This is a genomic window from Opitutus sp., from assembly GCA_024998815.1.
Lineage (GTDB): Bacteria > Verrucomicrobiota > Verrucomicrobiia > Opitutales > Opitutaceae > Rariglobus.
This window is the reverse complement of the sequence record JACEUQ010000002.1, coordinates 132501-190171: the sequence shown is the minus strand read 5'-3', so window position 1 is coordinate 190171 and position 57671 is coordinate 132501. Positions and strand designations below refer to the sequence as shown.

The 57671-nt window shown below is 61.9% G+C and carries 48 protein-coding genes, 1 tRNA gene and 1 other RNA gene (2 of these 50 cut by a window edge); 25 read left to right on the top strand and 25 right to left on the bottom strand.

Annotated features, from left to right (window positions below; genetic code table 11):
* Positions 1–180 carry the start of a hypothetical protein gene (locus tag H2170_08690; GenBank protein ID MCS6300160.1) on the bottom strand. It extends 180 nt beyond the left edge of the window, so the window shows 180 of its 360 coding nt (coding positions 1–180); the start codon lies at positions 178–180; the stop codon falls past the left edge of the window.
* Positions 181–686: 506 nt separating this feature from the next.
* On the opposite strand from H2170_08690, the gene ltrA reads away from it, so the two are divergent.
* The 4 genes from ltrA (at position 687) to H2170_08670 (ending at position 6638) form a co-directional block, all read left to right on the top strand.
* Positions 687–1916, top strand: a complete 1230-nt coding sequence (gene ltrA / locus H2170_08685) for a group II intron reverse transcriptase/maturase (protein ID MCS6300159.1) — start codon at positions 687–689, stop codon at positions 1914–1916.
* 615 nt (positions 1917–2531) lie between these two features.
* A complete protein-coding gene (locus H2170_08680) occupies positions 2532–4121 on the top strand; it encodes a transposase (GenBank protein ID MCS6300158.1) in 1590 nt (529 codons plus the stop codon).
* Between the two features lie 286 nt (positions 4122–4407).
* Entirely contained in the window at positions 4408–5874 is a 1467-nt protein-coding gene (locus tag H2170_08675; protein ID MCS6300157.1) for an IS21 family transposase, read from the top strand.
* Positions 5871–6638: an ATP-binding protein gene (locus H2170_08670; GenBank protein MCS6300156.1), complete on the top strand. Its 768-nt coding sequence runs from the start codon at positions 5871–5873 to the stop codon at positions 6636–6638. The genes H2170_08675 and H2170_08670 overlap by 4 nt, the downstream gene beginning before the upstream one ends.
* Here the strand turns inward: H2170_08670 and H2170_08665 are convergent.
* Entirely contained in the window at positions 6596–7318 is a 723-nt protein-coding gene (locus H2170_08665) for a hypothetical protein (GenBank protein ID MCS6300155.1), read from the bottom strand. The genes H2170_08670 and H2170_08665 overlap by 43 nt on opposite strands.
* A gap of 245 nt (positions 7319–7563) precedes the next feature.
* Here H2170_08665 and pfkB point away from each other — a divergent pair, with 245 nt between their 5' ends.
* Both pfkB and H2170_08655 read left to right on the top strand, forming a co-directional pair.
* Entirely contained in the window at positions 7564–8538 is a 975-nt protein-coding gene (gene pfkB / locus H2170_08660; protein MCS6300154.1) for a 1-phosphofructokinase, read from the top strand.
* 62 nt (positions 8539–8600) lie between these two features.
* Entirely contained in the window at positions 8601–9575 is a 975-nt protein-coding gene (locus H2170_08655) for a metallophosphoesterase family protein (GenBank protein ID MCS6300153.1), read from the top strand.
* A 160-nt stretch (positions 9576–9735) separates the two neighbouring features.
* Here the strand turns inward: H2170_08655 and H2170_08650 are convergent, their stop codons facing one another.
* Positions 9736–11340, bottom strand: coding sequence for a ComEC/Rec2 family competence protein (locus H2170_08650; protein MCS6300152.1), 1605 nt, complete (start codon positions 11338–11340; stop codon positions 9736–9738).
* Between the two features lie 347 nt (positions 11341–11687).
* Between H2170_08650 and H2170_08645 the strand changes: the two genes are divergently transcribed.
* The gene (locus H2170_08645; protein ID MCS6300151.1) at positions 11688–12890 is read left to right on the top strand and encodes a KamA family radical SAM protein; all 1203 of its coding nucleotides are present in this window, start codon (positions 11688–11690) and stop codon (positions 12888–12890) included.
* Between the two features lie 479 nt (positions 12891–13369).
* Here H2170_08645 and H2170_08640 read toward each other — a convergent pair whose 3' ends face one another.
* Complete coding sequence (locus H2170_08640) at positions 13370–14647, bottom strand: Hsp70 family protein (GenBank protein MCS6300150.1); 1278 nt, start codon at positions 14645–14647, stop codon at positions 13370–13372.
* 604 nt (positions 14648–15251) lie between these two features.
* On the opposite strand from H2170_08640, the gene H2170_08635 reads away from it, so the two are divergent.
* The 7 genes from H2170_08635 to H2170_08605 all read left to right on the top strand — a co-directional run bounded on the left by H2170_08635 (position 15252) and on the right by H2170_08605 (position 24023).
* The gene (locus tag H2170_08635) at positions 15252–15722 is read left to right on the top strand and encodes a hypothetical protein (GenBank protein ID MCS6300149.1); all 471 of its coding nucleotides are present in this window, start codon (positions 15252–15254) and stop codon (positions 15720–15722) included.
* Between the two features lie 122 nt (positions 15723–15844).
* Positions 15845–16426 (top strand): septum formation protein Maf, encoded by a 582-nt coding sequence (gene maf, locus H2170_08630; protein ID MCS6300148.1) that lies wholly within the window; start codon positions 15845–15847, stop codon positions 16424–16426.
* 19 nt (positions 16427–16445) lie between these two features.
* Positions 16446–17681, top strand: coding sequence for a hypothetical protein (locus H2170_08625; protein ID MCS6300147.1), 1236 nt, complete (start codon positions 16446–16448; stop codon positions 17679–17681).
* 9 nt (positions 17682–17690) lie between these two features.
* Entirely contained in the window at positions 17691–18476 is a 786-nt protein-coding gene (locus tag H2170_08620) for an RNA pseudouridine synthase (GenBank protein ID MCS6300146.1), read from the top strand.
* 145 nt (positions 18477–18621) lie between these two features.
* Positions 18622–19596, top strand: a complete 975-nt coding sequence (locus H2170_08615) for a trypsin-like peptidase domain-containing protein (protein MCS6300145.1) — start codon at positions 18622–18624, stop codon at positions 19594–19596.
* Positions 19597–19607: 11 nt separating this feature from the next.
* Positions 19608–21506, top strand: a complete 1899-nt coding sequence (locus H2170_08610; GenBank protein ID MCS6300144.1) for a hypothetical protein — start codon at positions 19608–19610, stop codon at positions 21504–21506.
* 108 nt (positions 21507–21614) lie between these two features.
* Positions 21615–24023 (top strand): VCBS repeat-containing protein, encoded by a 2409-nt coding sequence (locus H2170_08605; GenBank protein MCS6300143.1) that lies wholly within the window; start codon positions 21615–21617, stop codon positions 24021–24023.
* 196 nt (positions 24024–24219) lie between these two features.
* Here H2170_08605 and H2170_08600 read toward each other — a convergent pair whose 3' ends face one another.
* The 6 genes from H2170_08600 to H2170_08575 form a co-directional block, all read right to left on the bottom strand.
* On the bottom strand, positions 24220–25512 hold the full coding sequence (locus H2170_08600; GenBank protein ID MCS6300142.1) for a hybrid sensor histidine kinase/response regulator: 1293 nt from the start codon (positions 25510–25512) through the stop codon (positions 24220–24222).
* Between the two features lie 7 nt (positions 25513–25519).
* Positions 25520–27205 (bottom strand): HAMP domain-containing protein, encoded by a 1686-nt coding sequence (locus tag H2170_08595; GenBank protein ID MCS6300141.1) that lies wholly within the window; start codon positions 27203–27205, stop codon positions 25520–25522.
* Complete coding sequence (locus tag H2170_08590) at positions 27202–27804, bottom strand: YfiR family protein (protein ID MCS6300140.1); 603 nt, start codon at positions 27802–27804, stop codon at positions 27202–27204. The genes H2170_08595 and H2170_08590 overlap by 4 nt, the downstream gene beginning before the upstream one ends.
* Positions 27805–27821: 17 nt before the next feature.
* On the bottom strand, positions 27822–29855 hold the full coding sequence (locus tag H2170_08585) for a TonB-dependent receptor (GenBank protein MCS6300139.1): 2034 nt from the start codon (positions 29853–29855) through the stop codon (positions 27822–27824).
* 311 nt (positions 29856–30166) lie between these two features.
* Positions 30167–31021 carry a serine/threonine-protein phosphatase gene (locus H2170_08580; protein ID MCS6300138.1) on the bottom strand — a complete coding sequence of 285 codons (855 nt, stop codon included), beginning with the start codon at positions 31019–31021 and terminating at the stop codon, positions 30167–30169.
* Between the two features lie 119 nt (positions 31022–31140).
* A complete protein-coding gene (locus H2170_08575) occupies positions 31141–31554 on the bottom strand; it encodes a serine/threonine protein phosphatase (protein MCS6300137.1) in 414 nt (137 codons plus the stop codon).
* 232 nt (positions 31555–31786) lie between these two features.
* Between H2170_08575 and H2170_08570 the strand changes: the two genes are divergently transcribed.
* The gene (locus H2170_08570; protein ID MCS6300136.1) at positions 31787–32821 is read left to right on the top strand and encodes a glutamine synthetase beta-grasp domain-containing protein; all 1035 of its coding nucleotides are present in this window, start codon (positions 31787–31789) and stop codon (positions 32819–32821) included.
* Positions 32822–33083: 262 nt separating this feature from the next.
* On the opposite strand, the gene H2170_08565 is transcribed toward H2170_08570, so the two are convergent.
* Positions 33084–33470, bottom strand: a complete 387-nt coding sequence (locus tag H2170_08565; protein MCS6300135.1) for a response regulator — start codon at positions 33468–33470, stop codon at positions 33084–33086.
* Positions 33471–33661: 191 nt separating this feature from the next.
* On the opposite strand from H2170_08565, the gene H2170_08560 reads away from it, so the two are divergent.
* From H2170_08560 to ffs, 3 genes are all read left to right on the top strand, one after another.
* Positions 33662–34297: a MarC family protein gene (locus H2170_08560; protein ID MCS6300134.1), complete on the top strand. Its 636-nt coding sequence runs from the start codon at positions 33662–33664 to the stop codon at positions 34295–34297.
* 169 nt (positions 34298–34466) lie between these two features.
* Positions 34467–35960 carry a hypothetical protein gene (locus tag H2170_08555; GenBank protein MCS6300133.1) on the top strand — a complete coding sequence of 498 codons (1494 nt, stop codon included), beginning with the start codon at positions 34467–34469 and terminating at the stop codon, positions 35958–35960.
* 254 nt (positions 35961–36214) lie between these two features.
* An RNA gene (gene ffs, locus H2170_08550) (signal recognition particle sRNA small type) lies at positions 36215–36313 on the top strand.
* A 53-nt stretch (positions 36314–36366) separates the two neighbouring features.
* Here the strand turns inward: ffs and H2170_08545 are convergent.
* From H2170_08545 to H2170_08535, 3 genes are read right to left on the bottom strand one after another with little or no spacing between them, the layout of a single operon-like run.
* Complete coding sequence (locus H2170_08545; protein ID MCS6300132.1) at positions 36367–36852, bottom strand: hypothetical protein; 486 nt, start codon at positions 36850–36852, stop codon at positions 36367–36369.
* A gap of 2 nt (positions 36853–36854) precedes the next feature.
* Positions 36855–37157: a hypothetical protein gene (locus tag H2170_08540; protein ID MCS6300131.1), complete on the bottom strand. Its 303-nt coding sequence runs from the start codon at positions 37155–37157 to the stop codon at positions 36855–36857.
* On the bottom strand, positions 37154–37747 hold the full coding sequence (locus tag H2170_08535; GenBank protein ID MCS6300130.1) for an RNA polymerase sigma factor: 594 nt from the start codon (positions 37745–37747) through the stop codon (positions 37154–37156). The genes H2170_08540 and H2170_08535 overlap by 4 nt, the downstream gene beginning before the upstream one ends.
* 288 nt (positions 37748–38035) lie before the next feature.
* Here H2170_08535 and leuA point away from each other — a divergent pair, with 288 nt between their 5' ends.
* On the top strand, positions 38036–39703 hold the full coding sequence (gene leuA, locus H2170_08530) for a 2-isopropylmalate synthase (GenBank protein MCS6300129.1): 1668 nt from the start codon (positions 38036–38038) through the stop codon (positions 39701–39703).
* Between the two features lie 184 nt (positions 39704–39887).
* Here the strand turns inward: leuA and H2170_08525 are convergent, their stop codons facing one another.
* Entirely contained in the window at positions 39888–41009 is a 1122-nt protein-coding gene (locus H2170_08525) for an LptF/LptG family permease (protein ID MCS6300128.1), read from the bottom strand.
* A 49-nt stretch (positions 41010–41058) separates the two neighbouring features.
* On the opposite strand from H2170_08525, the gene rlmN reads away from it, so the two are divergent.
* Complete coding sequence (rlmN, locus tag H2170_08520) at positions 41059–42198, top strand: 23S rRNA (adenine(2503)-C(2))-methyltransferase RlmN (GenBank protein MCS6300127.1); 1140 nt, start codon at positions 41059–41061, stop codon at positions 42196–42198.
* A gap of 63 nt (positions 42199–42261) precedes the next feature.
* Complete coding sequence (gene metF, locus H2170_08515; protein MCS6300126.1) at positions 42262–43140, top strand: methylenetetrahydrofolate reductase [NAD(P)H]; 879 nt, start codon at positions 42262–42264, stop codon at positions 43138–43140.
* A gap of 150 nt (positions 43141–43290) precedes the next feature.
* Here metF and H2170_08510 read toward each other — a convergent pair whose 3' ends face one another.
* Complete coding sequence (locus tag H2170_08510; protein ID MCS6300125.1) at positions 43291–44016, bottom strand: nucleoside 2-deoxyribosyltransferase; 726 nt, start codon at positions 44014–44016, stop codon at positions 43291–43293.
* A gap of 143 nt (positions 44017–44159) precedes the next feature.
* Positions 44160–44414 carry a hypothetical protein gene (locus tag H2170_08505; GenBank protein ID MCS6300124.1) on the bottom strand — a complete coding sequence of 85 codons (255 nt, stop codon included), beginning with the start codon at positions 44412–44414 and terminating at the stop codon, positions 44160–44162.
* Between the two features lie 301 nt (positions 44415–44715).
* Between H2170_08505 and H2170_08500 the strand changes: the two genes are divergently transcribed.
* The 3 genes from H2170_08500 (at position 44716) to H2170_08490 (ending at position 47855) form a co-directional block, all read left to right on the top strand.
* Positions 44716–45099: an RNA-binding protein gene (locus tag H2170_08500; GenBank protein ID MCS6300123.1), complete on the top strand. Its 384-nt coding sequence runs from the start codon at positions 44716–44718 to the stop codon at positions 45097–45099.
* A gap of 208 nt (positions 45100–45307) precedes the next feature.
* Positions 45308–46627, top strand: coding sequence for a DEAD/DEAH box helicase (locus H2170_08495; GenBank protein MCS6300122.1), 1320 nt, complete (start codon positions 45308–45310; stop codon positions 46625–46627).
* 205 nt (positions 46628–46832) lie between these two features.
* Complete coding sequence (locus H2170_08490) at positions 46833–47855, top strand: hypothetical protein (protein MCS6300121.1); 1023 nt, start codon at positions 46833–46835, stop codon at positions 47853–47855.
* A 36-nt stretch (positions 47856–47891) separates the two neighbouring features.
* Here the strand turns inward: H2170_08490 and dusB are convergent, their stop codons facing one another.
* From dusB to H2170_08450, 8 genes are all read right to left on the bottom strand, one after another.
* Positions 47892–49001 (bottom strand): tRNA dihydrouridine synthase DusB, encoded by a 1110-nt coding sequence (dusB, locus tag H2170_08485; protein ID MCS6300120.1) that lies wholly within the window; start codon positions 48999–49001, stop codon positions 47892–47894.
* Positions 49002–49310: 309 nt separating this feature from the next.
* Positions 49311–49386: transfer RNA gene (locus H2170_08480), tRNA-Ile, on the bottom strand.
* Between the two features lie 689 nt (positions 49387–50075).
* On the bottom strand, positions 50076–50729 hold the full coding sequence (locus H2170_08475) for a response regulator (protein ID MCS6300119.1): 654 nt from the start codon (positions 50727–50729) through the stop codon (positions 50076–50078).
* Between the two features lie 48 nt (positions 50730–50777).
* Positions 50778–51629, bottom strand: coding sequence for an IS630 family transposase (locus tag H2170_08470; GenBank protein MCS6300118.1), 852 nt, complete (start codon positions 51627–51629; stop codon positions 50778–50780).
* Positions 51630–51748: 119 nt separating this feature from the next.
* A complete protein-coding gene (locus H2170_08465; GenBank protein MCS6300117.1) occupies positions 51749–52516 on the bottom strand; it encodes an ATP-binding protein in 768 nt (255 codons plus the stop codon).
* Positions 52513–53979: an IS21 family transposase gene (locus H2170_08460; protein MCS6300116.1), complete on the bottom strand. Its 1467-nt coding sequence runs from the start codon at positions 53977–53979 to the stop codon at positions 52513–52515. Before H2170_08460 ends, H2170_08465 begins: the two co-directional genes overlap by 4 nt.
* Positions 53976–54335 carry a hypothetical protein gene (locus H2170_08455; protein ID MCS6300115.1) on the bottom strand — a complete coding sequence of 120 codons (360 nt, stop codon included), beginning with the start codon at positions 54333–54335 and terminating at the stop codon, positions 53976–53978. Before H2170_08455 ends, H2170_08460 begins: the two co-directional genes overlap by 4 nt.
* A 918-nt stretch (positions 54336–55253) precedes the next feature.
* Positions 55254–56990, bottom strand: a complete 1737-nt coding sequence (locus H2170_08450) for a PAS domain-containing protein (GenBank protein ID MCS6300114.1) — start codon at positions 56988–56990, stop codon at positions 55254–55256.
* A gap of 366 nt (positions 56991–57356) precedes the next feature.
* On the opposite strand from H2170_08450, the gene H2170_08445 reads away from it, so the two are divergent.
* Positions 57357–57671, top strand: the 5' portion of a protein-coding gene (locus H2170_08445) for a transposase (GenBank protein MCS6300113.1). 867 nt of this gene lie beyond the right edge of the window; 315 of the gene's 1182 nt are visible here — the first part of the coding sequence; the start codon lies at positions 57357–57359; its stop codon lies off the right edge, out of view.

Below are 57671 nucleotides of genomic sequence, written 5' to 3'. Positions count from 1 at the left end.
GCGCGTGGCGTAGTAACTCAGCCCGTCGGCGTCGCCCACGGTGACCAGGACCAGATAGAGGCCCCAGGCGGGGGCACTGGCCCGCCCCAGGTAATTGCCCCGCACCAGCCGGTGGTCCAGCCAGCTAAACTGGGCCGGCGTGCGCCGGAGTTGTTCGCGATCGATCGGTTGTTTTTGCATAATCGGGCGGCTGGACGTCGATGCCCAGGATCACCCGCCCCCGGGATTGCAGGTGTCGCAGCATGGGTTCGAGGTCCTCTTGTAACGTCACTCCGGCGAACTGCGCGATAAGCCCCACGAGCACAGGGTTTTGCGACTCCCATCTGTCTTGTAACGGCACGCAGGGATTCGGTAACGCCACCTCGGCGACCGGCTCGGCTTTAGGCTGGTGCACAACGGATTGCGTAGTTGGGATGTCTTGTAACGCCACCCGCCGTCGCGGCCCCCTCCGCCTTGAGTACCCCGGATTGGCCTTCCGCCACTCCTGCACCCGTTGGACATTTTCTGGGCCTTTCCAGTGGTCGAGGTTCTCCGGCTTCGCCAACCATTTGGCCTGACTGGCCGCCCGGCTCGCCCGTCGGCATCCCGGCTTCCCGCAGTAGCGCTGACGCTCGCGGTTATGCGCGTCGGGCAGAAAGAAATCGACACAGTGCAAACACTTGCGTGAACCGGTTGGATGCATCGCTGTGCATCCGCCAAGCGTCCCGCCGGTTCAATCTCCACCCATTCGCACCCCTCATATCCCCAGCCGGACAGGGAAGAAAACCCACCCACGGAAGAAGAGTATTACTCTTTTTAAGGGGAAGAAGATCCACCGAAGAAGAAGTGCATTCCTAACCGCCAGAAATAGACGCTTTCCCGCTCGCCGCTCACACAGTCCGGTCCTGCGCGTCTATATATGGAAGGATCAGGCCAGGACCAAACGTCGTGCGCTGGGCATCCCCACGGTAAAAGACCGTGTGGTGCAAAGTGCGGCGGCGATCGTGTTGCAACCCATCTGGGAGGCGGACTTCCATGACCACTCCTACGCCTACCGGCCGAAACGCCGGACCCATCAGGCGATGGACAAAGTTAAAGAGGCCCTGCTGAGCGGAAAGGTGGAGGTGGTGGACGCGGATTTATCGAGCTACTTCGATATGATCCCGCACCGCGAACTCCTGCAATTGGTGGCCAAACGGGTGAGCGATGGGAGTGTGTTGCGTTTAATAAAAACGTGGCTGCGCGCACCCATCGTGGAAGAGGACCGGGACACGGGGTGCCGCAAGGTGAGCGCGAACCGGTGTGGCACGCCACAAGGCGGAGTTATATCGCCTCTGCTGGCGAACCTCTACCTCAACGACCTCGATCATGCGGTGAATGAGAAGTGCGAACAAAAGCCGACGATGGTGCGTTACGCCGACGACCTCCTGATCCTGTGCAAACCGGGTCAAGGGGCGGGGCTGCAAACGCGACTGAAACGGTGGCTGGAGGCACGTAAGTTAAAGCTCAACGAAGAGAAAACCCGACTGGTGGATACACGAAAGGAAGGCTTTGAGTTCCTCGGTTTTTCCGTCGCATGGCGGCAAGGCATGAAGAGCAAACGAAGGTATCCGCACGTGGAACCCAGTGCGAAAAGTCTGGCCAAGTTACGCGACAAAGTGCGGATGGAGCTAGATGTGCGAACGCGCAACCAACCGGCGGTGGCGGTGGTCCGCAAGGTCAACCAAATCACTCGCGGTTGGGCGACGGCGTTTCATTACGGCAACAGCACGCACGTGTTTAGTAACCAGCAGGCTTTTGTGCGCAACCGGTTGCGGCGGTGGCTGTGGCGAAAGTATAGCCGCACCCACGGACTCTTCGAGTTCTTCACCGACGACCGTTTGCATGGTCAATACAAACTATGGCACTGGCCGCTTACGGCGGCTTGGAAGCAATGAACTCCGCTGAAACCAAACCGAAAGAATGGGGACTCGGTAAGCCGTGTGCGGGAAAACCGCTTGCACGGTTTGACGAGGGGGAGGGTCGCGCTGACGGGTTACCGACGCGCGGCTCTCTCTACTCTACTAAACGGCCAAACTCCAGACCTTGAGCTCACGCTCAAGGCCACAAGGAGTGTGTTCGCGAATCATGTGGCCTTGAGCGTGAGCTCAAGGATTCGGCTGATCTGCGTTCGACTAGTCAGGGGCCAAACTCCAGGCGCAGGCTTCTAGCCTGCTCCTGGAGTTTGGCCCCAAAACGAGTTGAGATCCGCCCCCCCCCCCCAGCTAAGGTAGAATCGTACCGCAGGTAGCAACGGCATGGGTTTCGATGAGTTCGTTGACGTGAGGGTGGCTGTTGCGAAGTCTGCGAAACTCTCCGGAGTATCAGCTCAGATCGCCATACATGATGCGCAGCACCTGTATGGTTCTTGGCTCGAGTTAAACGGCCAAGCTCCAGACCTTGAGCTCACGCTCAAGGCCACAAGGAGTGTGTTCGCGAATCATGTGGTCTTGAGCCTAAATCCGGCAATAGAAACTAGCCAAAAATCACGCAGGTGATTGTTTGGCTGTCATATGCCGCCGTTTTTACCGCCGGAAAAAGCTCACCCCGAGGGTGAGTCAGAAAACCCTGATCACAAGGCAACGCCAAGCGATGCCGCCGAGGTGTTGATTGTGGATACACCCGGAGGACGTTTTCGTGCGCAGTTCGCCCCAGAGTTGCCGGTGAGCCCCTTGGGGGCACTGGTGTTTTTCACGCAGTACTTGTGTGCGACAGGAGGCTTCGAGGCACTGGTTGCGGACACGCCGCTTTGTTACAGCAGCAACCGCGCACACCGCCCTCGCGACGTGATTGGAACCCTGCTTTTGGGGATGCTCTCCGGGCACTATCGCTACGCGCACCTCGCGGCCCTGCGCGGCGACGACATTGCCCCGAGCCTGCTCGGACTTAAGTCGATTGTCAGCGAGGATTGTGTGCGCCGGGCGCTGGCTCGCATCGGTGCCGAGCAGGGGCAGGACTGGTTGCGGCGTCACCTCGACCAAACCTGTCATGGGTTTTTGGATAACCAGTGGATCCTCGACATCGATGTCACCATCAAGCCCATCTATGGACGTCAGGAAGGTGCCAGCATCGGCTATAACCCGCAAAAGCCCGGACGCCCCAGCCACGCCTACCACACCTACTGGATCGCCACCTTGCGCCTGTGTCTGGACGTGGAGGTGCACCCCGGCGATCAATCCGCCGCCGGACATGGTTTTGCGGGGCTGTGGGCGCTCATCGACCGACTGCCAGCCGAGCGCCGGCCCCATCTTTTGCGCGGTGACTGCGCCTATGGCCAGGAGGCGCTGCTCAGTGAAGCTGAAGCGCGTAAACTCAACTATTTGTTCAAACTGCGCCGCACCGCCAAGGCCCGCGAGCTGGTGGCCGCGCTTGAACGCACCACCACCACCGCTTGGACCGACGCCGGACAAGGCTGGCAGGGCTGCGAAAGCTGCCTGCGCCTGCAAGGCTGGAACCGGGCCCGACGTGTGGTGGTCTTGCGCCGTCGCCTCAACGACCAACGCCACCCCCGGGCCCGCCGCCGCCTCGTGCGCGAGCAAGCCGACCACGCTTTGCTGCTGAACATCCCCGACGCGGCCGCCTGCGAGCCGATCATCTACGAACATCAGATCCTCGTTACGAGCCTGCCCTACGAGATCCTTACCCTTGCCACCCTGTATCGGGAACGTGGGGGCGCGGAAAACCCCTTCGACGAGCTCAAGAACCAGTGGAGCTGGTCGGGGTTTACCTCCCAGGAGCTAAACTCCTGTCAGCACGCCGCGCGTTTGGCCGCACTGGTTTACAACTGGTGGACGCTCTATCACCGCCTGCTTCAACCCGGTCAGCACCACGAGGCGGTGAGTACACGTCCCCGTCTGCTCTGCGGAGCGACCCGGCAGAGCGAACACTCCGGTCAACGCCGCCTGGACGTGCGCTTGAGCCATGCCGAGGCACCTCGCCTGAGTGAACTCATCACAAAGCTGGCCAGATGGTTACATGGTATCCTTCATAATGCGGAGCAATGGAGTGTCGCCCAGCGCTGGGGGCAAATCGTAGCGAGGATTTTACAGGAAAACTTCCCTGTACTCGGCCCTGAACCGCCTTTGGCCACCGCCCCAAGCTGATCGCGCTTCCGTTCAGCCTGCCGCAGCACTCTCCACCCTCATCTATCCGACGGGCAACGCCCGCCGGCCGCACTTTCTATTGCCGGATTTAGGGTTACTACGCCACGCGCACCCTGGCCCGGCTGCTCACGCTCAGCGAGGACGGCCTGGTCGAGGCGCGTCGGCAGTTAATCGAGGCCGGGGTGATCGCCTACGCCGCGCCACTTTACCAGGTGCTTTCCTTGGACCGGGGCAGGCCATCGCACACGCTGGCGGTAACGCCGTCGCCGAGCCGGGAGGTGGGGGCGTGATCAATTACGAACTGTATTGCCGGATAAAACAGGCGGAGGCGGCCGGTCACAGTGCGCCGCAAATCGCCCGCTCGCTCCAGTTGCACGTGCAGACGGTGAGGCGCTGGCAGGCGCAGGAAAAGTACGTGCGCAGCCAGGCCGCGCAGGTGCCTAGGCCAAGCAAGCTCGACGTGCACAAGCCGGCGATCGCGCGGTGGCTGGAGGCCCATCCGTTCACCGCCATGCAGCTCTGGCAAAAGGTGCGCGAGCGGGGGTACACGGGCGGGTATTCAATTTTGAAAGACTACGTGCGGCGGGTGCGGCCGAGGAACCTGGAGGCGTTTCTTACCCTCAAGTTTGCCCCCGGCCAGACCGCGCAGGTGGACTGGGGCAGTTTTGGCGCGGTGGAGGTGGACGGCACCCGGCGGGCTTTAAGTTTTTTCGTCATGGTTTTGGGGTACAGCCGGTTCCTGCATGTGGAATTTACCCTCGGGCAGGGCCAGGAGTGGTGGCTGGGCTGTCACCGGCGCGCCTTTGAAAAACTCGGCGGGGTGCCGCGCGAGGTGATGGTGGACAACTGCAAGACGGCCGTCCTCTCGCATGTGCCCGGGACCGACCCGGTGTACAACGCCCAGTACCTGGACTTTGCCCGGCACTACGGGTTTACGATAAAAGCGTGCGGGCCGGGGCATCCGCAGTCCAAGGGCATGGTGGAAAACGCGGTGGGTTACGTGAAAAAAAGCTTCCTTGGCGGGAGGCAGATGAATGGGTTTACCGAGCTGGGGCCGGCCGCCAGCTTGTGGCTGGAAACGGTGGCCAACGTGCGCGTTCACGCTGAAACCCAGGGCCGGCCGGTGGACCGGCTGCCCGAGGAGCGCGCTGCGCTCCTGCCGCTTAACCCGGTGGCCAGTCCGGCGGTGCGCACCTTAAGCGTGCGGGCGTCGCGGCGGTGCCGGGTGAGTATCGAAACGAACCGCTACTCGGTGCCCACGAAGTTTGCCGGGGCGCTACTCACCGCGCAGATCGAGGGGGCGCAGGTGAGGTTTTATGCGGACCGCACCCTGGTGGCCGAGCACGCCCGCAGTTTTGCCCGCCGCGCCGATGTGGAAAACCCCGAGCACGTGCGCGAACTCGAAGAGCGCAAACGGCAGGGAGCGCGGCAGCGCCTGCGGCTACGGTTTTTGGAACTGAGCCCGGCGGCACCCGCCTACCAACGGGGGCTGGAGGAGCGCCGGCTCAACGCGGGACACCACCTGGCGACTATCGTGGGTTTGGTGGCCCTGTATGGAACGGAGGCAGTCGGCCGGGCGATCGAAAGCGCCCATGAACTCGGCGCCTACTCCAGCGATTACATCCTCAACTTGCTCGAACAACGCGCGCGGGCCTTGCCGCAAGCCGGGCCGATCCACCTCACCCGCGCCGACGCGGTGGCCGCGTTGGAACTCGAACTGTGTCCCCCGGATTTAAGCCCCTACACTCTATGAAAACAGAACCCGAAAAACCCGATTTATTAAAAGACCAGCTTAAGTATCTGAAACTCGGTTACCTGTTGCGTCACCACGGCGAACTGACCGCCGAGGCGGCCAAGGCGCGCTGTTCGCACGCCGAATTTTTACGCCGACTGGTGCAGGCCGAGACCCAGGACCGCCAGATCCGGGCGCTGGAGCGGCGCATCCAGGCAGCGCGCTTCCCGGTCAAGAAAACCGTCGACCAGTTCCAGTGGGACTGGCCCAAGGAGTTGAACGAAGCGCAGGTGCGGCACCTCTTCGAACTGGGCTTTGTCAAGGAGCGCACCAACGCGGTGTTTTGCGGTGGTGTGGGGCTTGGGAAGACACATCTCGCGAGCGCGTTGGGCTACGCGGCCTGCCAGGCGGGTTACACGGTGCTGTTTACGACGGCGGTGGACGCGATCAACGCCCTGGTCACCGCCCAGTCCCTGCACCGGTTGCAAGCCGAGTTGAAGCGTTACATGACCCCTGCGGTGCTCGTGCTCGATGAGGTCGGCTACCTGCCGCTCGACAAGTCGGGGGCCGACCTGCTCTTCCAGATCGTCAGCCAACGCTACGAACGCGGCTCGCTGATCGTCACCACCAACAAGGCCTACAAACACTGGGCAGGGATCTTTAACAACGACGCTGGCATCACCGCGGCGATCCTGGACCGCCTACTGCACCGGGCCCAGACCGTCGTCATCGAGGGCAAATCCTACCGCATGAAAGACCGCCTGGCCGACGAACCTGCAAGCTGACCGGGCCTGATGATCGGCCCCTGGCGGGGCCGGTCATCGGCTTTTACGACAGGTGATTTTGTAACCGCCAGAAATAGACGGTGTTCGCGCCGCCGCTCACAGGGCTTTTGCGGGTTATAGCCAATGCTGGCACCTTCCTGACGTCCATAGATGGGCTTGATGGTGACATCAATGTCGAGGATCCACTGGTTATCCAAAAACCCATGACAGGTTTGGTCGAGGTGACGCCGCAACCAGTCCTGCCCCTGCTCGGCACCGATGCGAGCCAGTGCCCGGCGCACACAATCCTCGCTGACAATCGACTTTAGTCCGAGCAGGCTCGGGGCAATGTCGTCGCCGCGCAGGGCCGCGAGGTGAGCGTAGCGATAGTGCCCGGAGAGCATTCCCAAAATCAGGGTTCCAATCACGTCGCGAGGGCGGTGTGCGCGGTTGCTGCTGTAACAAAGCGGCGTGTCCGCAATCAGTGCCTCGAAACCTCCTGTCGCACACAAGTACTGAGTGAAAAACACCAGTGCCCCCAAGGGGCTCACCGGCAACTCCGGGGCGAACTGCGCACGAAAACGCCCTCCGGGAGTATCCACAATCAACACCTCGGCGGTATCGCTTGGCGTTGCCTTGTGATCAGGGTTTTCTGACTCACCATCAGGGTGAGCTTTTTCCGGCGGTAAAAACGGCGGCATATGACCGCCAAACAATCACCTGCGTGATTTTTGGCTAGTTCCTACTGCCGGATTTAGGTTGAGCGTGATCTCAAGGATTCGGCTGATCTGCGTTCGACTAGTCAGGGGCCAAACTCCAGGCGCAGGCTTCTAGCCTGCTCTCACCCTAAGTAGACTGGAAGTCTGCGCTACTTTATGCGGCTACAGATTAATGTGTAATGATCTAGTGTTGTGCCGAGCCACGGCCCTGACTCATCGCGCTCGCCATGCTGCCGCGCATTATGATCCTTGGGTTTATGCCAGCGCCTATTTTAACCCTCACGCTCAACCCCGCCATCGACCGCACGGTGCGGATTATAGACTTTAAAATCGGTGCAGTTAATCGGGTGGAGCGGGCGAATGACCGCGCGGGCGGCAAGGGTATCAATGTCGCCGCTACGCTCGCCGCCCTCGGACATCCCGTCACGGCATCGGGTTTTTTGGGGCAGGATAACGCGGCGGTGTTCTCCTCGTTTTTTAATAGGCTCGGGATCGGGGATCACTGCCTGCGTCTACCGGGGGCGACGCGCGTGGGTATCAAGATTTTCGATCCGTTATCCGGAGCGACCACCGATATCAATTTCCCCGGACTCACCCCTACGGGTGCCGATCTGGATGCGTTGCGGGCGCAAGTCGATTGCCTTGGGGATTCAGGGAGTTGGTGCGTGCTGGCCGGGAGCCTGCCGCCTGGAGTCGCACCGGAGCTTTACGCCGAATTTATCATCCGGCTCAAGGCCCGCGGGATTCGTGCGGTGGTCGACACCAGTGGTGAGGCGTTGCGAGCCGCACTGCTGGCCGCCCCCGAAATCATCAAACCGAACCAGCACGAGTTGGAGGTGCTGGTCGGTTGTTCGCTGCCGACTGAGGCTGCGGTGATCGGGGTGGCGCGGGAGTTGGTGGCGGGCGGGGTGGGGCTGGTGGTGGTGTCGCGCGGGGCCGACGGGGCGTGTTTCGTGACAGCTGATCAAGTGGTGGTGGCGCGTCCGCCTGCGGTTAAGGTTGGCAGCACGGTTGGCGCGGGCGATGCGATGGTCGCCGGCGTGGTGGCGGCTCAATTGCGCGGCGCATCCCTCGCCGATACGGCTCGGTATGCAACCGCCTGTTCGCTTGCGGTGCTGACTGCCGTTACTGGCGCCAAGGAGTTCTTAGGGGCGGATCAGGTCGCCGCATTTGAACAGCTGATCGACGTGCGCTTTTCCTGAGCCTGCTTCGAACCTCGCAAGCGAGCTCGCCTCTCCGCGTCTTTGGCGTTCTTTTTCACTGCATGTCACACGCTCATCTACCCGAGCCTTACGCTGCGCTCGCGCTTCGGTTTGGGCGTGAAAAATTAGAGCAGCGCCTGCTCACCCAGGCGAGTCACTGGGCGAAATTGACGCATCAGGGCAGCGGCCTTTTTCGTTTGGAAAACAAGCTGCCCTTGGACGCGTTCGTGGCATTTGCCCTGGCTGCAACCGGCCTCTCGCGCCGCGCCCGTGTTAACCACCTCGCGCCTCGCCGAGTCGAGTGCACGTGGGAAATCCCCCGCTTGCCCACCGCTTTTGCCGGCTACCGCGTGCTTCAGCTGACCGATTTGCACTTGGATCTGGATGCGGAATTCACGGACGCGTTGATCGGCCTGCTCCAGGGCGTGGAGTGTGACGCCATCGTCATCACGGGCGATTTCCGCAACTCTACGCGTACGGACTTCATGCCCTCGGTGAACGAGGCGCGCCGCTTACTCGCGACGCTGCCTGCGGTCCCCCGTTTTGGCATTCTGGGTAACCACGATTTTGTCGAGCAGCTCCCGCACCTGGAGGACGCGGGACTGCCCATGCTGTTAAACGAAGCGGCCTTTGTTGAGCGCGAGGGGCAACGGCTCTGGTTCGCTGGGGTTGACGACCCGCATTTTTATAAAACCCACGACCTCGCTGCGGCCACGGCGGCGATTCCGGCTGACGCCTGCACGGTGCTCCTTGCCCATTCCCCAGAGATCGCCGACGAGCTGCGTGATGCCCGCTTCGGCCTCGTTTTGTGCGGCCACACGCATGGGGGCCAACTGTGCCTGCCGGGTGGGCGCTGGCTGCACGTACCGATTGAAAATCAGCCCTGTGAACGTATTCGCGGGGCGTGGAAGGTTGCCGGCACTCAAGGCTACACCTCCGTTGGTACGGGTTCGTGCGGCGTGCCTGCCCGGCTCAACTGCCACGGAGAATACACCCTGCACACACTCTGGCCTGCCGGAGCCGCGCAGCCTTCGTAGCCGGTTTTAACATCTATCTCGTCGGATGAGGCCAAGGCGATTTAGCCGCGAAAGAACGCAAAGATCGCAAAGAAATACAGGGTTTGTTCTTTGCGCTCCTTGCGTTCTTTTGCGGCAAAATTGCTGTGATTAAATCCGGCACGTTTTACGTTACGGCCTGCTAGTTTTTTCCTGCCACCGCTGCCACGCGTTGCAGGCAGGTCGCTAGTATCAGCGCGGTGAACACAAACGGAACCCAGAAGCCTCCGCGTTTCCCCGTCCAGTTATTGGCGTAACCCCACATCAGCCCCGCCATCAGCCCGGCGAGCACCGGATAGCCCATCGCTTCGTTGATGAACTCCGCGGCTTGAAACGCCCCGGGCACTTCGGTGAACCGGTGCACACCCCATTCGGACAGCTTCAGCAGCAAGACGCTGGCATGGTTAAACAAACGGACCATGTACCCAAAGCCGACCAGTCCGCCGAGTAAACTGAGGAAACCGGAGATGATGACCAGCGAGCCGAGCGGGATCAGGACCAGGTTGGCGAAAATCGCCACAGGGGTGAGTAGTTTAAAAATAACGACGCCGCTGATCAGGCTCACCAGACTGGTAGCCAAACCGATTCCGAGCACCCCGAGCAGCCAGCGCCAGCACCAGTCGATCCAGCGGTGCCACCAGCGCCACGTTACGCTTGGCAGACGGGTGAAGGGCGCGGTATTTTCGATCCAGTACTCGCCCAGCGGCAGTCCCAGCAGCAGCAGCGCCAGCACGATCCCGTAGCTCAGTTGAAAGCTCGCCGAGAACAGTTGTAGCGGGTGAATCACCAGCACGCACACCGCCGAGCCGATCAGCGCCGCCACGGGATTGCCCGGCCGCCGCAACACCTCCGCAGCTTGGATGAAAATCACCATTAAAAACGCCCGCACCGCCGATGGCGTGCCGCCGGTGATGTCCACATACAACCACAGCAGCACGCCTCCGATGCCGATGCGGGCCGCTACCGGCATCCGCGTCACCAGCAGGATGCCTTGGATGGCCGCCGCGATCACTGCGATGTGCAGCCCGCTCACGGAAAACAAGTGCATGGTACCGCTTGCGCGAAACACCCAGGTTTGCTCCGCGCTCAGCTCCTGTTGCTGGCCCAGCAGCATGGCGCGCAGAACGCCCACTTGCGCCGGGTAGGACTCGACGCCGCGGCTGAGGAAAGCATCGAACGAGCGCAGCGTGGTGTCACAAAACCGCGAATACGCTGTGGCCGGCGTAACCGCTCCGCTAGCGCGTGCGCGGGTGAGTTTGTAGTTAACCCCTTGGTTGGCCAGGTAGCCATCGAACGTGTCGTTGGCCGGCAGGCGCGGCAGGGTTTGCAGAACCCCGGTTACGCCCACGCGGCTGGAGCGCAACGGGGGCGTTTCGCCGGGGGATAACGCGATGGAGAAATACACGGTTTGCCCGACCAATTCGGTAAGATGGGCGTCTGTGGCGAGGAGGTGGGCTAGCCCGGTCACGCTTTTGGCGTGAGGGTGCGGAGGGAAAACCCGGTCGAGCTCCAGGGTGACGCGCACCTCGCGCACAGGCAGCGCGTCCCAGGCGGGGAGTCGAGCGCGGTTGAGCTCGTAAAGGGCGGCCCCGCTCAAGGTCATTGCGAGAACGAGCGCGGGCGCCCACAGCCACGGCACGTTCCGCGGGCGGGCGAGGGAGAGGGTGGCGCTCACCACGGCAGCGACGGCCAACGCGAGCGGGGGGACGGGCAGCCCGTGTTGTCGCCCCACGACCAAGCCGGCCATTAATGGCAAAAGAACCCATAGAAAAGGGGCGCGATTTCCCAAGCTGCGGCTCGTCATACGCTGACACGGACAGGCGTTCCGGCCCGTGCGTTCACGCAAACGCGTGCGGCATCGCCCAGTTGTTGCCTGATCAGCATCGCGAAAGCGCCCTAGCGCACGATTGCCAAGGGGCGGACGAGACCGCCTGCACCGGCACAAAGTGTCACCTATTGGGTTACACTTTTCCGCGGGCTTTTAGCGTTCAGCGCGGCGGGGCGGGGCGTTTTGTCGGCGTGATGATTAAACCGTTGCTCGATTTGACAGGCGCGAAACCCGTTTTAGCTTCTGCCCATCAATCCCCCCACGCGATGACTTACACCGAAGATCGTTCAGCTTGGTTTGAAGGGCAAGGGCTCTGGCAACACGTCCCCGCCTCCGACTGGCAGGACTGGTCTTGGCAACTCAAGAACCGGATCACTTCCCTTGAGGGGCTGGAGCGTTTCATGACGCTCACCCCCGACGAGCGCGCCGGCGTGCTCTTTGCCGGCCATAAGCTGGCGATGTCGATCACGCCTTACTTTTTCAACCTGATTGACCGCAACAACCCGAACTGCCCCATCCGATTGCAGATGATCCCTCGCTCCGGCGAGGGGCAGCTGCAGGCCGAGGAGATGCTCGATTCGCTGGGCGAGGATGAACATTCGCCAGTCCCGGGTTTGGTCCATCGCTATCCGGACCGCGTCCTGTTTTTGGTGACCGACCGGTGCGCGTCCTACTGCCGCTACTGCACCCGCAGCCGGCTCGTTTCCAACGCCCAGGACTACAATTTCCATCCCGAATACGAGCAGGGGCTGCGCTACATTGAGGCGCACCCCGAGATTCGCGACGTGCTGCTGTCGGGCGGAGACCCGCTGCTGCTCTCCGACCGCAAGCTCGACCACCTGTTGGGGCGGCTGCGTGCCATCAAACACGTGGAGTTTATCCGCATCGGCTCGCGCATTCCTGTGTTCTTGCCCCAGCGCATCACACCGGAGCTGTGCGAGGTGTTTAAGAAACACGGGCCGATCTGGATGAGTATCCATGTGAATCACCCCAAGGAGGCGACGGCTGAGGTGAAGGAGGCCTGTGAGCGGTTGGCGTTTGCCGGCGTGCCGTTGGGCAACCAAAGCGTGCTGCTCAAGGGCGTGAACGACGACGCCGAGGTCATGAAGGCGCTCGTGCACCGGCTGCTGCGGATGCGCGTACGACCTTATTACCTTTACCAGATGGATCTGATTACGGGTGGATCGCACTTCAAAGTCGATGTGCGCAAAGGCCTTGAGATCATCCAAGCGCTGCGTGGGCACACCACCGGTTATGCGGTGCCGCAATACGTGATCGATGCGCCCGGTGGCGGCGGCAAGGTGCCGATCAACCCGCACTACGTCGAAAAAATCACCGACACCGAGGTGGTTTTTAAAAATTACGAGGGCCGCACGTTCCGCTACCCACTCACGGCCACCCCCGTGGAGGCGGACGAAGACGCCCTACCGGCCAAACCGGTGCGACTCCATGAGGAGTTGCACGGCTGAGGGCGCAGTGGCGCTCAAGGTGCAAAAGTAGCGCAGACTTCCAGTCTGCTTAGCTCCACCAAACCACCCTGAGCAGACTGGAAGTCTGCGCTCTGGAGTTTGGCCCCTGACTAGTCGAACGCAGATCAGCCGAATCCTTGAGCTCACGCTCAAGGCCACACTCTTCGCGAACACACTCCTTGTGGCCTTGAGCGTGAGCTCAAGGTCTGGAGTTTGGCCGTTTAACTCGTGCCAAGAACCACACAGGTGCTGCGCATCATGTATGGCGATCTGAGCTGATCACTCCGGAGAGTTTCGCAGACTTCGCAACAGCCACCCGCACGTCAACGAACGCATCGAAACCCATGCCGTTGCTACATGCGGTACGCTTCTACCTTAGCTGGGGGGACGGATCTCAACTCGTTTTGGGGCCAAACTCCAGTGAGCAGACTGGAAGTCTGCGCTACTTCATCCGGCTACCGGTGAGAACGTTAAATGCTCTACCGGTGCAACTCGGGGAAAAACAGCGGAGCGCTCAGCGCCAGGCCGTCGGCCACACTGGTGAACTCTTCGCCGTCACGCAGTTTGCCTTCGCCAAAACGGGTCACGAATTCCGCTCGCAGGCTGCGAATGAGCGAGGTGCCGCCCGTGAGGAAAACTGTCTCGATGTCCGCCGGCGTGAGCTTTGCCTCGGCCAGGAAGGTGTCGAGGTAGCCGGTGATTTGCGCGGTGAGATCGGCGGAGTTTTTGTTGAACTCGGAGCGGGTCAGGCGCAGATCGATGGGGATGCGCGGGTGGTTAAATACGATCGGCGCGGTGACTTGGGTGGTCAGGGCGATCTTGGCGGCCTCGATGACTTGAAACAGGGCAAAGCCTTGGTTTTCGGTGATGAGGGCCTGGAAACGCTCGAAGGCGGGCGGGTCGTTGGACAGGCCGGTCAAGCGCCAGAGCAGGTCGAGTTTCTTGGCATTGCGCAGGAAGACGATCTGGTCCCATTGGCAAATCGTGCGGTAGAGCGAGTCGGGCACTTCGAGTTGTTTGCCCCAGCTGTCGTAGGTGGCACCGCGGCCGAAACGCGGGGTGACTTTGTGCCACATGGTGGCGGCGTCGTATTTGTTGCCGGCCACCGGCAGGCCGCCGGTGGCGAGAATGTCGCCCATGCGGTCGGTCAGGCCTTGGCGCGCCGGGTCGAGTTGCACCACGGTGAAGTCCGAGGTGCCGCCGCCGAAGTCGCCCACCAGCACGCGTTCGGGTTTGGTGATGCGCGACTCGTAGGCAAAGGCGGCGGCGATCGGTTCGTACTGAAAATGGATCTCGGTGAACCCCGCCAACTGGGCGGCCCGGCGCAGGCGTTCCTCGGCCATTTCGTCTTCGGCGGGTTCGACCGAAAACACGGCCGGACGGCCCAGCACCACCCGTTTCACGTCTTGGCCGGTGACGGCGTCGGCGCGTTTTTTGAGGTGCTGGAGGAAAATCGCGATCAAGTCCTCGATGGTGTAGCTCTGGTTGTCGATGAGCGTCTCGGTGAAGGATGCGAAGGGCAGGATGGTCTTGATCGCCTGGAAAAAGCGCCCGCGCATTTCGTCTTCGACGTAGCGCAATTTCGCGGCGTTGCCCAAGACCGGGCCATTGCGACCGCTCGATTTGGGGAAGTACAAAAAGGTAGCGTCCACTCCGGCTATCCGCGGATCGCGGACAAGGGTGCGCGTGGTGGCATTCCAAATCGTGACCGCTGAGTTGCTGGTGCCAAAATCGATGCCGTAAATAAAAGTGTCCATGCTTGAGGCAGAGCTATGGAGCGCGCCGCTGGGAGCTACGAGCTATAAGGAGCGCGCTGCGGTAAGGAGCTGAGAGCCGCGAGCTTGGAGCTATGAGCAGGGAGCGCGGTCGAAGCAGAATCGTGACGGCTCGAAAAGTAGCGCAGACTTCCAGTCTGCTCCTTGTTGCCTAGCCTGGATTGAGTCAAAGCAGACTGGAAGTTTGCGCTACTTCCTGCGGCTAAACCCCAGAAACTCGAATTCGTGGAATTCTATTTATTATTAATGCCTGGGTTTTTGATTCAAAGGTGGGTGGGCTCGGGAATTCAGCCGGGTTTGCGCCACGGGTTCGTTTTTCCATCTCGCGCCAACCTACTTTAGTCCCTGGTTGTCACCCCGTGGAGGTGTGGAAAAGCGGGCTGCTTATCCCTGTGATTTGGAGGTGAAAACCTCCTCTCGAAATCACGGTTTTCGGGCTACGTTGCGGCCCTTACCCCCGTCCGATTTTTGGACCCGTTCCGAGGCGTTTTATTTCTTAAAAACGGCTCGTTCTTAGCGATTGGAGGCCTGCGCACCCCTCAGGCCGCTCCTTCCTCCGCGTTGCCCTCTTTACCCCTTCGAGGCCGTGACGAAAAAACTCCGTTTTCTTGCGATTCTGGCCATCGGTTTGTGCATGGACAATACCTCCGGGGGATCGCTCGCCGCCAAGTCGGCGCTGCCCCCCCGCTACGAGGTGACGACTCCACTTGAGGCCCGTTTACTCGCCGGGCCGCAGTGCATTGCTGTGCTCGGAACCGGCAGTATGCGGCCCTACATTCCCGCAAGTCCCGACCCGCGCCAGATCGTGGCTTATGCCACCACCGAAAAAACGCCTTACGCCGATCTGCAAAAGGGGGAGTTGGTGGTTTATCGCTGGCAGGGCGAATTCATCGTGCACCAAATCGTCGCCCGCCAGGGCGATAATTGGATCTCCTCGGGTTTGGGCAACCGCCGCTACGATGCGGTACACGTGACACGCGAAACCTACGATCGCCGCGTGGTCCGGGTCTACGTGATTAAGCCGAGTGGGCTGGATCGCCGGCTTGCCGAAAAGTAGCGCAGACATCCAGTCTGCCTCATGGCTTTGGCTGGGCAGATGCGGAGCAGACTGGGAAGTCCGCGCTACTTGGCCCACAAGCCGCGCTTGCGCCGCCGCCCGCGGCCCAACACAAACTCCCTATGTCTCCGCCTGTGCTCATCCTCGCCTCCGCTTCCCCTCGCCGCCGTCAGTTGCTGGCCGAGTTGGGTTTGGCATTCGATACCATGACTGCTCCGGTGGTCGAAAACGAGGATCCCGCCACCGATCCGCGCGTGATGGTCGCCTACAATGCCTCCATCAAAGCCGAGTGGGTCGCCTCCCGTAACCCCATCGCCTGGGTGCTCGGCGCCGATACCACCGTGTACCTGGAGGGCCACGCACTCAACAAACCCCGCGACGCGGCCGAGGCCCGCGCCATGCTCCGCCGTCTCAGCGGGCGCACTCACACTGTGTTCACCGGCATCGCCTTGCGGAATATTTTGCACAACGTCCGCATTGACGAGGGCGTCGCCAGCGAGGTCACTTTCCACACCCTCGACGAGGCCCAAATTGAGGCCTATCTCGCCCGCGTCCACACCCTCGACAAGGCCGGCGGCTACGCCATCCAGGAACACAGCGAATTGATCGTCGCCGGCTACACCGGCTCGTTGAGCAACATCATCGGCCTGCCCGTTGAGGAAACCAAACGCCTTTTGACGCGTTGCGGTTTGCTCCCTGCCTGAGTTCTTTGGCGCCCCGTCCATGCTCAAACCGTCCGCCCAACCCGAAGCACCCGCGCCCGCGTCGCCTCCCCGGCGTCAGCGTGCGCGGGCCGGCGGGCGCTGGTGGCGTTGGTCGACGCACGCCGACACCCGCGCCGTGCAAATCGGCGTCGTCGCAACGCTTCTCGTTCACGGCCTGATCCTGCTGTTCGCTCCGCAGATTGAACAACTCATCAGTCCCGACAGCGCCGAGGTGGTCGCCGAGGATTGGGCATCCAAGGAGTTTCAGATCGAATTGGCCCCCGTGGTCGTCCCCGTGCCCGCGCCACCGGAGCCGCCGCGCGTGCAGTTGCCGCAGTTCGTCGAGGCCAACCCCAACTCGCCCGACAACGCCCCCGACAAAACCGATCTCGTCGCCGCGCAAAACCAACAGGTTGCCCAACTCCTGCCCACGCCCAAGGGCCAGAGCGACGCGCCCGCCTCCAAGGGCGACCCGTCCACCGATTCCACCGTGCTCGTCGAAGGCCATCACTCTGAGTCGCGTCCGGCCAACGTCCAACCGCCGACGCCCCCCCCGCCCAAGTCGCAGCCCTCGCCCGCTGCTACGACCCTGCAGCCCGCCGAGCTTGCGCCGTCAGCCGCAGTCGAGACGGCCGCGCAAGAGGCCGCCCGCCGCGCGCAGTCGCCCTTGCCCGGATCCGAAAAGTTCCAGGGCGACAGCCCGTCGGGCTACGGCACGCAGGTCGCCTCCGCCGCCCCTGCAGCCTCCGCCACCGTGACCGAGCGCGTCGAGGGCACCGTCGACGCCAAAACCGACACCGGCGCTCGCACGGGTCTTTATTACAAGGTGGACGCCAAACGCCCGCAGGCCCGCCCCACGCTCGCCCCCAGTATCGCCCGCGGCCGCGCCTCCCCGCTGGCCAATCGCGCGCTGGGCACCGAGAACATCGGTGCGGTCGCCTACAACGCCAAGTGGTCGAACTATGGCGAATACATACAGAAACTCATCGAGACGGTGCAAAGCCAGTGGGACCGCATTCTTGACCAGAGCCGCGTCTCGCCGCCCTCGGGCACCAAGGTCACGGTGGTGTTTCGACTCGACGCCAAGGGCGCGGTCCCCGAGATCGTCAAAGTCTCCGGTGGTGGCGGACGCAGTGCGCAGGATGCCTGCGTGAGCGCCATCGTCGCCCGCGCACCTTATGGCGCCTGGCCCGCCGATATGATTGGCGTCCTCGGCGAATCCCAAGAGATTACCTTCAGCTTTTTCTATAAATAAACACCACACATGAGCGCCTTACCTGCCAAATTTTGGGATCAACTGCCACTGGGCACCGGCGTGACATTGCTGCACCTCGACGCCAACGGCCTAGCCGCCCTCAGCAAGCCCGAGGGCGTGCTCTCGCATCCCAACATGGAAAGCGAAGTCCCGCGCGCCTTGCTCACCGTGCCCTACGACATCAAGGACGAGAGCTTTAACTGGACGCCCGCCGACGTCCCCGGTGCCGCCTCCCGCCGCCTGTATTTGTTAAACCGCCTCGATTCGGCCACCTCCGGGGTGATCCTGGTCACGGCCAACCAGAAACTCGCCACCTACATGCGCGAGCTCTTCCTCAAAAAAGACATCCGCAAGCTCTACCAAGCCGTGGTTTTTGGAAAACCCTCCGAGGCTTCACAGCTCTGGCGCGATCGCCTCTCGGTGCAGAAAAAACGCGCCAAGATCCGCGTCGGCATGGGCAACCACTCCGATGCCGCCGCCAAGGCCTCCGAGTCGCGCATGACGGTTATCCGCCAAAAGCGCGACGTGGTGCCACCCTTGGCGCTGATCCAACTGGAGCCGCTCACCGGCCGCAGCCACCAGTTGCGCGTGCAATGTGCCGGGCGCAACCTGCCCATCGTCGGCGACCTGACTTATGGCGATTTCCCCGCCAACAAAGCCTTCGCCAAAGCCACCAACCACAAGCGCCTCTTTTTGCACTCCTACGAGACGAGTTTCGACTACGAGTGGCAGGGCAAGAAATTCCACTTCGCCGCCACGGCACCGCTGCCCGCCGAGTTCGCCCAACTGCTCTGAACCGCGCCGAATCACGAACCGAAAACCACGAACCATTTTTAACCGCTAATGGACGCTAACGGACGCTAATTCGGAACGATGGAAATGCGTGTTTTATTAGCGGCCATTAGCGTTCATTAGCGGTTAAAAAATGCCCGTTTCCGTTATGAAGCATCCCCTCGTTGTCGCTACGTTTGTTGCCTGCGGTTTCTTGTTCGCTGCGGTGCCGCCCGCTCACGCCTTCAGCACCGTGCAGCTCAAAAACGGCGCTCGTCTCGACGCCGAGGTCATTTCCGAAAAAGCCGACCGCCTCGTGGTCGATCTCGGCTTCACCGTTCTCGCCGTTCCGCGTGACGAGATTGAGAGCGTAAAACCCCGCGCCGAGGCCGGTGACGCCGAGCCGGTGGTGGAAACCGCCACCGCCGACCTTTACCGCGTTGCCGCCGGTCTGCCGGTGCTCTCGGTCAAAGAAAATGTCGACCGCGTGGGCGAGGCCGTGGTTTTGGTGCGCACGCCGGTCGGCCTCGGCTCGGGTTTTTTGATTCATCCGTCCGGCTACATCGTGACCAACGAGCACGTCATCGCCGGCGAATATAACATCAGCGTTACCCAGTTCCGGCGCGGCGCCACCGAGTTGGAAAAGGTCCAGTACAACAAGGTCCGCATCGTCGCCCTCGACGCCCGCCTCGACCTCGCGCTGCTGAAAATCGAGGACGCCAGCCCGACGCCGTTTCCTGCCGTGTCGCTGGGCGGTGAGGCTACACTCAACGACGGTCAGGCGGTTTTTGCCATCGGCAGCCCGCTCGGCCTCGATCGCACGGTTTCCCAAGGTATCATCAGCTCGCACGCCCGCCTGCTCGACGGGCAGCTTTACATCCAGACCACCACGCAAATTAACCCCGGTAACTCCGGCGGCCCGCTGTTTAACCTGCGCGGCGAGGTGGTCGGGGTGAACAACATGAAGGCGATGGAGGTCGGCGTGGAAGGGCTCAATTTCGCCATCCCGATCGACGTGTTGAAAAACTTCCTGCGCAACCGCGACGCCTTCGCCTTCGACCCGCGTAACCCCAACGCCGGCTACCGCTACCTGCCACCACCCCAGCCGGTGAAGGCCAACGGCGGCGCTGCCGCCAAACGCTGAATATATCCTCCATGCATCTGATCCAAAAAGTAGCGCAGACTTCCAGTCTGCTTCGATCCACAAAACCAACCCGAGCAGACTGGAAGTCTGCGCTACTTCTCCCCGTTTTCCTTCTCGCGGCCACCTGGCTGCCGGCCTCCCCGAAGCTGCCGCTGGCCAATTTGGTCGACGACCAAACGCTGCTCGCACTCTCGGTGAGCGATGCGCCGGCCCTCTTGCGCGGCTGGGACGCCAGCCCGCTGGCCGCCTCCTGGAGCGACCCGCAAATCGTCAAATTCCTCGCTCCCCTGCGCGAGCAGATGCAGGTCGATCAATGGGACGCCGATACCCAGGCCGCCACGGGTTTGAGCGTGCGGGAGTTACTCGGTTTGGTCGAAGGCGAGGTGTTGTTCGCCCTGCCTTCCTTTGATTTTAGCCAGGCTAACTCCACCACGGTGCCGGCTTTCTTGCTCGCCCTGGAAGTCGGCTCGCGCGGGCCAAAAATTGTCAAAATCCTGGCCGACGCAGCCGAGAAGCGCGGGCTAAAGGAGGAAACCGAAACCTTCGCCGGCGTGCGGGTGCAGGTGCGGGCGCTCAGCGCGTCCCGTGATACGGACGCGGACGCCGACGCGGCTGGGGCCACGGCGATCGAAACGCGTGCACCGCGCACCCTGGCCTGGGCGCTGGTGGACGGCGTGTGGTTGATCAGCACCACTAAGGAGCGGGTGTTTACCGCGATCGACGCCGTGCATCAGGGCGGGCTGTCGGCCTCACTGGGGGCGAGCGAACGCTTCCAGCGCACCCGCCAGCGCGTGGGCCCGGCGCAGGCGTTGGCTTACCTGAATCTGCCGGCGATTTATCCGCTCATTCAGGAGGCGGTGGTGGCCTCCAAAACCAAGGCGGGTGCCAAGCCCAATACCTTCGGCCTCGATCCTGAAGCGATCCTTAAGGCCCTGGGTCTTGACGTGTTGGGCGAGGCTTACGCGGCGGTGGCGCTGGAGCCGACTCAGGCGCGGCTCGACACCGGCCTGGCCTACACGGAAGAACGCGGCGTGATGCAACTGGTGGCTTATCAGCCCGGCCCGACGTCGCAGCCCGACTGGGTTCCGGCCAAATGGCCCAACGTCTCCACAGCGCGTTTCAGCGTGCCCAAGGCCTATGCCGGGCTGGAGGCGCTGGTCAACGCGGTCAGCCCGATGCTCTTCGGCATGGCGCAGGGGCAACTGCGCTCGTTCGACAAAAAACTCGGCGTCGACCTGCGCCGCGACCTGATCGGCAGTCTTGGCGACGACCTGGTGACCGCCTACGCGCTGCCGCCCGGGCTGGACGCGGGAACCGTGCCGGCGTGGACACAGATGGACCAGTTGATCGCCGTTTCGTTGGTCAACGAGGAGGCGTTTCTACGCTCGGTGAACGCGCTCAAGGCGCTCGCCGGACCGGCTGCCGAGCAGCTGTTCACGCAGCGCGATTATTTGGGTAACACCCTCTACACGCTCAACGTACCGACTGCGCCCGGAGCCAGCGGGGCTGCGCGGGGATTTAGCTATGCGATCGCGCAGAAAACGCTGCTCGTCGGTATTGGTTCGCCGGCGACGGTGGAAGGCGCGCTGCAGGGCATGGCCTCGGGGGCGGGCGGGTTTTGGCAACGTGCCGACGTGAAAGCCGCGCTCGCCGACCTGCCGTCCGATGCGGTCTCGTTGCAAGTTCAGGATCTTCGCGTGTTGCTGGCCTCGCTGGTCGAGTCGGTTGTGGCGTACCAAGCCGCGCTCAACGCCGGAAAACCCGCCGATGCGAAGCCAGCTTTTGTGGACGTGAAAGCGCGTCCAGATGCTGACGTGTGGGCACGTCACTGGGGGCTTTCGTCGGGTTACGTGACCCGCACGCCCGAAGGTCTGTTTAGCACCACCCGGCTGGTTTATCCGCAACCCTGACGACGGCTTGGAGTAGCGCAGACTTCCAGTCTGCTCCGCTCCGTCCCCACCACCAACGATCCAGCAGACTGGAAGTCTGCGCTACTTTCCGGAAACCCAACCCTACGAATGCGCTCTTTTGTTAACATCGGCTCGACCGCCTTCACCGGTTTTGGACTGGCCTTGGTTTTAGCCTCCGCGCCCGTTCACGCCGCCGCCCCCGAGGTCGTGCTCGCCGGGCCGCTGGTGCAAAAACTCGATTGGAACACCCGCTCGCTCCAAGCCGCCGACATCAACGCCGATGGCCTGCTCGACCTGGTCGTCGCTAACAACGACCGCGCCACCGTCGATATCCTTTTTCAACTCAAGGCCGGCACCGACCCACTCGCCGCAGTGCCGCTCTCGGGTTCGACTCCAGCCGCAGTCTTAGGCGGCAAAACCGCGCGCGCCAACCGTTGGGAGCCGGTGCTTGAGGACGCCCGCTTCCGCCGCGAACGCGTTACCACCGGCGTCACGATGTACGATCTGGCCACCGGCGACCTCAATAGCGACGGCCGCCCCGACTTGGTTTACACGGGCGATCCCCAAGCCCTCACCGTGCAATACCAGCAGGCCGACGGCGCCTGGTCCGAGACTCGCCTGACCGAGGCCCCCGCGCCAAGTCTGGCGGTGGGCAACCTGCGTCTGGCCGATCTCAACGCCGATGGCCGCACCGATTTGGTCATGCTTGGGTTGAAGGAACTGGCGATTTTTTACCAGACCGAGACGGGCGAACTCGCCGCCCCGGTGCGCCTGCCGCTCGCCGATGAAAACTGTTACGGATTGGAAATTGTCGAGCTCGACGGCGACCTCCGCCCCGATCTGGTTTATCTGAGCAACACCCGCCGTGATGCGCTGCGCGTGCGTCTGCAAAACGCCCTGGGCCAGTTCGGCCCCGAGCAGCCTTACGCCATCAAGGACGCACGCTGCACCTTGCAAATCCTCGCCCCCGCCGACGCCGCCAAAAAGCAACCGGCGCGCCTGGTCTTCGCCCAGCAACGCACCGGACAATTGGAGTTTTTTAACCTGGAGTCGGGGAAACAAGCAGCAGGGAAAAAGGCGGTGGGGAAAAAGGACAAGGCGGACGCCGTCCCCGTGCTGCGTCCGCGGGTGTTTACCCCGCGTGCGGCCGGCAAGACTGCCGCCGCCTACGCCACGGGGGATTTCAACGGCGATGGGCTTGACGACATCGCGGTGAGCGACGCCGATGGTGCTCAGGTTTTTGTCTACTTCCGCCAGCCCGATGGTGGCTTCACCGTGGCTGAGCGGTTCCCGGCATTTGCCGACATCCGCAGCCTGGCGGCGGGTGATTGGGACGGCGACGGCCGCGCCGAACTGGTGGTTGCCAGCACTAAGGAACAAGCGGTGGGTTTGGCGCGGTTTAACGCCGAGGGCCGCCTCGATTATCCGCAGCCTTTGCCCGGGACCGGTCGGCCGCTGGCGGTGGCCGCCGGCGACCTCGCGGGCACGAAAACCCTGACGATTGTCGTGCTGCGCGAAGAGAAGGGTAAACGCTGGCTCGATTTTATTACCCGTAATCCGGCTGGTGAGCCCGTCATCACACTCACGGTGGATTTACCCGGACTCAAAACCGACCCGCGCGGGCTGCGTCTGGTCGACGCCAATCAAGACGGGCTGCTCGACGTGACGGTGTTCACGCCGCTCGATTCGCTGCGTCTGTACGTGCAGGCCAAAGACGGCGCGTTTACCGATGCGGCGGCCACGGCGGGTTTCCGCAAGGGGCTGGTGGATAATTTGGACGCGAGTGCGCTGTCGCTTGGTGATGTGACTGGCGACGGCCGACAGGAGTTATTGGTGAGTGCGGGCGGTTTTGCCCGGGCGCTGCGGGTGGATGCGGCGGGCGCGCTCACGGTGGTGGATCAGTTCAACGCCCGCGACAGCACCGCCGAGATCACGGCGGCGTGGGCCTTGCCGGCGGCCAAGGGCAAGCGCCCCGAGGTGTTGCTCTACGACCGCAAGGGCGAGCAGTTCCAGCGCCTACGGGCGAACGCGCGCGGGGTTTACGAGGTGGTCGACACGGTGCCGGTGGGGCGCATCGACGTGGTCGGAGCCGAGCTGAAGATCGGTGCGAAGGCGGGCGCGGCGGAGCTTTTCGTGTGGGGCAAAGACCGTTTTTGGTGGCTGCCGCTCGGGCAGGGCGACTTCACCGCGCGCACGGTGGAAACCTACACGACCGACCTGCCCGAGGTGGCTTACAGCGATGTGGTGGCGGGCGACCTCACCGGCGACGGGAAAGCGGAACTCGTTGCCCTCGATCCGGAGCGCAACGTGGTGGAGGTGCTGGCGCGCGACGAGGCGGCGAAAACCTGGGTGAGCCGACTGCACTTCCGCGTGTTCGAGACCGATGAGCACCACCAAGGGCGCAAAGGTGAGGCGTTGGAGCCGCGAGAAGTCGTCGTGGCCGACGTGACCGGCGATGGGAAAAAAGACCTCCTGCTGCTCGTTCACGACCGGGTGCTGATTTATCCGCAGCCGTGAGGAGGGGGAGGCGGAGCTGGAGTTCGGAGCAACGTCCAACATCCAACATTGAACGTTCAACATCCAACGTTGAGCACCCAAGCGTTAACTCGCTGATCGCTGCTCCCCGTTGAAGGTTGGATGTTGAACGTTGAATGTTGGACGTTCTCCCCATCTCCGATTTCCGCCGCCTCCGCTCCGGCCTGCCCGCTACTCGCTACTTCGTTTCAGGCACCGTGCAGGGCACCTTAAGCGTGAACACGCTGCCGACTGGTACACCGGGGCGCATGCTGATTTCGCCATCGATTACACGCGCGATTCTCGAGACCAGCGCCAGGCCCAGCCCCGCCCCGGACTGCTTGCGCGTCAGGCTGGTATCTCCCGGGGTGAACAGGTTGAACAAATTCTCGCGCTGGCTTTGCACGATTCCTTCACCCGTGTCGGTGACTTCAATGATCAGCGTCTGCGTGGGGTGATCATAGTTTAGGTTTACGCAGACCGATCCGGTCGAGGTGAACTTGATGGCGTTTTCCATCAGGTTATCGAGGGCGGTTTCAACCAGACCGGAACGGCCGTGAACCATGAGCAGGGGCGGGGCGGTGAAACTGGACTGAAGCGTCAGGCCCTTGGCCTGCGCCGCCGTGCGATGGGGTTCAACCGAGCGCGCAAGCAACCCGGCCGGTTGCAGGGGCTGGGGCGTCCGTGCAGGGGTTCCGTCCAGCTGAAGATAGATCAGAATCCGGTTGAACATCCGGTTGAGCCTGGAGCTCGATTCGGTGATGATTTGGCCCATTTTCTGGGTCGTCGGGTCAGTCTGCAGGCAGAGCAGGCTGGCGGCACCATGGATGCCGTTGAGCGGCGTGTTGAGCTCGTGACTGACGCAACGCAGGAAGGCGTCTTTGGCGCGATTGGCCCCTTGTGCGGCAGTGAGCGCGGAGGCCAACTCGGCGGTGGTTTGGGTGAGTTGCGCCGTGCGTTCCGCGACCCGTTTTTCCAGGTTACGTACGTGTGCTTGATTCTCCATAGCCAAGTGCCACTTGCGGCAGAGGGCGGCGGCAATCTGGTGGATCTCAATCGCGTCGAAAGGCTTTTTGAGCAGCAGAACGCCGTCGCTTTCGGGAAACGCATTCAGCAGGTCGCTCCACGAGTAGTCGGCGAACGCCGTGCACAGCACGATCTGCATGTCGGGGTGTTGCTCGCGCAGGCGGCGGGCGGTTTGCACCCCGTCGATGCCTGGTGGCATACGCACATCGAGGATGGCCAGCGCGAAGGGCTCGCCGATTTGTTGGGCGTTGGAGGCGGTGGCCAGGGCTTCCTCGCCTTGTTTCACATGGGTGAGCGCGTAGGTCGGCGCCACCGGGGAGTTGGGCTCCATGTGATTCGGGGCGAATTTTGCCATGCCAGGCAGGCCAGCCAACGCGTCGGTCTCGACCGCGAAGATGTTGCGGTAGGATTCGTGCAGTGCCGGGGTGTCGTCTGCGATCAGGATGCGGGAAATAGCTGAGTACATGGAAATGTTAATCGTTGGAATGAACGGGAAGTCGAAGCGTGAACGTGGCCCCAAGTCCGGGGCCTGGGCTGCTGACGAAAAGCTCGCCGCCCATCATTCGGGCGGCATTGGCCGAGTTGTGAAGCCCAAACCCGTTGCCGCTTACCTTAGTGGTGTAGCCATAGGTGAACAGGCTCAGGAGTTTGTCCTCCGCTATGCCTTCGCCGTTGTCCGTCACGGTGAGGCTCAGTAGGCCGCCGTGGGCCGGTCCGATGGTCAGGGAAATGAGTGGGGCAGCCGGTGTGTGAGTGGCGATGGCGTCGTGGGCGTTGATCAACAGGTTGACGAGGATTTGCACCACCAGGTTGCGGTCGGCGTAAACTTCAGTGGCGTCGAGCGCACACTCGTCGATTGAGCTGTGGGGCCCGCTGCGCAGGCAGTCTCCATTTCGGCCGCACGTGGCATCGAGCGGGCACCCAGCGATGACACACGGTTGACGCGCGATGGTGCGGGCGAGCAGAAGGGCTTCCTGAAGCGCCTCGCGTAATATAAAAAACTCGCAGTGGCGGTGGGTACGGGCGAGCGACTGCTGGCTGGCGACGATGCGTTTGAGGTGGCTGTTGCCGGCTTGCAGGATTTCGACCAGCCGGGTGGTTTCGGTCAAATCGGTGGCCAGAGCTGCGGTGATTTGCGCCAACAGCGTGCGGAGTTCGGCGCCGTCGGCATGGGCGCTGAAAACGGCCGCCGTTTGCGTTGAGGCGGGGGCGAGCAACTGGCTCAACGTGGCCAGCGAGCGGCGGCGGGTGTTGGCCAGCCGGGTCGCTACTAAGTCGCTGGAAATGCTGATGCTCGTCAGGGTGTTGCCGATATTGTGGATCACCCCGGAGGCGACCTCGGCCATGCCGGCTTCACGGGCGAGTTGGCTCATGGCGTGCTGGTTGTGGCGTAGCGCCTCCTCGGCGGCCTCACGCTCCTCGATCTCGCGGTTGAGTTTATAGACTTGCCGTGCGAGCCGGGCGTCGCGGCGCGCGATCTCGGTAAACATCAGGTTGATGGCGATGGACAACTCGATGACTTCGCTGCAACCCGTCACCGGAGCCCGGGTTGCGAAATCGCGTTCATGCGCCACGCGCAGTGCGGTGGCGGCTAGCTCCGTGATGGGTTGGGCGATCTGGCGTTGGAAACGCCGCGCGATAAAAAAGACCGCCGTTCCAGCCAGTAGGAATGCCGCCGCACACACACTTCCCCAGGTCACGATCGCTTGGCGCAGCTCGCTGCGGATGTCGGCAGCGACCGTGAGGAGCCCATAGGTTACCCCGTCGTGGACGATGGGAATCGCCGTTTTATAGGGGTTAACTTTGTCGCAGAATTCAGCGCAGGTCGTATTTACTGGAGCAAGTGGGCTGAGGTAGAGAGCGAACAGTGCGTGGTTCGTATCTTCGATCTTCGCGCAGGTAATCAGCGGGTCGTGGCTGAGCGAATGGAGTAGTTCGGTGGCAGTCGTGGAGTCGTTGAAGGCGAGTGCGGCAGCCACGTTGACTGCGGTGATGCGGGCGGTGGCGGCCAGGGAATCACTCAGGCGGGCCTGGGTTTGTTGATAGTGGTAGGTAAATAGTCCACCTCCCACGGGTAACAGCACGCAGGCGCAGGTGAGCAGGGCGAAGCTCAGCACATGCCTGCGGATCGAGTGTGTCAGGGGTGGAATCGTCTTCATCGGCTAACCGGTACGGGCCGGGCTAGGGCCAGAATTCGGGAGTTGAGGTTGAGGCCGGCGGCGCGAGCTGCCGCACCAGCGATATCGAAGCGCAGATACGAATCCGCTCGGTACAGTTGCACGAGTCCACCTTGGACAAGGAAGTCCGTGGCAGGCGAGATGGTGAGTACGGATTTGCCCCGCAATGCCTCGAGCGCAGTCGGGATCGGCACGCCCTGGCCCTCATCGTCGAGCGAGGGATTGAGGTAGACCAGGTGGCACTCGGCGAGGTCGGTCTCGTCCTTAATCCGCAGGACCTGCACGGGGTGTCCGCGAACCTGCTGGCCCTCGACGAGGCGGATAAGCGTATCGCGTAACGGTCGGCTGCCGGACACGCCGATCACATAGGGCTCACTCGCCGAGCTCGGACGCGAGGTGCCAGCCGAAGCGCTGGCGGGCCATTCGGTGAAGCGCACGAAGTTGAGCAGGTAGGCGGCGGTGGCCGTGTCGGTGTCGATCGCGACCGAGTTGGCCTGCGGGGCCGCGCGCAGGCACGGGACGAGGGCGGGCACGCCCAGCCAGAACAGGGCAAGTGCGCTGCGGCAGGCAAAGCGAACCATGGGAGACCGGCGCGGCATCAGAAATTACGGACCAAACGCAGGATGACCGTGCGCGGTGGGGAGATGATGGTGCCGTCGTTTTTGGCGTCAGACCAACGTGAGTTGGCCACGTTGTAAACCGAGAGCGAAATTTCCCAGCGTTGCCACACCGGCGCGGCGCGCAGCGTGCAGTTCACCACCACGTAGTCGTTCATCTTCGAGCGTGCAGTGCTGAAATCGTAGCGTGCACCGACGTACTGCAGTTCGGTGGAGGCGCGCAGCCAGTTGCCATAAACGGGGGCGGTGGCGTTGAGTTTGCCGAGCAGTTGCGGGGCGTCGCCCACATCGCGCGAGGTGGCCTCGTCCTGGGTTTGCTGGAGGGAGGCCGAGGCGCGCAGGTGCAGGCCGGAGTCGAAGCGGGCGGTGCCGCCCAGTTCGCTGCCCTGGGTGGTGAAATTGGAGGTGTTGGCGTAGTCGAGGATCAGGTCGGTGGACTGGGTGTAGTATAGCCGTGCATCGGCGGCCCACACGCTCGAGAAGCGCTGGTCGCAACTGAGCTCCCAGCTCTGGTTTTTTTCGGGTCCGAGGTTGGGGTTGACCGTCACCGAGGGCTCCGTGGGGTTGCGCTCTTCGAGGTTGGGTACTCGGAAGGCTTCGCCGTAGAGCAGTTTGACCGTGGTGCTGCGGGTGGCGTCCCAAATCAGGCCGGTGCGCGGGGTCACCGCGCTCTCGCCCGTGCTGTAGTTGTCGTAGCGTGCGCCGAGCGAAAGCCGCAGCGGTTTAAGCAGCTGGTAATCGACTTGAGCGAAGGGGCTGATGTTGGAGGTGGACGCGCGCGTGGACGGCGAGGAATCGTCGGGGTGGGTGAGGTTCGTGTTGTCGGTCTCCTGCTTGAGATTGTTTTGAAGTTCGATGCCGAGCAGCAGGCTATGGCCTTCGACGAAGAGCTGATGCCAGCGCACCTCGTTGTTGAGTGAAGCGGCGGTGGCGGTGGAGTGATGCTGGTCGAAGTGGGCGCTAGTGGTGTTGGTGGTGTCGGGTTCTACGAGGTTCAGGAACTGGCCGTCGTAGTGGTAGTAATCCACGCCGGTTTTGGCGGTGAGGGTGGCGTCAGGCAGGGGCTGGCCGGTGGCGCGCAGCAGCCAGTAGCCGCGCTCGTCGATGGCGCTGGCTTTGGGGTCTAGCTGGGTGATGTAAACGGTCGGCAGTACGTCCTTTTGGCGCTTTCCGTAGGCGGCTTCGCTCTCCAGTCCGCGCCAGGCGACGCGGGCGTAGGCCTGGCGCTGGGTCGTGCCGTCGTTGTCCGTGGACTTCTCTGCGTTGGAGCCGGTGGCATCGCGCCAGGCTTGCGGCAGGGCAAAATTGCTCTCGCCGCGCGAGTCGCTGGCGGTGGCCGAGACCAGGTACTCGACCCCGCCCGGCGTGCGGTTGCCCACGGACACGCGGCCCTTGGCCCCGGGGGATGAGTCGACGCTGACGGAGGCCTGTCCACCGGCCAACTCGCGGCCTTTTTTTGGGATGATGTTGATCGCCCCGTAGAAGGCGCTGCTGCCGTAGACCGACGAGCCGGGGCCGCGGATGATTTCGATGCGGTCGATGAGGTCGGGATCGAGCAAAAACTCGGTGCCCACCGAGCCCTGTTGGTAAATGGCGTCGTTGATGCGGTGGCCGTCGACGAGCACGAGGGTGCGCGAGTTGTAGTCAAAGGAGCGGGTGAAACCGCGGTTGCCGATGTAATCGTAAAAGCGGTCGCTGCGGATGTGGAAGCCGGGGGCGCTGCGCAAGGCGTCGGCCAAGGTGCGCCAGCCGTAATTGCGGATGTCGGCCGCGGTGAGTACGGTGACGCTGGCTGGAGCTTGGCGGATGGATTGATCGTATTTGGATGCGCCGGTGACGGACTCGACGGGCATCTGCATGAGTTGCTCAAGCTCTAGATTAGCCAATTTTTCGACCGGGGCCGCGCCCGCTAGAACGGTGAAGGGGGCGACGGCGACGGCGCCGAGCAGAAATGAGGTTTGCAGAAATTTCAGGGTAAAGACGCCGCGTTCTTGAGATCCTGAAAAATTCACCATGGGGGAGTAATCGCCATGTTTCCCTTAAATATAAACATGTTTTTTGCGTGAAAATGGTGGGATGCGGGAAGAGCGGGATGAATCGAGGGACAGGGAATTGGCTTGGATGCGCAGGGGCGATTTCCCCACGTGGCGCCCGCGCTGGGGGAGGCGAACAGCCAACGGAGGCGAACGGAGGTGAACATCCAACATCCAACATTGAACGTCCAACATCCAACGGGGGGCGTTCATGTTCAACGGTTCGATGTTGGACGTTGAATGTTCAATGTTGAATGTTGGACGTTGCCAGGAACGGCTTCCGCTAAGGCCAATCAGTCCGTGGGCGCGAGGATTTCGACGACCACGGCCGTGGTGTTGTCCCGACCTGAGTTAGCCAGCGCCTGCTCAATCAGCCGATGCGTGGCGTCCTTTTCGGGGTGGGCGGGATCGGGGTGACGCAACAGGTCGTCGAGGTGGTGATCCCAAAGGCCGTCGATGAGGCCGTCGGTGCACAGCAGGAAGCGGTCGCCGGGCTGGTAGTTAACCGCGCCAATGTGCGGCTCGATAAATTGGTGTCCAGCGCCGAGGGCCTGCTGGATCACATTGCGGCGCGGGTGGGTGCGGCATTGGCGCTCGTTGAGCTGGCCCTGGCGGCGCAGCCAGCCGACATAGCTGTGGTCGTGAGTGAGTTGGCGCAGCTCACCCCCGCGCGGCAGGTGGTAGATGCGGCTGTCGCCCAAGTGGCCGAAGTACATCCATTCGGGAGAGAACCAGCATAGGCTCAAGGTCGCGCCCATGCCCGCGCATTCCTCGTAGGCGTTGCCGAGTTTGAGCAACGCCTGGTGGCTGGAGTCAAAGAGTTCACCCAGCAGGTCGTTGAAGCCGCTGCTCAGGCCCTGGGCGGACAGGCGGTAACCTTTGGGCAAGAGCCGGGTGATGTGGTCGATGGTGATGCGGCTGGCAAATTCGCCGGATTTTGCGCCGCCCATGCCGTCGCTTACCGCAAAAACAAAGTCGCTGGAGGCCATGGAGGCTTCGCCGGTTTTGCCAAGGTAACGTACATCGCGACCGTCAAAGGTGACGCCGAGGAACGCATCCTCATTGTTGGAGCGCACGGGGCCGCGTTCGGTCAGTCCCGACCAGCGAAGGCGGGGCGAAGCAGCGGTTGATGGGGGGAGGGACGACATGAAAGGGAAAACGGGGTGTGTGAAAAGTTCGATCGGCGCTGCGGAGTGCTCACCTGAAATGAATACTGTTCATATTTGCGCAGCTCAGGCGTGGGGTGTGGGTAAAAATGCGCAGCCGCTCACGGCGCCAAGGACGGCGCGGGTGGGGGAGCGGGAGGTGGGTCCAGTAAGGTGGCCAATTCGAAGTCGATCACGCAGAGCCTCCCGTCGGTTTTGCGGTAAGTGATGTTACGCATAAAGGCGTCATCGTGGCGGACGCCATAGGCCTCTAACTCGTTAAAAACCTCCTTCATGCGTTCATCGCTGATGTGTTCGATCATGATGCCGCAGTTGGTGGTGATGATCTTAAGGATTTCGGGTTCTGATTCGAGCAGGCGGGGCACGAAGTCGCAGCCGCGCTCCTCTAAGTGCTTGAGCACGCGGACCTCGTTTTCAAAGCGCTCGCGTGCCTGGTGACCGCGGAAGGTTTTGTGCACCCGGCCGTCGTAGCCGATGCGCACGAGGGCGCGGGCGGTATCTTTGACCTCTTGCATGGTGTTTTTGACCATCGTAGGGCGACGCGGTGCTGGCAAGGGCGAGTTTGGCGCCCAGCGGTAAGGCCTGTGTCGGGGGAGGGGGGGGCGGTGAAATTCTCACGCATCATCCCCAACTTCAGATTGCCAGTGGCATGTGAAATGCTAATTCCTTCGCAGGTTTCATTTCGTGTTCTCACGGGCCAAAACCTCCGTTCGATCACCTCCAAACCTACATCTACACCACCTCCTCATGGCCAAATACAAATTGGAATACATCTGGCTCGACGGCTACAAGCCCGTCGCCAACCTGCGCAGCAAGACCCAAATCAAGGAATTCGCCGCTTTCCCGAAGCTCGAAGAACTTCCCCTTTGGGGCTTTGACGGCAGCTCGACCCAGCAGGCCGAGGGCCGCAGTTCCGACTGCGTGCTGAAGCCAGTCGCCATTTATCCCGATGCCACCCGTACCAACGGTGCCCTCGTGATGTGCGAAGTGATGATGCCGGACGGCAAAACCCCGCATATCTCCAACTCCCGCGCTACCATCGTCGACGATCCCGACACCTGGTTCGGCTTCGAGCAGGAATATTTCTTCTATCAAGACGGTCGCCCGCTCGGCTTCCCCGAGGGTGGTTATCCCGCTCCCCAAGGCCCTTACTACACGGGCGTTGGCTTCAAGAATGTGGGCGACGTTGCCCGCCAGATCGTCGAAGAGCATCTCGACCTCTGCTTGGAAGCCGGCATCAACCACGAAGGCATCAATGCCGAAGTGGCCAAGGGCCAATGGGAATTCCAAATCTTCGGCAAGGGCTCCAAGCGCGCCGCCGACGAGGTCTGGGTTGCCCGTTACCTGCTGATCCGCCTCTGCGAACAGTACCAGATCGACGTCGAGTTCCACTGCAAGCCGATCCTCGGCGCCTACCAGCAGGCCCTCGATTGGAACGGTTCCGGCATGCACGCCAACTTCTCCACCAAGTTCATGCGCGAAGTCGGCGGCAAGGACTACTTCGAGAAGCTGATGGCCGCATTCAGCAAGTACTGCGCCGAGCACATTGCCGTTTACGGTCCGGATAACCACCTCCGCCTCACCGGTTTGCACGAGACCCAGTCGATCGACAAGTTCTCCTACGGCATCGCCGACCGCGGCGCCTCCGTGCGCGTCCCCCACAGCTTCGTCAACGCCGGCTACAAGGGTTACCTCGAGGATCGCCGTCCGAACTCCGCGGGTAACCCCTACGAGATCGCCTCGCGCATCCTCAAGACCATCCAGACGGTCCCGACCGCCTAAGTCTTGAAAAAACTCAAGCTGGTGCGGCTCGACCTGAGCCGCCTCAGTTTTTAGCGAAGCGGCCCTGCCACATCGGCGGGGCCGCTTTTTTTTGCGACCTGCTTTTCGACCGGAAACCCTGAGCTCACGCTCAAGGCCACGCTGAGGGTCCACTGTTGGCTACGCTGGCGACATCCCGAATCCCAGGAGCACCTTGGCGCATCAGGCCCGCAGCATCCCGTGGCCCTGAGCGTGAGCTCAGGGATGCCCCACGGCCCAGCCGTTAGGCTGACTTCGCCGGTTTTAATGGGATAACCGCCTTTATGGCCGAGACTAACGCCTCCGGCGTGAACGGTTTCCTGACCTGGCCGTTAACCCCCAGCGCCGTGATTTTCGGAAGCACTTTGTGGTCGGTCGTGGACGTGAGCATGATCACGGGGAGTTTGCTCAGCTCGGGGTGGGATTTGAGCATGGTGAGCATTTCCAGGCCGTCCATGGTCGGCATGCTGACGTCGATGACCAGCAGTTTTGCCTGGGTGCGCTCCAGGGCGAACAGCCCGGTGAAACCGTTGGTCGCCTCGTGAACCACGCAGTCGAAGGGCGCGAGGGCTTTTAGGGCGATCAGGCGCACCGCTTTGGAATCATCAATGACAAGAATAGGAACGGGCATGGGACGGAGAGGCGTGAGCGCGGTGGCTGAAAGGTGGTGCAGGCGGGCGAGGCGCTCGGTGAGAACGCTTATAAGAACGCGTATGAGCGCGAGTCGCGGCTGACATGGCAAAGAGATTGCGCGGGGAGCGGCTATTTTAAAGCAGGTGCGCGCTTGGCAGCGGGGCAAGTTGGGGGCAAATTGGGGTCACGATGAGCCTCCTGGAATACGCACTCCTGGCCTTCGGTTCGCTTTTTGCGATCGTCGACCCGCTCGCGGTGGTGCCGGCGTTTGTGACCATGACGGCGCGGGATTCGCGTGCTGAACAAATTCGTATGGCGCGGCTGGCCTGTGCCGTGGCGGGGATCGTGCTCACGCTGTTTGTTTTGACCGGCCCGTGGATTTTTAAGCTGTTGGGCGTGACCCTGCCGGCGTTCCAGATCGCGGGTAGTATCCTCTTGTTTTGCATCGCCTTCGACATGCTTCACGCCCGACCCACCGGGGCGCGGGAGACGCTGGAAGAGGTGCAGGCCGGTGTGGCCAAGGACGACATTGCCATCACCCCGCTTGGGGTACCGATGCTGGCCGGCCCCGGGGCGATCTCGGCGGTGCTGATTCTGCGCGCTCAGGCCCAGGGAATTTCCCAGCATTTGGCGCTGTTGGGGGCCATCGGGCTGGTGTGTGTGACGGGCTATTTTATCCTGCGCTTCGCCGTGCTGGGGACGCAGTGGTTAAGCCCCTTGGTGTTGAAACTCACCGCGCGGCTCATGGGCTTGCTGCTGGCGGCGGTGGCGGTGCAATTTGCCCTCAATGCGCTGCGCCAACTCGGGGTGCCGTTGCAGTTCTGAGGTGTGCTTTGAGTTCTGCGGGCCGACGAGGTGTTTTTGCCCCTGTGGATAGGTCGAGCCTGTCCCGAAAGCATAAAAACCTAGCAGTGAACTATTAGCATAAGTTTAATGATGCCTAAAGAGGGGTAATTCCCTGGTTTTGGTCAAAAAAAAGCCGCTATAATCGGCCATGAAGTCAAAACCCGTATCCGCCACCTCGGCCATTGCCCTGCAACGCTGGTTGCGTCCGGCGCTAACGCCAGTCGGTGCCAATAAAGATTACGCCGAGTTTCGCCAGCAATTGGAAGGACTCGACGCGTTGTTGCGTGGCAGCCACTTGGAGACGATGGCGATGGACTTTGCCAAGGCGGGGGCAGGCCAAGCCAGTGTCGCACAACTACGCCAGCGTATGGAGTTTGCGCTCAAAGCGTTACGCTTTGAAGTGTTGCGGGTGCATTTGGGCAACATATCCTTTCGCGAGCTTTCCCGTAGCATTGCCTCAAGTGATTTACTGGCGGATTTTTGCGGTGTTCGCACGCTTGAGGGAATCAAGGGGGCGTCCAAAAGTGTGCTGGAGCGGGCCTCGAAGTTTTTCACCGCCGAACAGGTGCGCTGGATGGGGCAAGTGTTGGTGGAGATGTGCGGCGAGAAGGATCGCGCCACTGAACTCGGGTTGAGCGCGCCGCTGGACATGGATGTTTGCCTCATCGACGGCACGTGCTTGGAGACCAACATCCACTTCCCGGTGGACTGGGTGCTGTTGCGTGATGTGTCCAAGACTTTGCTCAAGGCCATGATTTTAATCCGCCGCGCTGGACTGCTCCACCGTATGCCTGAAGAGCCGGAGTGCTTTGCCAAGCAGATGAACAAGTTGTGCATGTCAATGACCCACGCAGGCCGCCGCAACGACGCCAAGCGCGCGCGTAAACAGATCCTGCGCAAGATGAAGACGCTGTTACGCACGATCGGAGAACATGCCCGCCGCCACCGCGACCTGTTGGCGCAGAAGTATAGCCAAACCCATTACAGCCAACGCCAAACCAAGCGGATAACCACCCGCATCGACGCTATGCTCGGCCAACTGCCCGCCGTCATCAAGCAGGCCCACGAGCGCATCATCGGCGGACGCCCGGTGCCCAACGACCAAAAGATCCTCAGCGTGCATGAACTTGATGTGAACGTACTGGTTCGCGGCAAAGCAGGGAGCCAAGTCGAGTTTGGCAACTCGTTGCTGTTGAGCGAGGCGCTCTCCGGTTTAATCACCGACTGGCAACTCTACCAGGGCGCGGCTCCGGCAGAATGGTGCCAACTCGAGGAAAGCCTGGCGCGGCAGAACCGCTTTGACCTGAGTGCGCCGATTAGCGCGGTCGGCACCGACCGCGGCTTCGCCACCAAAAAAACTTCCGCAATGCTCAAGCAACAAGACGTTTACGATGCGGTATGCCCGCGTGATCCGCACGCGCTCAAGGAGCGTTTGAGCGAAAAACGCTTCGCCCAATTGCAGCGGCGCCGTTCGGCGACCGAAGCGCGCATTGCGATCCTCAAACAACGCCTCGGCGGACGCTTGCGCTGTAAAGGGTTTGCCAACCGCTACCGTTCGGTGGGTTGGAGTGTACTCGGTCACAACCTCTGGCTGGTGTCACGAATCCTTGCCGAGGAAATAACACTTCCGCTGGCCGCTTAATTCAATTTTCCGGCAAAAATGTGAATAACCCTGGGGCTCGCCCCGGCTTTGCCGTACCTTACTACCGCGCTTGGGGGCGGGAAAAATCGATTCGGGCCGCCGTTTAACGTCGCTGGGGTGATTCGTGCCACCTCGTTCGCCCGCAATCCCAATGGACCTCTGCGCACTTTTTAAAAATCCGGAAATTTGGGACAGGCTCTAGGTCGGTGAAGATTCTCGTTGAACCAGAGGGCAAGCCCAGCACTGTCCACCTTGGCCAGGCGCCATGCATGGGCAGGCGCGTGAACCCCGCCAGGACCGGAAGGTAGCAACGGTAACGACGTCCTCCTAGTGCCGTGGAGTGCCTGGCCACTTGTTTTTCCCCCCGCCCGTTCCGCCCGTCCGCCGGACGGGCTCCGGCCCAAACTCACGGGTTTGCCGGCTCAGGTGCCTCAGGCGGACTAGGTGGACGCGGATGATTACCACTGGGCCCGCCGGATGGACGGCCTTCGAATTGCTTGGGGCGGTCCTTCATCCATTGCCGGCGCCGTTCGTTTTCCTTGGCGCGGATCTCGCGAAGTTTATCCAACTGTTGAGGTGTGAGGATCTTGGCCAGATCGGCGTCCATTTTGGCGATGAGTTCGCCCGAACGACTGAAGGCATCACGGGAGATACTGCGCAGCTCCTCGGATGTCCGGCCGATGATGGGGCGGATCTGCTGTTTTTGCTCGGGTGTGAGATTGAGCTGATCGGCGGCGCGCCCACCAATCAACTCGACGGCGCCGCCGCGCGGCTGAATGGGTGGGGGCTTGGCGTAGTGTTCGCCTAGGCGGAAACCCGCGAATCCTCCGGTGACGGCGCCCGTCAAAAAGATGCCGCCGACGGCGAGTACGACTTTGATGTTGGCAGCCATGGTTAGGAGGAAGCGGCGAGCCATTCGGCGACCGGGTCGTTAATGACCGTGGTATCGGGTTCGATGGCGCGCAGCACGGTGCCGATGTTCAGGGTCACGCCGAGCATCATCAAGAGTCCGCACACGCCCAAAGCGCGCGGGGCAAAGCGGGTGAACAGCGTGGCAAAGCTGGGCGCAGGCGTGGCGAAGGCCAGCGCGCTCACCCGCGCGGCAAACCCGAGGGGCGCGGCGGTGTCGCGCGGGTCGGCGGGGGCTTGGCGGGCGGCCTTCAGCAGTCGGGGCCAGGGCGTAGGGTTGGTTTTCATGCGCGTTCCTTGGTTTTTAGCTCGGTGAAAAGCTTCTGTAGTTTCCGCCGCGCCCGAAAGGCGCGGACTTTGATGAGAGTGATGTTCCAGCCGGTGAGTTCTCCGACTTCGGCCAGGGTTTTTTGCTCCAGGTCGAGCAGTTGCAAAACGACGCGGTCGTCGGGCTTTAGCTGGTCGAGTAATTTATGCACCAGTTCGTGTGCGGCGAGCGCGTCGCCCGCGCCGACTTCGTTTTCGCTGGTGAGCACGGCGTCGAGTACGTCGGCCTCGTTTTCGGAGAGGTCGGCCCAGCGGAATTCGGGGCGGCGTTGCTGGGCGCGCAGGTTGTCGATGCAGGTCGTGACCGCGATGCGCGAAACCCAGTGGGTGAACGGCACGTTGCCCTGATACTGTGCGATGCGGGTGAACATTTTCAGGAAAATCTCCTGGGTGAGGTCTTCTTCGGCCACGCGCCGAGGCAGGCGCGCACGAACGATGCGGATGACCATCGGGTGAAGGTGTTCGACGAGTTCCCGGGCCGCCCGCTGGTCGGCCGCCCGGACACGCTCCAGACATCCGCAGAGGTCGAAGGTCTCGTCGTCAGGGGGCATCGGTGGAGGAATGAACCAGCATACACGTTAGGCAAGACGCCGTTGCGCGAGCCAGGTTACACGCGAGGGCCCTCTTCCAATGCGTTCCTTGACTTTGCGAGGGGGCGGCGGGTATTTAACCTCATATCTTGATGCGAAACATCATTCAGTCGCTCCGACTTAGCTAGACGCACGATCTGAGAGGGCCGCGTGTTCGGCTGGTCGTGCGTCTGTTGTTTCCTCCCCACCTGCTGCCGGCCGCACTGCCAGGCGCAATTATCGCTTCAACCGTCCGTCTTTGTTTCGTTTATGCAATCCGCTCCTATCTCGAAATACCGCCCTTTCCCCTCCGTCGATTTGCCTAACCGCCAGTGGCCCAGCCGCGTCCTCGACCGCGCGCCCGTGTGGTGCAGCGTCGACTTGCGCGATGGCAACCAGTCCCTCGCCCAGCCCATGAGCGTGGAGGAGAAAATCGAGTTTTTCGACCTGCTCGTTAAGATCGGGTTTAAGGAAATCGAGGTCGGCTTCCCCTCCGCCTCGCAAATCGAATTCGATTTCTGCCGCCGCCTGATCGAGGAGAATCACATTCCGGCCGACGTCTCCATCCAGCTGCTGTGCCAATGCCGCGAGGAGCTCATCACCCGTTCGCTCGAGGCGGTGCGCGGGGCCAAGAGCGTGATTTTCCACCTCTATAACTCCACTTCGCCCAAGCAGCGCGAGTACGTCTTCGGCGCGACCAAGGCCGACATCGTGGCCATCGCGGCCAAGGGCATCGCCTTGCTCAAGCAGCACGGCCAGGCGCTCATCGACGAGGGTACGCGCCTGCGCTTGGAGTATTCGCCGGAGAGCTTTACCAGCACCGAGCTGGAGTTCGCCTTGGAGATTTGCGAGGCCGTGACCGACGTCTGGCAGCCGACGCTGGACAACAAGATCATTCTCAACCTGCCGGCCACCGTGGAATACGCCGGGCCCAATGTGCACGCCGACCAGATCGAGTGGATGTGCCGCCACCTCACGCGTCGTGAGCTCACGCAGATTTCGCTGCACACGCACAACGACCGCGGCACCGGTGTGGCCGCGACCGAGTTGGCGCTGTTGGCCGGCGCCGACCGGGTCGAGGGCACCTTGTTCGGCAACGGCGAACGCACGGGCAACCTCGACGTCGTCACCGTGGCGTTGAACCTCTACACGCATGGCATCGACCCGAAGCTGGACTTCGGCGACATCAACGCGGTGCGCGAGGTCTATGAGCGTTGCACGCGCATGGAGGTGCATCCGCGCCACCCCTACGCCGGCGAGTTGGTGTTCACCGCGTTCAGCGGCTCGCACCAAGACGCCATCAAAAAATCTTGGCCGCACCAAAAGGCCGATCGCCCGTGGGACGTGCTCTACATCCCGATCGATCCGGCTGACATCGGGCGCAGCTACAAGGCGATTATCCGCATCAATTCCCAGTCGGGCAAAGGCGGCGTCGCCTATGTTCTTGAAAACGATTTTGGCTACCAGTTGCCCAAGCTCATGCACAAGGAAATCGGCCGCATCATCAACGACCTGGCCGACTCGCGCGGGGCTGAGTTGGCGGCGCAGGACATCCACGACGTATTTGTGCGCGAATACATTGATCGCGCCGCGCCCGTCGAGTTGCGCCAGTTCCGCACCATCGAGCGCACCAGCACCGTCACCTGCCAGTCGGACCTGCTCGTGCACGGTAAGGTGCAAAGCGTGACCGGTGCCGGCAACGGCCCGATCGACGCCTTCGTGCAGTCGCTACGGGCTGCTGAATTGCCCAAATTCGAGTTGCTGAGTTACGCGGAGCACTCCCTCGGCAGCGGCGCGGAGGCGCGCGCGGTGAGTTACATCCAGATCAAGACGGAGCGCGGGGCTACGTTCTTTGGTGCGGGCATCGACACCAACATCGAGCTGGCCTCGATCAAGGCGGTGGTCAGTGCGCTTAACCGCGCGCTGGCCAAGGGGTAGTCGGCGGGTGACCGGAAGGAACCGAGAACGAGTAGGAGTAAGAGAACGAGAAGGATGCGGGAGGGGCGGCATTGTTGCCTGTCGCGGGGGGGATTGAATCGTTCTCTTACTCTTACTCTTACTCTTTCTCTTTCTCTTTCTCGTTCGTCAGTCGATCGTTAGGCGGTCGGACAGGCACGCCGGCTCAAATCCGCTCGACGCGGCGGAACAGCCACACGCCGCAGCCAATAAACAGCACCGGCGGCAGCCACACCAAGAGGTCGGGCCGCAACGCCGGAGTGCGGTCGAGCCAGCCCACGGCCACGGTCAAAAAGTAGTAGCCGAGGGTTAACAGCAGCGCGATGCCGAGGTTGGCCGAGGTTTCCTTGCGCGACACCTTAATGCCGAGGGGAATCGCCAGCAGCGTGAAGGCCAACAGGGTAAACGAGCTGGCGCCTTTCTCGTTCAAGGTCGTCGAAACCTTCATACGATCCGCCAGAGGGGCGTTGTCGCGCTCCAGTTGCCGTTTGCGCTCCAGCAGCTCACCAAAGGTCAACGAACTGAGCTTACGTTGCACGACTTGGCGGCCAAACAGGTTGTCGAGAGGGATGTCCACGGCCACCTCGTCCATCGACACCTGCGCGTCCGTGTTGGCGAAGAGCTCCGGGTTCTTCGGGTTGCGCCGGTCGGAGAACGTGTTGAGCAGGCGCACCTTCATCACGTTGAGATCGTCATCGTAGGCGATGCGCCCGGTCTGCGCGCGCAGGAACTCGGTCACGCGCTTTTCTTTGTCGAGGCGCCACAGCCACACGTCGCCCAGTTCGCCGCCTTTTTTTTGCCCCACGTAGACGACGAAGCCGGGGAAGTCCCGGATGAAGGTCTTTTCCACGATGATGCTCAGCGGGTTTTGCCGCACCGCATCGTTGACCGTGCTGCGGTAGAGTGTGCGCGCCAGCGGCATGTAGTAAAAGTTAAGTCCCAGCGAAACGATCACGCCGAGCGCGGCGATCAGCAGGATCGGGCGGGCGACAAAGCCGATGCCTAGACCGGCCGAGCGCATCGCGGTGATTTCCTGCTGCGCCGACATGCGCCCGAGCACCAGCAATACGCCGGTGAGCATGCCAATGGGCAAGGCGTTGATGCTGACAAAGGGCACGAGGAGGAGGAGCAACTGGAGGAAGGTTTCCGCCGTGAGTTGCCCGGCGAGCAGGTAGCCGAGCAGGTCCTTGAACGCATTGCCGACAATGAGCACGAAACTGAAGATCCCAGCCGCCACCGCGCAGGCGAAGACCACGCTTTTGAAGATATGGCGTTGGAGCAGGTTCATGTTTTATCTGTAATTCTGTTAATTCTGTCTATCGACTCGCATTCCAAGCATGAAGTTTACGCCCGCCAAACCGCCGCTCACCGGCGAGACCCTCGATTCCCTCACCGCCCGTCTCAAGGAGAAGGGTGAACCGGCGTTCCGCGCGAAGCAGATTCTCGAGTGGGTTTACAAAAAACGCGCCCGCACCTGGGACGACATGACCAACCTCTCCAAGCCGCTGCGCACGTGGCTCGACGAGACTTTTGAGCTCATGCCCGCCTCGCTCGTTTCCGGTAAACAGTCCTTGGATGTCACCGACAAGCTCCTCCTTGAGATGGGCGACCGCTCGCTGATCGAGACGGTCATCATCCGTGTGCCGCAGGAAGGCGTGGGCCTCGATCAATCGCGCAAAACCATTTGTATTTCCACCCAGGTCGGCTGCGCCATGGCCTGCGCATTCTGCGCCTCCGGACTCGCCGGACTTAAGCGCGACCTCAATGCCGGCGAGATCGTCGCCCAGCTCCTCCAGGTGTGCTACCGCGAGGACGCCCGTACGCCGCGAGCCCGCATGGAGCTGGCGTCTTTTGACAACATCGTGGTCATGGGCATGGGCGAGCCGCTCGCCAACTACGACAACATCATCCGCGCCCTCACTATCGTAAACGCCGAGTGGGGACTCGGGGTCGGCGCCCGCCGCATCACCCTTTCCACCAGCGGCCTGGTTCCCAAAATCCTGAAACTCGCCGAGGAGCCGCTGGGTCTGCGCTTGGCCATTTCGTTACACGGCGCGACCAACGAGGTCCGCGAGAAGATCATGCCGGTCAACAAGGCCTACCCCTTGGAAAAACTGCTCCCGGCGATCAAGGCGTTTAACGAAAAACACGGCCGCATGGTCACGCTGGAGTTTATCCTCATCGAGGAGATCAACGACTCGCTCGATCAGGCCGAAAAACTCCGCGACATCGCCCGCGACCTCCACGCCCACGTTAACATCATTCCCTACAACACCGTTGAAGGCCTGCCGTGGAAGCGCCCCTCGATTACCCGCCAGGAGCGCTTCGCCGACATCCTGCGCGACGCACGCATTTCCGTGACCCTGCGCCGCGAAAAGGGCCACGACATCGACGCTGCCTGCGGCCAGCTCCGGCTCAAAACCGAAAAAGACCGCGAGTCCGCTGGTGCTGAACCCAGCGGTTGCAATGGGGGCTGAGTCCTTCTTTCTCCCTTCGCAACTAGACCTGCGTGTATCTGTCCTAATCTCTCTGTCCTCCGAATGAATACCGACCGGCCCATCTCCGACCTGTTTGCCGCCAACCGCCCGCTGCGCTCGCTCGAATTTTTCCCGCCCAAGGACGATGCCGGCGTCGAGTCGCTGCGGCAGACCGCCACCGCGCTCAAGGCGATCCCGTGGGATTTTGTGTCGGTCACCTACGGCGCGGGAGGCACCACCCGCGAAAAAACCGCCCAAGTGAGTCGTCTGCTCAAGGACGAGCTGGGTTTTACGGTGATGCCCCACCTGACCTGTGTCGGCCACAGTCGCAGTGAGCTCACCGCGCTCGCCGACCAGATTTATGACGGCGGTTTTCGCAACATCATGACGTTGCGCGGCGATCCGCCCAAGGGTGCAACCGAATTTACCGTCGCGCCCGACGGCCTGCGTTATGCCAGCGAACTGGTGGCGCTGCTGAAGTCGCGTCATCCCGACTTTTGCCTCGGTGTGGGCGGATATCCAGAAAAGCACCCGGAGGCGATTTCGCTCGAAGCCGACCTCGACCACCTCAAGCGCAAGGCGGATGCCGGCGCCGCGTTTGTGACCACCCAGTTGTTTTTCGACAACGCAATCTATCACCGGTTTGTGGACAAGTGCCGCGCCGCTGGGATTACGGTGCCGATTGTGCCCGGCCTGATGCCGGTGCTCTCGGTGAAACAGGTTCAACGCATCGCCACGCTCTCGGGCTCGGTCTTGCCTACTGCGCTTGCTCGTCGTCTGGAGGTCGCGGAGGTTAATCCAGACGTGGTTGAGATTATGGGGATCGATTGGGCGCTCACCCAGATCCGCGATCTGCTCGCGCACGGGGCACCGGGTTATCACCTCTATATTCTGAACCGGGCGAAAAGCGCCCTGGCCCTCGCCGCCGGGCTGGCGGCCTAGGAAGCTACGGTAACCCGCGCGGCTACAAATTCCGGCCGCTGACGTAGTGCGGTGCTTCAGCCCGCCGGTAGCATAGGCCTCGAGTTGCGGGCAGAAGCGCCGCACTACATGCCGACAACGGTCGGGATCAAATCAGCCCTGGCCGCTGTTTCAGAGCAGGTCGTGCTCGACCTTGCGTTCAAGCATGGACTCAAACTCACGCCGCAGTTCCGCAGGCTTTCCCTTGAGGTTGGGCATGAGTGCGAGCCATTGATAAACCTCTTCGCGCAAGTGTTTGGGCATGACGGGCGCGGTCGCCAGGCTGCGGTCGAGGGCGCGTACGCAGGCATCGGCGATGACCTCGCACATGGTTTGGGCGTCGGCGGTGCTGTGCTGGCCGGCAAGACACACGACTTCGTCGCGCTTGTTTTTGCGGGGCGCCGTGTTCAGGCGGGTTTGCCGCGCGGTTTTGTACAGACCGATGCTGTTGAGTACGACGGTGGCGGTGCGCGGATAGAAGCTCGACATCAGATTCCACGGATCGCCGACCTGGTCACCACCGTGGCGAAAGTCACTGCGCAGGATCACCGCCGGAATATCGGCGAATTTGGCGAACATGAACTCAACCACGGTGCCCGAGTCGAGTTCAGTGCCGTCATAGTTAAAAAGTGCCAAGTCGCAGGAGAGCAGGGCGCGGATATCGGCGTCGCGGATACTTTGCGCGGTCGTTCGGCGTTGTTCGAGGTTTTGCGGGAGAACGCACAGGTATTTACCATGAGACTTTTCGAAAATCGCCTCGGCTAGGTAGGCGTTGCCGATGAGGTGCTTTAGGCTGAAAAGCTCGCTGCCGAAATAAACCGTGTAGCTTTTTTTTCTGGATTTGCTGCCTCGGGACATGGGCGCTGAGCAAGTCCACGGTGGCCGAAGGCCACAACGTTTTTTGACGAAAAGCCCAAAGGTCTGCGTTTGGGGTGATTGCCGGAACTCAGCGAGCGGGTAGGGCGGATCGGGGCGGGCGCGCAGTCCGGCGCTGTGGTGGCTTAATCGCGCCAGATATAGAGGGCTGTTGCGAGTGCGGCAAAGGCGATGGTTGGGGCGACCAGCCAGAGCGGGTGGATGGGGACGGCGTAGGCAATGATGGCCCACCAGATGAGGGCGCATTTGACGAGAATCAGCATCCATCCAGCGGCGATCCATTTTTCAGCGCGCGGATTACGGGGTTCACGGGGCAGCGGTGAGGGGGAGCTGTTGGCCTGGCCTGGGGCCGGATCATCGTGGGCTGTGTGGCTGGACATAAATTGATTGTTGGTGTGCGGGCTTGAAAGGAACGGAAGCGGGTTGGATGTGGCGTTTAAAGAGCGCACTCCGCAGCTGAAGGCAAAGGCCATGGCTCAATTTCGCAAAAGCAGCCAAGCCGATATATCGAGTTTTTTCTTGCGCTTAGGAAATGCCTGATCATTTCTAGAGCCTTCATCGTCAGAGAAGCGTTAGATGACAGGAACTGGTGAGTCGTCAGTGGGTATTGGACCCGGGATGATTTGAAACCCGATAGTCGGGAACGGACTGGCAGCAGACGGGGATCGACGAATCATTACTATGAGTTCCAAGCTCTACGTTGGCAACATGTCCTTCAAAACCTCCGAAGACGAGCTCCGCTCCGCTTTCGGCCAGTTCGGCAACGTCACTGACGTTTATGTCGCTATGGACAAAATGACCGGCCGCCCCCGCGGTTTCGCGTTTGTCACTTTCTCTTCCCCTGAAGAGGCGAAGATCGCTGCTGAGAAGCTGAACGGCGTCGATCTCGGCGGCCGCGCTCTCACCGTTAACGAAGCCCGTCCGAAAGAGGAAGGCGCTGGCCGTTCCTTCGGTGGTGGCGGCGGCGGCGGTGGCCGTGGCTTCGGTGGTGGCGGCGGCGGCGGCGAACGCCGTGGCGGCTTCGGTGGTGGCGGCCGCTCCGGCGGCGGCGATCGCCGTTACTAATTCCTGTTTCGGCCTAAATGGCTGATCCCGAAATTTCCAAGGGCGAGACGCCTACCGCGTCTCGCCCTTTTTGTTTTTCAATTTTTACACACCGCTGAGGCGGTTTTTAGGACGGGCGACTTCCGCTTGTCCGTGGGCGCGCGGGTCGCGCGTCCTCTGCTGTGCGCTTCCATGCGCCTGTATTCAGTCCGGCCCGTTATTCGTTCCCATGTCATTTAAAGATCTCAATCTATCCGCGGACGTGCTCCGCGGTGTCGTCGCTGCCGGTTACACCGACCCGACCCCCATTCAGCTTCGCGCCATTCCAGTGGTGCTTTCCGGACGCGACCTGATCGCCTCGGCGCAGACCGGTACCGGTAAGACGGCGGCTTTTGCCCTGCCGATTTTATCTAAACTGGCCTCCCACGGGCGCGCCCCGCGCGTGCTGATCCTAGAGCCCACGCGCGAACTGGCCGCCCAAGTTGAAACCGCCTTCCGCGATTTCGCCCGCTTCACCGATTTGCGCACGGTCGCCCTTTTTGGCGGCGTGGGCTACGGCGCGCAACGCGCCGAGCTCAAGCGCGGCGTCGATGTGATTTCCGCAACCCCGGGTCGCCTAGTTGATTACATCAAGGGTGGGGAGCTTTCTCTCAACACCATCGAGATCCTCGTCCTCGACGAGGTCGACCGCATGCTCGACATGGGCTTCCTGCCGGTCGTCAAAGACATCATCGCGCGCTGCCCCAAGGGCCGCCAGACCCTGTTTTTCTCGGCCACCGTGCCGCCAGAAATCGCCGCGGTTGCCGCGTTTGCTTTGCGCAATCCCGACCGTGTCGAATGCGGCATCAACCGCTCCGTCAACACCTCGGTGAGCCACGCGCTTTACCCGGTCGCCTGGGCTCAAAAATTCGACCTGCTCGTCGCCCTGCTTGAGAAAACCGATTTCCAGAGCGTGCTCATTTTCAGCCGCACCAAGCATGGCGCCGACAAGATTGCCGCGCGCCTCAAGTCCGCCAAGCACACCGTGGCGATTCTCCACGCCAACCGTTCGCAGAACCAGCGCATCGAGGCGCTGGCCGGCTTTAAGAGCGGTAAGTACGAAGTCATGGTGGCCACCGATATCGCCGCGCGCGGCATCGATGTGGCGGGCGTGACCCACGTGATCAATTACGACGTGCCGGAGAATCCCGAGGATTATGTGCACCGTATCGGTCGCACTGGACGCGCCATGGCTGTGGGTGATGCCTTCACGCTGGTTTCGCCGGAAAACGCCGACGACATCCGTGACATCCAGCGCTTCATTGGCGCGAAGATCCCTGAGCTGCGCCTCGAGGGATTTCCCTACCAGCCCTTTGTGGTGAACCCTTCTTACCCTAAAAAAGGCCAGCAGAAGCGCGGCGGTGGCGGTGGCGGAGGCGGTGGTGGTGGCGGCCGACCTGCGCAGCGTCAGTCCGGTGGCCGCCAGGGTGGTGGCGGCGGTCGCTCAGGCGGCGGCGGCGGTGGCGGTGGTGGTGGTGCGGGTGGCGGTGGCGGGCGTGGTCGCCGCTAGGCCTCACCCGTTAGGCCCTCCCCCCGGCAGGAAAAATTTCCGCCGGGGAGCTCGGATAGTAAGATTTATATTCCGCTCGTCGTGATCGCATGTGTAACCTGCGCTCATGAGTGACGAGCTGCCCCCCCCCTCTTTACGCCTGCGGCCTCGTAATCGAGACGCCGCAGATGCCCCGGTAACACCGACAACTCCGCCTGTTGTGCCGATGGATCAAGGCACTGAGACTTTGGCTACGCCCGCAGTTGTTTCCAGTCCGGAAACCGCGCCCGGTCGTTTTCGTCTTAAGCCTAAAATAACTCCAGGCGCAGATGAAGCGGGGTCGCTTTCGGAGGCCCCCGCCCCCGCTTCATCCCCTCTGCTAGCCGCCGCCCAGGACGCGGCTAGCGTTCCCCGGCTCAAACTCAAAGTAGCCCCCTCTACCCCAAGCGATCCGGTCGTTGAATCGATGCCGGATGCCCGTGTTACCCCTTCTGCATGGATCGGCCAGGCCGTTGCGGCTGTGACCCCCGATGCGCTGCAAATCGAGGGGCTTCCCTCCACGGACGATCAGGCGGAGCAGGTGATCATTCCTAGTTTAACCGCTCCTGCGGATTCCGCGGTGGAGCCTATTGCGGAGGCTAGTGCGGCGTCCGTATCCAGCCCGGTCGCACGGGCTACTCCGCCGCCCTTACCCACTTCACCGCCCTTGGTGGTGAAACCGGTGAAGCCCAAGGCAGCTACGCGTTCGCCGCGCGCTTTGATCCTAGGCGGTCTCGTGTTGCTACTGGTGAGCGGCGGTGCGGGTGCCTACTTTTATTTAATGCAGGAAGAGCCCCCGCCGCCGCCACCCTTGGTCCGCCGTGCCCCGGTTGCGCCGGTTCCGAAACCCGCCCCTGCAACGCCTGCGGTCGTGGCCCCTGTGCCCACTCCGGATTTGGCAGGACTCGATCCGCTGCCTCCTGCCCCCGGCAGTCCAAAGCCTGAAGCCGCAGTCGCCGCTAAACCCACAAAAGCCCCCGTCGTTCCGGTAATGACTCCGGCTTTCCGGCTCTGGCTCGAAGGCGTCCGCATCAATGGTGTTACCGCAAGTGCCGGCTCGGTACCGCGGGTGATTATTAACGGCCGCCTGGTTCGTCCCGGTGACACGATCGATTCTACCGAAGGCATCGTGTTCGAATCAGTCGACACCGAGAAAAAGTGCGTGATGTTCAAAAATCGCGCCGGCTTCGTGGCTGCTAAGCCGTACTGAACGGCTTGGCGGCTCGCTATCGGTAGATACCCCAAATCACCACGTATCCACCGGGCCCTTGGGGACGGGGATGGATTCGCGCGCGAACACCGGGTCGTCCGCCGCCCGCATGAAGGAGGCAATCATGGGATCGGGCGTGAATTTGGGCAGGAGGTTGCCGGCCTCGTCGCAGAAGGGCAGGCGCCACTCCAGGAATTCGGCCAGCGCCGATTCAAAGTCGGCCCGCGATTTGATGCTAATGATCCGCGCCTTGAACGGCTTGGACGGGCCAAACCGTTTCGCGTACCACGGGGCGACTTTTCGGAACAGTTTCGACCCTTGTTCCTCGCCGTAAAATTCGCAGTACCGCTCGAAGTGCCGGCACAGGACGCGCACGCGTTCCGCGAAGTCGGGCTCGGGTAACAGTTCGCCCGTGCGCAGGTAGTGGTCGGTGCGCCGGAAAATCCACGGGTCGTAAAACGCGCCGCGCCCCACCGACACGCCGTGGCAACCGGTTTGGTCGATCATGTGTTTGGCGGCCTCGGGCGTGGTGACATCGCCGTTGCCGATCACGGGGATGGATTTTACGGCTTGAACCACCGAGCGGATGCCGGCGAGGTTGACCTGGCCGGCAAAGCCCTGGGCGCGCGTGCGGCCATGGACGAAAACCGCCGCCACACCGGCGTCTTCGAGCACCCGAGCTAGGTCGGGTGCGGTGAGGTTGTCGTCGTCCCAGCCCAGGCGCATCTTGGCGGTGACCGGGATTTTGACTGCGGCGATCATGCCGCGCACCAGGGCGGCGGTTTTATCGAGCTCGGTCATCATGGCGGAGCCGCCGCCGATTTTGACGACCTTTTTTACCGGGCAGCCCATGTTGATGTCGACGGACTGGGCTCCCATTTCCTGGCAGAGCACGGCGGCGTCGCGCATTTCCTCGGCGACGGAGCCGAAGAGCTGGATGGCGAGCGGGCGGTCTTCGGGGCAGGATGCTACGAGCTGGAGGGCGACGCTGTTGCGTTCGAGCAATGAGCGGGCGTTGACCAGATCGGTGGTGGCCCAGCCCAGTCCGCCCAGTTCACGCACGGTGAGGCGCATGGGCAGGTTGGTGTAACCGGCGAGCGGAGACAGGAAGAGATTCGAGGAAAGGGTGTGCGGGCCGATGCGCATGGACGTGCTAATAATAACTCACCTTGCGCCCCGTCGCCCCCGCTACAAACGCAAAAAGCCCGCCGCCGCCCGGCCACTCCACGCAGGCGACTAGCCGCGGGAGGCATGGTATTTCTATAATTACATTTCACTTTGCTTCGCCGAAACCCGAAGGGAAAAACCAAGCCGTGCGACGAGGTGCGCAGGGTTGATAGGTCGAAAAAGGGGGGGGCACAAACCGGACACCACAAAAAAGAGCTTCACTTTTCCGTCCTGTTTTCGGGTGGGAAAAAAACCTGTTAATCACTATTGGATAACGGGTTTTTAAAGTGGTGGGCCCACTGGGATTTGAACCCAGAACCAAGGGATTATGAGTCCCCTGCTCTAACCATTGAGCTATAGGCCCGCAGCTGTCGTTTTTACGCTTTCCTGTTGGGGGTGGTCGTAACACGGAAATGTTCCGTGACTAGACTGAAACCCGGGCGCGGAGTCATCCGCTTTTTTTGGAAAAAAGCGATACCTTGTAATGTTTTTTTTCTGAATCCCCGCTCATTTAGCTCCACGCTCCTCAATGTATACCTCGGTCCGTTTGGCTCCTGCTGCTGTGCGCCTCAGGGCTTCGCTGCGTTTAAAATCCAGCATCTTGGTTTCGGATTTATCTGCGCCAACAGCTTGCTCGGTCTCATCAGGGAAGTCTTACCCCCATTCGCGTTGAGGATTGGTTGAATTGGCCAGGGCCGGCCAACGCTGTACGGGATCGGGATATGTACCAGGGTTGGCCGTCACGGCCAGGGGGGGGCGGGAGTTTCGACAAATTGGCCAGGGACGGCCAAAACTCGCGATAGGCTGAATTTGAATGCGAATGCGAGTTAGCCGTTCAGGTTAAAACTCCGATTGAGAGTCCAACCTGTTAAACCCGAACTCCTGAGTTGGCGGCGATGAGTTGGCGCAAGATGCTGGAGCAGATGATCGTGAGTGAATCCCCGAGGTGCACTGAATAGCGCTTCGAGTGGGTGAATGAACGGTCAGATGCCCAGCAAGTTGCACCAGATCGCGCCGACCAACTCAGGCGTTCGGCTTAAACGGTTCAGCCGGCTACGTCGCGGGGCTGCCGCGGCGGATCTTGAGGTGCGCCCACGCTTGCTCGAGCGACTGCGCCAGCGGTTGCATCGAGACCGGCTTGCTCAGGTAGTCGTCCATGCCCGCCGCCAGGCACGATTCACGGTCCCCGTTGAGCGCGTTCGCCGTCATCGCAATGATCCACGGACGCCGGCTCGTTTCGTGTTGTTCGCAAATGCGCGTGGTCGCCTCCAGGCCGTCCATGATGGGCATTTGCATGTCCATAAACACGACGTCGTAGAGGCCGGTCTGGACTGCGGCCACCGCCGCCCGACCGTCGGCCACCACGTCGCAGGTGTAGCCGATGCGCTCGAGCATGAACGTCACGACTTGTTGGTTTACCTCCAGATCCTCGGCTAGCAGGATTCGCAACGGGTAGGTCTGGCCTTGCGCCACGGCCGTTTGCTGCGGCGCATCCACGACGGGTTGGCCCTGCGGAAGAAACAGGTTGATCAACGCATCGCGCAGCACGCCGAGTTTAACCGGCTTGGAAATGAGCCGCGTCACGCCCAGGCATTCCGGGGACTGGCCACCCGGGCCCAGCAACGTCAGGGCGATGATGGGCAGGCTCGCGGCCGTAAACGTGCGCCGCAGTTCCGTGATCAGGGCCCGCCCGTCCATGCCTTTCAATTGGAGGTCAATGACCGCCGCCTCGGGTGTTGCTTCTTGCGCTAGTGCTTAATTGCGTAGATTAATGATAGTATTTCTGAGTTGGCTTCCCTTGACCTCGCGCTTGCGCCACTTGAACGGCTTGGCATTGGGCAGGTAGGCGGCGACGAAAGCGTCAATGGCCTGACTAAGTTCGGCGACGCTTCTGAAGTTCGCGCCCCGTAGCGCCTTCCTTGTTAGTATGCCGAACCAGATTTCAACTTGATTGAGCCAACTCGCCGAGGTTGGGGTAAAGTGGAAGTGGACATTGGGGTGCCGAGCGAGCCAAGCGTCGCACTTTTTGTGGGTGCAATAATTATCCAAAATCACGTGGAGTTCTCTCTCGGGCGGGTGATCCGCCACCACTTGGTCCATGAACAGCAGGAACTCCTCCCGGCGCTTAAGGGTGGTTTTCTGCGTCTTGATCAAGCCCGTGGCCACATCAAGGGCAGCGAACAAGTTGAGTGTACCGTGGCGCTTGTAGGTGCTTTTGAGTCCCTGGACGATTTTACCATTGTCGGTCTCCACGTAACCGGTGGCGCGCTCTAGGGCTTGGATGCCAGGCTTTTCATCCACACTTATCACCAATGCCTTTTCCGGTGGGCTCAGGTAGAGCCCGACGATATCGGCTGCCTTGGCTGCGAACTGCTTGTCAGTGCTCACGCACCACGAGCGCTGGCGCTGCAGGCAAATGCCCTCCTTGCGCAGCACTCGCCAGACCGCGTGCACCGAGCCGCCGAGCACACGGGCCACCGCTGGACCATCCCAGCGCGCCTGCCCCGGAGGGGGTGGCCCTTCCAATAAAGCCAGCACCCGATCTCGAAAGTCCTCACCGTAGGTGCGCTTCGCGCCCGGCCGTGCCGCATCATCCAGCCCCTTCATGCCAAGCAGCACAAAGCGTGTGAGCGGCGGCGCGAACACCGTCTATTTCTGGCGGTTACAAAATCACCTGTCGTAAAAGCCGATGACCGGCCCCGCCAGGGGCCGATCATCAGGCCCGGTCAGCTTGCAGGTTCGTCGGCCAGGCGGTCTTTCATGCGGTAGGATTTGCCCTCGATGACGACGGTCTGGGCCCGGTGCAGTAGGCGGTCCAGGATCGCCGCGGTGATGCCAGCGTCGTTGTTAAAGATCCCTGCCCAGTGTTTGTAGGCCTTGTTGGTGGTGACGATCAGCGAGCCGCGTTCGTAGCGTTGGCTGACGATCTGGAAGAGCAGGTCGGCCCCCGACTTGTCGAGCGGCAGGTAGCCGACCTCATCGAGCACGAGCACCGCAGGGGTCATGTAACGCTTCAACTCGGCTTGCAACCGGTGCAGGGACTGGGCGGTGACCAGGGCGTTGATCGCGTCCACCGCCGTCGTAAACAGCACCGTGTAGCCCGCCTGGCACGCCGCGTAGCCCAACGCGCTCGCGAGATGTGTCTTCCCAAGCCCCACACCACCGCAAAACACCGCGTTGGTGCGCTCCTTGACAAAGCCCAGTTCGAAGAGGTGCCGCACCTGCGCTTCGTTCAACTCCTTGGGCCAGTCCCACTGGAACTGGTCGACGGTTTTCTTGACCGGGAAGCGCGCTGCCTGGATGCGCCGCTCCAGCGCCCGGATCTGGCGGTCCTGGGTCTCGGCCTGCACCAGTCGGCGTAAAAATTCGGCGTGCGAACAGCGCGCCTTGGCCGCCTCGGCCGTGAGTTCGCCGTGGTGGCGCAGCAGGTAACCGAGTTTCAGGTACTTGAGTTGATCTTTTAATAAATCGGTTTTTTCGGGTTCTGTTTTCATTGGGTATAGGGGCTTAAATCCGGGGGACGCAGTTCGAGTTCCAGTGCGGCCAACGCGTCGGCGCGGGTGAGGTGGATCGGCCCGGCTTGCGGCAAGGCCCGCGCGCGTTGTTCGAGCAAGTTGAGGATGTAATCGCTGGAGTAGGCGCCGAGTTCATGGGCGCTTTCGATCGCCCGGCCGACTGCCTCCGTTCCATACAGGGCCACCAAACCCACGATAGTCGCCAGGTGGTGTCCCGCGTTGAGCCGGCGCTCCTCCAGCCCCCGTTGGTAGGCGGGTGCCGCCGGGCTCAGTTCCAAAAACCGTAGCCGCAGGCGCTGCCGCGCCCCCTGCCGTTTGCGCTCCTCGAGTTCGCGCACATGCTCGGGGTTTTCCACATCGGCGCGGCGGGCAAAACTGCGGGCATGCTCGGCCACCAGGGTGCGGTCCGCATAAAACCTCACCTGCGCCCCCTCGATCTGCGCGGTGAGTAGCGCCCCGGCAAACTTCGTGGGCACCGAGTAGCGGTTCGTTTCGATACTCACCCGGCACCGCCGCGACGCCCGCACGCTTAAGGTGCGCACCGCCGGACTGGCCACCGGGTTAAGCGGCAGGAGCGCAGCGCGCTCCTCGGGCAGCCGGTCCACCGGCCGGCCCTGGGTTTCAGCGTGAACGCGCACGTTGGCCACCGTTTCCAGCCACAAGCTGGCGGCCGGCCCCAGCTCGGTAAACCCGTTCATCTGCCGCCCGCCAAGGAAGCTTTTTTTCACGTAACCCACCGCGTTTTCCACCATGCCCTTGGACTGCGGATGCCCCGGCCCGCACGCTTTTATCGTAAACCCGTAGTGCCGGGCAAAGTCCAGGTACTGGGCGTTGTACACCGGGTCGGTCCCGGGCACATGCGAGAGGACGGCCGTCTTGCAGTTGTCCACCATCACCTCGCGCGGCACCCCGCCGAGTTTTTCAAAGGCGCGCCGGTGACAGCCCAGCCACCACTCCTGGCCCTGCCCGAGGGTAAATTCCACATGCAGGAACCGGCTGTACCCCAAAACCATGACGAAAAAACTTAAAGCCCGCCGGGTGCCGTCCACCTCCACCGCGCCAAAACTGCCCCAGTCCACCTGCGCGGTCTGGCCGGGGGCAAACTTGAGGGTAAGAAACGCCTCCAGGTTCCTCGGCCGCACCCGCCGCACGTAGTCTTTCAAAATTGAATACCCGCCCGTGTACCCCCGCTCGCGCACCTTTTGCCAGAGCTGCATGGCGGTGAACGGATGGGCCTCCAGCCAGCGCGCGATCGCCGGCTTGTGCACGTCGAGCTTGCTTGGCCTAGGCACCTGCGCGGCCTGGCTGCGCACGTACTTTTCCTGCGCCTGCCAGCGCCTCACCGTCTGCACGTGCAACTGGAGCGAGCGGGCGATTTGCGGCGCACTGTGACCGGCCGCCTCCGCCTGTTTTATCCGGCAATACAGTTCGTAATCGATCACGCGCCCACCTCCCGGCTCGGCGGCGGCGTTGCCGCCAGCGTGTGCGTTGGCCTGCCCCGGTCCAAGGAGAGCACCTGGTAAAGTGGCGCGGCGTAGGCGATCACCCCGGCCTCGATTAACTGCCGGCGCGCCTCGACCAGGCCGTCCTCGCTGAGCGTGAGCAGCCGGGCCAGGGTGCGCGTGGCGTAGTAACTCAGCCCGTCGGCGTCGCCCACGGTGACCAGGACCAGATAGAGGCCCCAGGCGGGGGCACTGGCCCGCCCCAGGTAATTGCCCCGCACCAGCCGGTGGTCCAGCCAGCTAAACTGGGCCGGCGTGCGCCGGAGTTGTTCGCGATCGATCGGTTGTTTTTGCATAATCGGGCGGCTGGACGTCGATGCCCAGGATCACCCGCCCCCGGGATTGCAGGTGTCGCAGCATGGGTTCGAGGTCCTCTTGTAACGTCACTCCGGCGAACTGCGCGATAAGCCCCACGAGCACAGGGTTTTGCGACTCCCATCTGTCTTGTAACGGCACGCAGGGATTCGGTAACGCCACCTCGGCGACCGGCTCGGCTTTAGGCTGGTGCACAACGGATTGCGTAGTTGGGATGTCTTGTAACGCCACCCGCCGTCGCGGCCCCCTCCGCCTTGAGTACCCCGGATTGGCCTTCCGCCACTCCTGCACCCGTTGGACATTTTCTGGGCCTTTCCAGTGGTCGAGGTTCTCCGGCTTCGCCAACCATTTGGCCTGACTGGCCGCCCGGCTCGCCCGTCGGCATCCCGGCTTCCCGCAGTAGCGCTGACGCTCGCGGTTATGCGCGTCGGGCAGAAAGAAATCGACACAGTGCAAACACTTGCGTGAACCGGTTGGATGCATCGCTGTGCATCCGCCAAGCGTCCCGCCGGTTCAATCTCCACCCATTCGCACCCCTCATATCCCCAGCCGGACAGGGAAGAAAACCCACCCACGGAAGAAGAGTATTACTCTTTTTAAGGGGAAGAAGATCCACCGAAGAAGAAGTGCATTCCTAACCGCCAGAAATAGACGCTTTCCCGCTCGCCGCTCACACAAAGCGATCCCTCCACTTTATTACGGTGTTCGGCCTGGTGTTGCAGCGGCGCGCCACCTCTTGCACCTGCTCGCCACTCACGCACCCAAGGATCATCCGGGCGCGCTCAACTCGCTGCCTCGACTCAATCCGGCTGGTTGCCCGTTTTTCTAGGGATTGCTGATCCCCCTCGCTACAAGTGATTCGCACGGCTTTTCGTCCCATCTACAAAGCGGATACAATATCACTTATTATTGCAAGTAAGCACTAGCAGCGCCAGGGCCTCCGCCGCTGAACCGGCCAGCAGGGGGATGACGCCCCAGTTTTGCACCTCTTGGGCGAGGATTTGGCGGTGGGTGGCGTTGTCCTCCACAATCAGGATACGCCGCCCCTCCAGTTTGGGGATGCGTTTGGCCATGGCCGTGGCTTTGCCGATCGGCTCCAGGGGGATTTCAAACTGGAAATCCGAGCCCTGGCCGATGACCGAATCCACCCAAATGCGCCCGCCCATCAGGGCGACCAGGCGCTGACAGATGGCCAACCCCAGGCCCGTGCCGCCATATTTACGCGTCGTGGAGGCCTCGGCCTGGCTGTAGGATTTAAAGAGCCGGTTGATGCCGTCGCTGGAAATGCCGATGCCGGTGTCGCGCACGGACACGTGCAGGCAGAGTGCGCCGGTGGCGTTGATCCGGGGGGTGCACGCCACCAGGACTTCGCCCTTCTCGGTGAACTTAACTGCATTGCCGACCAAGTTAATAAAAATCTGCCGTAGCCGGGTGATATCGCCCACCAACAGGTCGGGCAGGTCGGGAGAGACGCGGCAGAGCAATTCGACGCCCTTTTTACCCGCCGGACGTGCGGCGATGTCGAGTGCGCCCTCGACGCAGTCGCGCAAATGCACGGGCGCCTTTTCCAGTTCCATCTGCCCAGACTCGATTTTGGAGAAATCCAGGATGTCGTTTAACAGCCCCAGCAGGGCATCGCTGCTGGTGCGCACCGTGGCGGCAAAATCGCGTTGTTGGTGGGACAGCGGCGTATCGAGCAAGAGTTCCGACATGCCGATGATGGCATTGAGCGGGGTGCGGATTTCGTGGCTCATGCTGGCAAGGAACTCGGCCTTGGCCAACGCAGCCATTTGAGCCTCGCGCGTCAGTTGTTCTGCTCGGTTAGTCGCCTGTTCTAGGGCCTGATTGCGTTCCTTGAGGAGCTCCTCGGTGCGTTTGAGGGCATCGATATCGAGCAAGATGCCCGTTACCCGCCGAGCGCCTCCGGAGCAGTCGTAGAGCGACTCGCACTTGACGCGCACCCACACAAATTCGCCATCCTCCCTGAGTAAACGTGCCTCCTGGTCGAAGGCCACGCCTTGGTTCATGGCTAGGTCGAAAGCAGACTGGATACGTTGGCGATCAAGGGGGTGGTAGAAATTGATACTGGCGTCGAAGGTGACCGGTGTGCCGGGTTCGATCCCGTGTAGCTCGTAAGTGATGTCCGACCAAAAAACGAAGTCACGGGAGGCATCGACCTGCCAATGGCCCAGCCGGGCGATGCGGCCGGCCTTGGCCAGCAAATCGGTGGTTTTTTGCAGGCGTTCCTTGGCCTCGTGGAGAGCGGTGACGTCACGCGACACACCGAAAGTGCCGACGATTTCACCGCGCGAATTAAAAAAGGGGTATTTGCAGGTGTGTGCCCAGCGTACGCTGCCGTCGGGGAAGTCCTCCCGCTCCTCGGCGTTGAGCAACGGTGCGCCCGTGCGCATGATTTCCTGTTCATCGGCCAGCGCCTGCGCGGCGTGCTTGTCGCCAAAGAAATCCGCATCGGTACGCCCGATCACCTGCTCGACCACGTTGCACCCCAAGTAACGCACCAGAGTGCGGCTGACGCAGACAAACCGGCTTTGGCGGTCTTTGAAATAAATCGCCTCGGCGGCGTTCTGCAAAAGTACCGTTAACAGCGAGGTGGGGTCGGAGGGTGGCATGGGCATGACGGGCGGAATGGACGAAGGTGCGACGCGTTACCTTTCGTGGTGAGCGCGTCAAAGTGAGTATATCGGCACAACCCGGCAAAAACTTGAGCCGCGAGGTGCTGCGCCGAGGATCCGCCGGGGGCAATGGCCCTCGGTTAACCCCGAAACACATCGTAAGACCTGATTTTTTATGGCCAATGCGATGGTCGTGAACCCTATGCATGGGGGGCGGTCGGCGATTGTATGTCTCCTACACACACACACGCCCTGCTTACCGTTTTGATGGAGCACTTTCGGACCCTCGACATCCGTTTTAAGCGCAGGAGGATATGGACGCCTGAAAGGGTGGTGGTGGGGATGCTCACGCTGATATCACAGCCTTGCATGTCCTCGGTGGAGAAGCTCATGTCGGAGCTTGTGGAACCGTTTCTGCTGCCGTGCATTCCGTCTGACTCGACCTTCGTCGAGGCGCGGCAGAAGTTTGCCAAACAGTTCCCGACGGCCATGCGGGATCTGTGGCAGCGTCTGGTCGAACATGCGGTAAAGTTGATTGCCAAGTCCCGCCGGACCGTCGGCGGACTGCAATGGGTGGCGGTCGACGGCACGTGGGTTTGGGCACCTCACGAAGCCGGTAACGTCGCTCGCTGGGGGCAACCCAAAGCCGGTGAGGCAAAGAAGCTGCACTTCCCTCAGATGCTC

Excerpts from the sequence above, each read along its gene's own strand:
- H2170_08680 (MCS6300158.1), top strand. The coding sequence starts at position 2,532 with ATGCCGCCGTTTTTACCGCCGGAAAAAGCTCACCCCGAGGGTGAGTCA.
- H2170_08670 (MCS6300156.1), top strand. The coding sequence starts at position 5,871 with ATGAAAACAGAACCCGAAAAACCCGATTTATTAAAAGACCAGCTTAAG.
- H2170_08665 (MCS6300155.1), bottom strand. The coding sequence starts at position 7,318 with ATGCCGCCGTTTTTACCGCCGGAAAAAGCTCACCCTGATGGTGAGTCA.
- pfkB (MCS6300154.1), top strand. The coding sequence starts at position 7,564 with ATGCTGCCGCGCATTATGATCCTTGGGTTTATGCCAGCGCCTATTTTA.
- H2170_08655 (MCS6300153.1), top strand. The coding sequence starts at position 8,601 with ATGTCACACGCTCATCTACCCGAGCCTTACGCTGCGCTCGCGCTTCGG.
- H2170_08650 (MCS6300152.1), bottom strand. The coding sequence starts at position 11,340 with ATGGCCGGCTTGGTCGTGGGGCGACAACACGGGCTGCCCGTCCCCCCG.
- H2170_08645 (MCS6300151.1), top strand. The coding sequence starts at position 11,688 with ATGACTTACACCGAAGATCGTTCAGCTTGGTTTGAAGGGCAAGGGCTC.
- H2170_08640 (MCS6300150.1), bottom strand. The coding sequence starts at position 14,647 with ATGGACACTTTTATTTACGGCATCGATTTTGGCACCAGCAACTCAGCG.
- maf (MCS6300148.1), top strand. The coding sequence starts at position 15,845 with ATGTCTCCGCCTGTGCTCATCCTCGCCTCCGCTTCCCCTCGCCGCCGT.
- H2170_08625 (MCS6300147.1), top strand. The coding sequence starts at position 16,446 with ATGCTCAAACCGTCCGCCCAACCCGAAGCACCCGCGCCCGCGTCGCCT.
- H2170_08620 (MCS6300146.1), top strand. The coding sequence starts at position 17,691 with ATGAGCGCCTTACCTGCCAAATTTTGGGATCAACTGCCACTGGGCACC.
- H2170_08615 (MCS6300145.1), top strand. The coding sequence starts at position 18,622 with ATGAAGCATCCCCTCGTTGTCGCTACGTTTGTTGCCTGCGGTTTCTTG.
- H2170_08610 (MCS6300144.1), top strand. The coding sequence starts at position 19,608 with ATGCATCTGATCCAAAAAGTAGCGCAGACTTCCAGTCTGCTTCGATCC.
- H2170_08605 (MCS6300143.1), top strand. The coding sequence starts at position 21,615 with ATGCGCTCTTTTGTTAACATCGGCTCGACCGCCTTCACCGGTTTTGGA.
- H2170_08600 (MCS6300142.1), bottom strand. The coding sequence starts at position 25,512 with ATGTACTCAGCTATTTCCCGCATCCTGATCGCAGACGACACCCCGGCA.
- H2170_08595 (MCS6300141.1), bottom strand. The coding sequence starts at position 27,205 with ATGAAGACGATTCCACCCCTGACACACTCGATCCGCAGGCATGTGCTG.
- H2170_08590 (MCS6300140.1), bottom strand. The coding sequence starts at position 27,804 with ATGGTTCGCTTTGCCTGCCGCAGCGCACTTGCCCTGTTCTGGCTGGGC.
- H2170_08585 (MCS6300139.1), bottom strand. The coding sequence starts at position 29,855 with ATGGTGAATTTTTCAGGATCTCAAGAACGCGGCGTCTTTACCCTGAAA.
- H2170_08580 (MCS6300138.1), bottom strand. The coding sequence starts at position 31,021 with ATGTCGTCCCTCCCCCCATCAACCGCTGCTTCGCCCCGCCTTCGCTGG.
- H2170_08575 (MCS6300137.1), bottom strand. The coding sequence starts at position 31,554 with ATGCAAGAGGTCAAAGATACCGCCCGCGCCCTCGTGCGCATCGGCTAC.
- H2170_08570 (MCS6300136.1), top strand. The coding sequence starts at position 31,787 with ATGGCCAAATACAAATTGGAATACATCTGGCTCGACGGCTACAAGCCC.
- H2170_08565 (MCS6300135.1), bottom strand. The coding sequence starts at position 33,470 with ATGCCCGTTCCTATTCTTGTCATTGATGATTCCAAAGCGGTGCGCCTG.
- H2170_08560 (MCS6300134.1), top strand. The coding sequence starts at position 33,662 with ATGAGCCTCCTGGAATACGCACTCCTGGCCTTCGGTTCGCTTTTTGCG.
- H2170_08555 (MCS6300133.1), top strand. The coding sequence starts at position 34,467 with ATGAAGTCAAAACCCGTATCCGCCACCTCGGCCATTGCCCTGCAACGC.
- H2170_08545 (MCS6300132.1), bottom strand. The coding sequence starts at position 36,852 with ATGGCTGCCAACATCAAAGTCGTACTCGCCGTCGGCGGCATCTTTTTG.
- H2170_08540 (MCS6300131.1), bottom strand. The coding sequence starts at position 37,157 with ATGAAAACCAACCCTACGCCCTGGCCCCGACTGCTGAAGGCCGCCCGC.
- H2170_08535 (MCS6300130.1), bottom strand. The coding sequence starts at position 37,747 with ATGCCCCCTGACGACGAGACCTTCGACCTCTGCGGATGTCTGGAGCGT.
- leuA (MCS6300129.1), top strand. The coding sequence starts at position 38,036 with ATGCAATCCGCTCCTATCTCGAAATACCGCCCTTTCCCCTCCGTCGAT.
- H2170_08525 (MCS6300128.1), bottom strand. The coding sequence starts at position 41,009 with ATGAACCTGCTCCAACGCCATATCTTCAAAAGCGTGGTCTTCGCCTGC.
- rlmN (MCS6300127.1), top strand. The coding sequence starts at position 41,059 with ATGAAGTTTACGCCCGCCAAACCGCCGCTCACCGGCGAGACCCTCGAT.
- metF (MCS6300126.1), top strand. The coding sequence starts at position 42,262 with ATGAATACCGACCGGCCCATCTCCGACCTGTTTGCCGCCAACCGCCCG.
- H2170_08510 (MCS6300125.1), bottom strand. The coding sequence starts at position 44,016 with ATGTCCCGAGGCAGCAAATCCAGAAAAAAAAGCTACACGGTTTATTTC.
- H2170_08505 (MCS6300124.1), bottom strand. The coding sequence starts at position 44,414 with ATGTCCAGCCACACAGCCCACGATGATCCGGCCCCAGGCCAGGCCAAC.
- H2170_08500 (MCS6300123.1), top strand. The coding sequence starts at position 44,716 with ATGAGTTCCAAGCTCTACGTTGGCAACATGTCCTTCAAAACCTCCGAA.
- H2170_08495 (MCS6300122.1), top strand. The coding sequence starts at position 45,308 with ATGTCATTTAAAGATCTCAATCTATCCGCGGACGTGCTCCGCGGTGTC.
- H2170_08490 (MCS6300121.1), top strand. The coding sequence starts at position 46,833 with ATGGATCAAGGCACTGAGACTTTGGCTACGCCCGCAGTTGTTTCCAGT.
- dusB (MCS6300120.1), bottom strand. The coding sequence starts at position 49,001 with ATGCGCATCGGCCCGCACACCCTTTCCTCGAATCTCTTCCTGTCTCCG.
- H2170_08470 (MCS6300118.1), bottom strand. The coding sequence starts at position 51,629 with ATGAAGGGGCTGGATGATGCGGCACGGCCGGGCGCGAAGCGCACCTAC.
- H2170_08465 (MCS6300117.1), bottom strand. The coding sequence starts at position 52,516 with ATGAAAACAGAACCCGAAAAAACCGATTTATTAAAAGATCAACTCAAG.
- H2170_08455 (MCS6300115.1), bottom strand. The coding sequence starts at position 54,335 with ATGCAAAAACAACCGATCGATCGCGAACAACTCCGGCGCACGCCGGCC.
- H2170_08450 (MCS6300114.1), bottom strand. The coding sequence starts at position 56,990 with ATGCCCATGCCACCCTCCGACCCCACCTCGCTGTTAACGGTACTTTTG.